The 57096-nt window shown below is 61.3% G+C and carries 50 protein-coding genes and 1 riboswitch (2 of these 51 running past the window's edge); of the genes, 35 read left to right on the forward strand and 15 right to left on the reverse strand.

Features of this window, described 5'->3' with window-relative positions; translation table 11 throughout:
* The 3 genes in view from BMH52_RS04405 to BMH52_RS04415 are tightly spaced (each overlapping or abutting the next) and all read left to right on the forward strand, a layout consistent with a single transcriptional unit that may run on beyond the window.
* On the forward strand, positions 1-356 hold the final stretch of the coding sequence (locus BMH52_RS04405) for a lipopolysaccharide kinase InaA family protein (RefSeq protein ID WP_003187993.1). 379 nt of this gene lie to the left of the window's left edge; only the last 356 of its 735 coding nucleotides appear in the window; its start codon lies beyond the left edge, outside the window; the stop codon is at positions 354-356.
* Positions 353-1105, forward strand: a complete 753-nt coding sequence (locus tag BMH52_RS04410; RefSeq protein WP_014716629.1) for a lipopolysaccharide kinase InaA family protein — start codon at positions 353-355, stop codon at positions 1103-1105. Before BMH52_RS04405 ends, BMH52_RS04410 begins: the two co-directional genes overlap by 4 nt.
* A complete protein-coding gene (locus tag BMH52_RS04415) occupies positions 1105-2556 on the forward strand; it encodes a lipopolysaccharide kinase InaA family protein (RefSeq protein WP_073843003.1) in 1452 nt (483 codons plus the stop codon). Before BMH52_RS04410 ends, BMH52_RS04415 begins: the two co-directional genes overlap by 1 nt.
* A gap of 98 nt (positions 2557-2654) precedes the next feature.
* Here the strand turns inward: BMH52_RS04415 and BMH52_RS04420 are convergent, their stop codons facing one another.
* The gene (locus tag BMH52_RS04420; RefSeq protein ID WP_073843005.1) at positions 2655-4739 is read right to left on the reverse strand and encodes a TonB-dependent receptor; all 2085 of its coding nucleotides are present in this window, start codon (positions 4737-4739) and stop codon (positions 2655-2657) included.
* A gap of 189 nt (positions 4740-4928) precedes the next feature.
* On the opposite strand from BMH52_RS04420, the gene BMH52_RS04425 reads away from it, so the two are divergent.
* From BMH52_RS04425 to BMH52_RS04455, 7 genes are all read left to right on the forward strand, one after another.
* Complete coding sequence (locus BMH52_RS04425) at positions 4929-5255, forward strand: YceK/YidQ family lipoprotein (protein WP_019818311.1); 327 nt, start codon at positions 4929-4931, stop codon at positions 5253-5255.
* Positions 5256-5311: 56 nt separating this feature from the next.
* A complete protein-coding gene (locus BMH52_RS04430) occupies positions 5312-5668 on the forward strand; it encodes a YceK/YidQ family lipoprotein (protein WP_014716633.1) in 357 nt (118 codons plus the stop codon).
* Between the two features lie 142 nt (positions 5669-5810).
* Entirely contained in the window at positions 5811-7568 is a 1758-nt protein-coding gene (locus tag BMH52_RS04435) for a carbamoyltransferase (RefSeq protein ID WP_014716634.1), read from the forward strand.
* A complete protein-coding gene (locus BMH52_RS04440; protein WP_073843007.1) occupies positions 7569-8465 on the forward strand; it encodes a GNAT family N-acetyltransferase in 897 nt (298 codons plus the stop codon).
* A complete protein-coding gene (locus BMH52_RS04445; protein WP_020301645.1) occupies positions 8462-9868 on the forward strand; it encodes a PIG-L family deacetylase in 1407 nt (468 codons plus the stop codon). The genes BMH52_RS04440 and BMH52_RS04445 overlap by 4 nt, the downstream gene beginning before the upstream one ends.
* 85 nt (positions 9869-9953) lie before the next feature.
* Positions 9954-11102, forward strand: coding sequence for a glycosyltransferase family 4 protein (locus BMH52_RS04450; RefSeq protein ID WP_073843009.1), 1149 nt, complete (start codon positions 9954-9956; stop codon positions 11100-11102).
* Entirely contained in the window at positions 11099-11983 is an 885-nt protein-coding gene (locus BMH52_RS04455) for a glycosyltransferase (RefSeq protein ID WP_032904058.1), read from the forward strand. Before BMH52_RS04450 ends, BMH52_RS04455 begins: the two co-directional genes overlap by 4 nt.
* Positions 11984-12031: 48 nt before the next feature.
* Here BMH52_RS04455 and BMH52_RS04460 read toward each other — a convergent pair whose 3' ends face one another.
* On the reverse strand, positions 12032-13873 hold the full coding sequence (locus BMH52_RS04460) for a bifunctional O-antigen ligase/aminoglycoside phosphotransferase family protein (protein WP_060767940.1): 1842 nt from the start codon (positions 13871-13873) through the stop codon (positions 12032-12034).
* A 158-nt stretch (positions 13874-14031) separates the two neighbouring features.
* On the opposite strand from BMH52_RS04460, the gene msbA reads away from it, so the two are divergent.
* Together msbA and hldE are read left to right on the forward strand one after the other, a co-directional pair.
* Positions 14032-15837, forward strand: a complete 1806-nt coding sequence (gene msbA, locus BMH52_RS04465) for a lipid A export permease/ATP-binding protein MsbA (protein WP_014716640.1) — start codon at positions 14032-14034, stop codon at positions 15835-15837.
* Positions 15838-16065: 228 nt separating this feature from the next.
* Complete coding sequence (gene hldE, locus BMH52_RS04470) at positions 16066-17490, forward strand: bifunctional D-glycero-beta-D-manno-heptose-7-phosphate kinase/D-glycero-beta-D-manno-heptose 1-phosphate adenylyltransferase HldE (protein ID WP_038448616.1); 1425 nt, start codon at positions 16066-16068, stop codon at positions 17488-17490.
* Between the two features lie 27 nt (positions 17491-17517).
* On the opposite strand, the gene BMH52_RS04475 is transcribed toward hldE, so the two are convergent.
* The 4 genes from BMH52_RS04475 to BMH52_RS04490 are packed head-to-tail and all read right to left on the reverse strand — an operon-like array spanning position 17518 to position 20894.
* On the reverse strand, positions 17518-18477 hold the full coding sequence (locus BMH52_RS04475; protein WP_003188010.1) for a hypothetical protein: 960 nt from the start codon (positions 18475-18477) through the stop codon (positions 17518-17520).
* Positions 18478-18518: 41 nt separating this feature from the next.
* The gene (locus BMH52_RS04480) at positions 18519-19331 is read right to left on the reverse strand and encodes an aldo/keto reductase (RefSeq protein ID WP_014716642.1); all 813 of its coding nucleotides are present in this window, start codon (positions 19329-19331) and stop codon (positions 18519-18521) included.
* A complete protein-coding gene (locus BMH52_RS04485; RefSeq protein WP_073843011.1) occupies positions 19328-20503 on the reverse strand; it encodes an FAD-binding oxidoreductase in 1176 nt (391 codons plus the stop codon). Before BMH52_RS04485 ends, BMH52_RS04480 begins: the two co-directional genes overlap by 4 nt.
* Before the next feature lie 55 nt (positions 20504-20558).
* On the reverse strand, positions 20559-20894 hold the full coding sequence (locus BMH52_RS04490; RefSeq protein WP_003188013.1) for a multidrug efflux SMR transporter: 336 nt from the start codon (positions 20892-20894) through the stop codon (positions 20559-20561).
* A gap of 103 nt (positions 20895-20997) precedes the next feature.
* On the opposite strand from BMH52_RS04490, the gene BMH52_RS04495 reads away from it, so the two are divergent.
* Both BMH52_RS04495 and waaA read left to right on the forward strand, forming a co-directional pair.
* Entirely contained in the window at positions 20998-21888 is an 891-nt protein-coding gene (locus tag BMH52_RS04495; RefSeq protein WP_014716644.1) for a LysR family transcriptional regulator, read from the forward strand.
* 23 nt (positions 21889-21911) lie between these two features.
* Positions 21912-23189: a lipid IV(A) 3-deoxy-D-manno-octulosonic acid transferase gene (gene waaA, locus BMH52_RS04500; RefSeq protein WP_073843013.1), complete on the forward strand. Its 1278-nt coding sequence runs from the start codon at positions 21912-21914 to the stop codon at positions 23187-23189.
* A 103-nt stretch (positions 23190-23292) separates the two neighbouring features.
* On the opposite strand, the gene BMH52_RS04505 is transcribed toward waaA, so the two are convergent.
* Positions 23293-24732 carry a TolC family outer membrane protein gene (locus BMH52_RS04505; RefSeq protein WP_014716646.1) on the reverse strand — a complete coding sequence of 480 codons (1440 nt, stop codon included), beginning with the start codon at positions 24730-24732 and terminating at the stop codon, positions 23293-23295.
* Positions 24733-24928: 196 nt separating this feature from the next.
* A riboswitch (TPP riboswitch) is annotated at positions 24929-25034 on the forward strand.
* 149 nt (positions 25035-25183) lie between these two features.
* Between BMH52_RS04505 and thiC the strand changes: the two genes are divergently transcribed.
* Positions 25184-27073, forward strand: coding sequence for a phosphomethylpyrimidine synthase ThiC (gene thiC / locus BMH52_RS04510; protein ID WP_014716647.1), 1890 nt, complete (start codon positions 25184-25186; stop codon positions 27071-27073).
* A gap of 167 nt (positions 27074-27240) precedes the next feature.
* Here thiC and BMH52_RS04515 read toward each other — a convergent pair whose 3' ends face one another.
* On the reverse strand, positions 27241-27987 hold the full coding sequence (locus tag BMH52_RS04515) for an RsiV family protein (RefSeq protein WP_073843015.1): 747 nt from the start codon (positions 27985-27987) through the stop codon (positions 27241-27243).
* 193 nt (positions 27988-28180) lie between these two features.
* Between BMH52_RS04515 and BMH52_RS04520 the strand changes: the two genes are divergently transcribed.
* The 8 genes from BMH52_RS04520 (at position 28181) to BMH52_RS04555 (ending at position 37103) form a co-directional block, all read left to right on the forward strand.
* Positions 28181-28798, forward strand: coding sequence for an NUDIX domain-containing protein (locus BMH52_RS04520; protein ID WP_032893869.1), 618 nt, complete (start codon positions 28181-28183; stop codon positions 28796-28798).
* Entirely contained in the window at positions 28789-29238 is a 450-nt protein-coding gene (locus BMH52_RS04525; RefSeq protein WP_003188022.1) for a DUF1249 domain-containing protein, read from the forward strand. Before BMH52_RS04520 ends, BMH52_RS04525 begins: the two co-directional genes overlap by 10 nt.
* Before the next feature lie 97 nt (positions 29239-29335).
* Positions 29336-30148 carry a 3',5'-cyclic-AMP phosphodiesterase gene (cpdA, locus tag BMH52_RS04530; protein WP_073843017.1) on the forward strand — a complete coding sequence of 271 codons (813 nt, stop codon included), beginning with the start codon at positions 29336-29338 and terminating at the stop codon, positions 30146-30148.
* Between the two features lie 178 nt (positions 30149-30326).
* Entirely contained in the window at positions 30327-30935 is a 609-nt protein-coding gene (locus BMH52_RS04535) for a YqiA/YcfP family alpha/beta fold hydrolase (protein ID WP_014716651.1), read from the forward strand.
* A gap of 46 nt (positions 30936-30981) precedes the next feature.
* Positions 30982-32886, forward strand: a complete 1905-nt coding sequence (parE, locus tag BMH52_RS04540; RefSeq protein WP_003188026.1) for a DNA topoisomerase IV subunit B — start codon at positions 30982-30984, stop codon at positions 32884-32886.
* On the forward strand, positions 32886-33881 hold the full coding sequence (locus tag BMH52_RS04545) for an esterase-like activity of phytase family protein (protein WP_034134749.1): 996 nt from the start codon (positions 32886-32888) through the stop codon (positions 33879-33881). The genes parE and BMH52_RS04545 overlap by 1 nt, the downstream gene beginning before the upstream one ends.
* Positions 33882-33951: 70 nt before the next feature.
* Positions 33952-36216, forward strand: coding sequence for a DNA topoisomerase IV subunit A (parC, locus tag BMH52_RS04550; protein WP_020301636.1), 2265 nt, complete (start codon positions 33952-33954; stop codon positions 36214-36216).
* A gap of 173 nt (positions 36217-36389) precedes the next feature.
* Positions 36390-37103, forward strand: coding sequence for a membrane integrity-associated transporter subunit PqiC (locus tag BMH52_RS04555; RefSeq protein WP_032873461.1), 714 nt, complete (start codon positions 36390-36392; stop codon positions 37101-37103).
* A 222-nt stretch (positions 37104-37325) separates the two neighbouring features.
* Here BMH52_RS04555 and BMH52_RS04560 read toward each other — a convergent pair whose 3' ends face one another.
* Positions 37326-38858: a HAMP domain-containing protein gene (locus BMH52_RS04560; protein ID WP_060767946.1), complete on the reverse strand. Its 1533-nt coding sequence runs from the start codon at positions 38856-38858 to the stop codon at positions 37326-37328.
* A gap of 133 nt (positions 38859-38991) precedes the next feature.
* Here BMH52_RS04560 and serB point away from each other — a divergent pair, with 133 nt between their 5' ends.
* On the forward strand, positions 38992-40206 hold the full coding sequence (gene serB, locus BMH52_RS04565; protein WP_003188034.1) for a phosphoserine phosphatase SerB: 1215 nt from the start codon (positions 38992-38994) through the stop codon (positions 40204-40206).
* A gap of 140 nt (positions 40207-40346) precedes the next feature.
* Here serB and asd read toward each other — a convergent pair whose 3' ends face one another.
* From asd to BMH52_RS04580, 3 genes are read right to left on the reverse strand one after another with little or no spacing between them, the layout of a single operon-like run.
* Positions 40347-41207 carry an archaetidylserine decarboxylase gene (gene asd / locus BMH52_RS04570; protein WP_020301635.1) on the reverse strand — a complete coding sequence of 287 codons (861 nt, stop codon included), beginning with the start codon at positions 41205-41207 and terminating at the stop codon, positions 40347-40349.
* A gap of 15 nt (positions 41208-41222) precedes the next feature.
* Entirely contained in the window at positions 41223-42038 is an 816-nt protein-coding gene (locus BMH52_RS04575; RefSeq protein WP_073843020.1) for a rhodanese-like domain-containing protein, read from the reverse strand.
* A gap of 57 nt (positions 42039-42095) precedes the next feature.
* Positions 42096-43631: an HDOD domain-containing protein gene (locus BMH52_RS04580; RefSeq protein ID WP_073843022.1), complete on the reverse strand. Its 1536-nt coding sequence runs from the start codon at positions 43629-43631 to the stop codon at positions 42096-42098.
* 166 nt (positions 43632-43797) lie between these two features.
* Between BMH52_RS04580 and motA the strand changes: the two genes are divergently transcribed.
* Both motA and motB read left to right on the forward strand, forming a co-directional pair.
* Positions 43798-44649, forward strand: a complete 852-nt coding sequence (motA, locus tag BMH52_RS04585) for a flagellar motor stator protein MotA (RefSeq protein WP_003188041.1) — start codon at positions 43798-43800, stop codon at positions 44647-44649.
* A 3-nt stretch (positions 44650-44652) separates the two neighbouring features.
* On the forward strand, positions 44653-45672 hold the full coding sequence (gene motB / locus BMH52_RS04590; RefSeq protein ID WP_014716660.1) for a flagellar motor protein MotB: 1020 nt from the start codon (positions 44653-44655) through the stop codon (positions 45670-45672).
* A 58-nt stretch (positions 45673-45730) separates the two neighbouring features.
* Here the strand turns inward: motB and BMH52_RS04595 are convergent, their stop codons facing one another.
* Positions 45731-46126, reverse strand: coding sequence for a type II toxin-antitoxin system PemK/MazF family toxin (locus BMH52_RS04595; protein ID WP_014716661.1), 396 nt, complete (start codon positions 46124-46126; stop codon positions 45731-45733).
* 286 nt (positions 46127-46412) lie between these two features.
* Complete coding sequence (gene rsgA, locus BMH52_RS04600) at positions 46413-47444, reverse strand: small ribosomal subunit biogenesis GTPase RsgA (RefSeq protein WP_072434863.1); 1032 nt, start codon at positions 47442-47444, stop codon at positions 46413-46415.
* A gap of 108 nt (positions 47445-47552) precedes the next feature.
* Here rsgA and orn point away from each other — a divergent pair, with 108 nt between their 5' ends.
* Together orn and BMH52_RS04610 are read left to right on the forward strand one after the other, a co-directional pair.
* A complete protein-coding gene (gene orn / locus BMH52_RS04605; protein WP_003171343.1) occupies positions 47553-48095 on the forward strand; it encodes an oligoribonuclease in 543 nt (180 codons plus the stop codon).
* Between the two features lie 191 nt (positions 48096-48286).
* Positions 48287-48904 carry a trimeric intracellular cation channel family protein gene (locus BMH52_RS04610; RefSeq protein WP_169913170.1) on the forward strand — a complete coding sequence of 206 codons (618 nt, stop codon included), beginning with the start codon at positions 48287-48289 and terminating at the stop codon, positions 48902-48904.
* Here BMH52_RS04610 and queG read toward each other — a convergent pair.
* Positions 48901-49965 (reverse strand): tRNA epoxyqueuosine(34) reductase QueG, encoded by a 1065-nt coding sequence (queG, locus tag BMH52_RS04615; protein ID WP_073843027.1) that lies wholly within the window; start codon positions 49963-49965, stop codon positions 48901-48903. The genes BMH52_RS04610 and queG overlap by 4 nt on opposite strands.
* 63 nt (positions 49966-50028) lie before the next feature.
* On the opposite strand from queG, the gene BMH52_RS04620 reads away from it, so the two are divergent.
* The 7 genes from BMH52_RS04620 to hflX all read left to right on the forward strand — a co-directional run.
* Complete coding sequence (locus BMH52_RS04620; RefSeq protein ID WP_073843031.1) at positions 50029-50889, forward strand: NAD(P)H-hydrate dehydratase; 861 nt, start codon at positions 50029-50031, stop codon at positions 50887-50889.
* Positions 50877-51347 (forward strand): tRNA (adenosine(37)-N6)-threonylcarbamoyltransferase complex ATPase subunit type 1 TsaE, encoded by a 471-nt coding sequence (gene tsaE / locus BMH52_RS04625; RefSeq protein ID WP_014716665.1) that lies wholly within the window; start codon positions 50877-50879, stop codon positions 51345-51347. The genes BMH52_RS04620 and tsaE overlap by 13 nt, the downstream gene beginning before the upstream one ends.
* A gap of 15 nt (positions 51348-51362) precedes the next feature.
* Positions 51363-52784 (forward strand): N-acetylmuramoyl-L-alanine amidase, encoded by a 1422-nt coding sequence (locus BMH52_RS04630; protein ID WP_003188054.1) that lies wholly within the window; start codon positions 51363-51365, stop codon positions 52782-52784.
* Positions 52784-54700, forward strand: coding sequence for a DNA mismatch repair endonuclease MutL (mutL, locus tag BMH52_RS04635; RefSeq protein ID WP_069868915.1), 1917 nt, complete (start codon positions 52784-52786; stop codon positions 54698-54700). Before BMH52_RS04630 ends, mutL begins: the two co-directional genes overlap by 1 nt.
* Complete coding sequence (gene miaA / locus BMH52_RS04640; protein WP_014716667.1) at positions 54700-55671, forward strand: tRNA (adenosine(37)-N6)-dimethylallyltransferase MiaA; 972 nt, start codon at positions 54700-54702, stop codon at positions 55669-55671. Before mutL ends, miaA begins: the two co-directional genes overlap by 1 nt.
* 94 nt (positions 55672-55765) lie before the next feature.
* On the forward strand, positions 55766-56026 hold the full coding sequence (gene hfq, locus BMH52_RS04645; protein WP_003188059.1) for an RNA chaperone Hfq: 261 nt from the start codon (positions 55766-55768) through the stop codon (positions 56024-56026).
* A 12-nt stretch (positions 56027-56038) separates the two neighbouring features.
* Positions 56039-57096 carry the 5' portion of a ribosome rescue GTPase HflX gene (hflX, locus tag BMH52_RS04650; RefSeq protein ID WP_003188061.1) on the forward strand. The gene runs 244 nt beyond the window's last position, so 1058 of the gene's 1302 nt are visible here — the first part of the coding sequence; its start codon is at positions 56039-56041; its stop codon lies beyond the right edge, outside the window.

Consider the following 57096-nt stretch of genomic DNA (forward strand, 5'->3'; position numbering starts at 1 on the left):
AGCGCCTCAAAGACCCCCGGTGGGTCGATGGCATCAGCCGCCAGCTCGCCGAATACACGCGCACCATGCACGATCACCGCTTCACCCATAACGACTTGAAGTGGCGCAATCTGCTGGTGGACGACCAACGCACCCTGTACCTGATCGACTGCCCCAACGGTGATTTCTGGCGCGGTTTCTGGCTCAAGTACCGCATCACCAAAGACCTGGCCTGCCTGGACAAAGTCGCCAAGTATCACTTGTCGGCCACCCAGCGCCTGCGCTTCTACCTGCAATATCGTCAGCGCGCGCACCTGACCGCGTCGGACAAACAGCGAATTCGCCATGTGGTGAAGTTTTTCGAGGGACGCGAATGAGTGACTTCCTGGCGGCCGAAGACCGCGCTCTGCTTGAGCGCAACGGCCTGGCGACCTTCGACGCGCTGTGGGCCAAGCAACTGGATGCAGTGGACGAGCCGAACACCAGCGGCGACGGTTGGAGCAGTGTGTATCGCCTGGAGCTTGAGGGGCAGGGTTACTACCTCAAGCGCCAGAGCAACTACCTCACGCGCACCTTGCACCGCCCGTTCGGCGAGCCGAGTTTTGCCCGCGAGTTTCGCAACATCAGCCTGTATCGAAAGCTCGGTATACCGGCCCTGCAAGCGGCGTTCTTCGGTGAACGCAAGGTCAAGGGCGAGCGCCGGGCGATGCTGCTCACCCGTGCGCTGGATGGCTGGAATGACCTGGACTCGTTGCTGGAGCAGTGGTCGCAATTGAGCGCAGCCCAGCACAGTGCGATCCTGTTGGCGTGCGGCAAGCTGGCGCGTCATCTGCACAGCGTCGGGCAAGTGCATGGCTGTTTTTACCCCAAGCATATTTTCCTGCAGCCTGCCGGTGAGGGTTATGCCGCGCAGTTGATCGACCTGGAGAAAACCCGCCCGCTGCTGTTTGGCTGGCGTGACCGGGTCAAGGACCTGGAACCGCTGCTGCGCCGCGCGCCGCAATGGTCGGACGCGCAGGTGCGCCAATTGCTGGCGGCGTACCTTGAGCAGTCCGAGGACAGTGCCCTGGTGTCCACTTGGCACCAGCGCCTGACCGCGCGCCGCAGCCATAAGGAGAACCGCTGATGCGTTTATCCGAGCTGAAAACGGCTGGGCGTACCCCCGGCCTGCCCCTGACCCTCGACCTGGCGGATGCCGCCGGCCCTGGGCAATTGCAATTGCTGAGCCTTTTGCGGGTGTTGCCGGGGCAGCGCTATGTGGGCGCCGCCGTGTGGCGGGGTCGCCCGGTGTTGGCCAAGTTGTTGGTGGGCAACAAGGCGGCGCGGCATTTTCAGCGTGAGCTTACGGGGGTGCGCCTGTTGGCTGAGCAGGGCCTGACCACGCCGTTGCTGCTGGCCGATGGCTTGCAGGACGGCGAGGGCGGTTGGCTGCTGTTTGAATTTATCGAGGGGGCCCAAAGCCTGTCCGACGCTTGGCTCGCCGTCGAAAACCTGCCGCCGTTGGCGGACGAACAAACCGCTGTGCTCGCCGAAGCGCTGGGCGCGATTGCCCAGATGCATGCCAAGGGCCTGTGGCAAGAAGACCTGCACCTGGACAACCTGCTGCGCAAGGATGGCAAGCTGTATTTGATCGATGGCGCCGGTATTCGTGTCGAAGAGGCAAGCAAGCCGTTGTCGCGCAATCGAGTGCTGGAGAACCTCGGTGTGTTCTTCGCCCAACTGCCCAAGAACCTCGAGCCCTTTACCGAAGAGTTGCTGGTGTATTACTTGCTGGCCAACGGCGAACACGCCTTGCCAATGCAAGCCTTGGAAAAGCAGGTGCGTAAAGTCAGCGCCTGGCGTTTGAGAGACTACCTGGACAAGACCGGCCGCGAATGCACGCTGTTCAGCGTGGTGCGCGGCGCTTTTGGCTTGCGTGCGATCCGCCGCGAAGAAGAAGCCGCCATGGTGCCGGTGCTGGAGCAGGCCGATGCGTTGCTCGACCAGGGTCACCTGTACAAGACCGGTGGCGCGGCGAGCGTGGCCAAGGTCGACGTGGCTGGCCGGCCGCTGGTTATCAAACGCTACAACATCAAGGGCTTTGCCCATTGGCTCAAGCGCTTCTGGCGCCCGAGCCGCGCCTGGCACTCCTGGCGCGAAGGCAACCGCCTGGCCTTCCTGGGCTTCGCCACGCCCAAGCCGCTGGCGGTGCTGGAGAAACGGTTCCTGTGGTTGCGCAGCCGTGCCTACCTGGTCACCGAATACCTGCCTGGGCCAGACATCATCGAGCGCTTTGCGCCGTATGTTGAAAGCGGCGATGCGCCCGAGAGCGAATTGCAGGCGCTGGACCAGTTGTTTGCCGAGCTGATCCGCGAGCGCATCAGCCATGGGGATTTCAAGGGCCATAACCTGTTCTGGAGCGACGGGCGCTGGGCGATGATTGACCTGGATGCGATGTGCCAGCACGGTTCGCTGTCCAGCTTCGCCCCTGCGTATGCCAAAGACCGTGCGCGATTTATGCGTAACTGGCCGCAGGGCAGTGCGCTGTACCAGGTGATTGACCAGCGCTTGCCCAAAGAGGCGGGTGTCGGCAGTTAAATCTATCGCGGGCAAGCCCGCTCCCACACTTGATCTGTGAACGCGGTCAAAATGTGGGAGCGGGCTTGCCCGCGATGGCGCCCGTCCAGGCGCTGCATTCAGAACTGGTACTGCGCCCCAGCCCCCGCATACCACGAGCGCCCCGGCGCCGCTTCGTAGTAGCGGTTATTGCCATCCCCCACAATCACCGACCCCACGTACTGACGATCCAGCAGATTATCCAGGCGCAGGGTCTGGTGAAAGGTCCAGTGCTCTACCTTCTGCTCAAACCGTGCGCGCCAGTTGAAGACGCTGTAGGCCGGCGCGGCGTGTTGTTGGTTGGTGTCTTCTACGTAGACCTTGCTGCGGTACATGCCTTCGATGGCGGTGCTGACCCAGTCCCGTGGTTTCCAGTTCAGTTCGGCGAACAGGGTGGTTTGTGGCACGCCGGGGAGGTAGTTGCCCTTGTCGATGGTTTTCCCATTATTGACGAAGTCGCTGTCGTATTGAGCTTGCAGGCGGGTGTAGGCGAGGCTGGTGCTCCAGTGGTCGTTGAGTTGGCTTTCCAGGCCTAGTTCGAAGCCGCGGCGCAAAGTGCGGCCGGCGTTTTGGTAGGTAGAGCGCCCGCCGTCTGATCGCGCTATCACTAACTCGTTGTCCGTGGTGATCTGGAATAGAGCAGCATTAATGCGGGTGTCCTGGCCGATGCGCGCCTTCACGCCAACCTCATACTGCTTGCTGACAGACGGCTTGAGGTTGAAGTTAAAACCGTTCGAAGTGTTTGAGTAAGCTGACTCAGCTTGAGTCGGCGTTTCAAAACCTTTGCCTGCGCTTACATAGGCGTGCAGGTCGGGAGTAAAGGCGTACATGGCGCTGATCGACGGGGTGTTCTTCTGGTGAGTCTTACTGCCGCTGTCGTCGCCATCGCTGATGAAGTGGTCGTCAACGTCCATCTTCATAGTGCTGTGACGCAAGCCGGCTTGCAGAGTCCAGTCGCCCAGCAACCAGTTGGCCTGTACGAAAGGGTCGAGGCTGGTGGCGGTGTCGATTTCATCACGACCCAGGACACCTTTGACGCCGTGTATGCCGTTGACGGTATTTGAGTAGCCCTGGCGATCATCCTGGCTGCGGTCGTAGTCGAGACCGGTGATCAAGGTCAGATCTCCAGGTGCGCTGGTAATGGGTTGCAGCCAATGGACGGAGCCACCGTAGAACGTTCGGTCGAAGTCCACTACGCCGCCGCGTTTGTCCGAGGCGCTGCCGCCTGGTATCGACAGGTACTGAATCACACTACGGCGCCCAGTGTAGGCATTGACCTGCAAGGTGGCGCCACCGAAATACCGCTCGTAATTCATCCCCAATTGCTGATGATCGATACTTTTACGCGTGTTGTATTGCAACGCAGCTGTGTCTACCGAGCGAGGGTCTGCCTTATATGCATCCCATTTCTGCCCCAGCGGATCCTGCGTACCGTTCTGCTCCAGGCTGCTGTAGATCAGCGCCAGCTTGCTGTCGTCATCGGGCTGGAAATTGAGCTTGGCGAAGGTCTGGTCGCGGCGCGCGCTGCTGTGATCGCGGTAGCCGTTGGTGTCCATGCGCGAGGCGTCGAGCACAAACCCGGCGCCATTCGCCGCGCCCTCGGCGCTCAGGTGGTTCTTGTTCAGCCCGTCGCTGCCCACCAGGGTTTCGGCGCCGATGCGCGGCGGGCCCTCGCCGTCGCGGGAGAACATCTGGATCACGCCCCCGGCGTTACTGCCATACAGCGTCGCCGCCGGGCCGCGCAACACTTCGATGCGCTCGGCGGTGTCGAGGTTGAAGGTGGCGGCCTGGCCCTGACCGTCCGGGGTACTGGCGGGAATGCCGTCGGCGATCAGCTTGATGCCGCGCACGCCGAATGCTGAACGGGCGCCGAAGCCGCGGGAAGAAATTTGCAGGTCCTGCGCATAGTTCTGGCGGTTCTGCACCACCAGGCCGGGCACGCGGGACAGGGCTTCGGAGGCGTTGATGCCGAGTTGGCCGTCACTGATCTGTTCGCGGCTGATGCCGTCCACGGAGTAGGGCAAATCAAACGTTGGGCTGGCGCTGCGCGAACCGGTGACCACGCTGGGGTCAAGTATCAGTGGCGAGTCCTCGCCTTGCGCTGTGGTGCTCAAGGCCAGCAGGCCAGGCAGCAAGAGGGAAAAGCGAGCGTGCGTTTTTTTCATGAGGCAGCCAGAGTCTCGGGCACGCATAGTGAAGGCGCGCAAAAAGTGCGCAAGTGTAAACAGTCAGGTAAGTTTTACCATTTCGGATTTTTCCCACGCAATGTGGCGGTGCTTCTCGGATGAATGAGCCAATCTCTCGGTGCTAGCGTGGCTGACCGTTTGCGAGGCTCGGATATGAAAAGAAAAAGAATGGCTGCACTGGGTATAAGTGTCGTTGCGCTGTTATTAAGCGGTTGTGGAACCGTTAATAGCGTCATGCGCAAAGAGGGCGACACGGCGCGTGAGCTCAGGCTCGTAAAAACCTATTGCCAATCCATTCCCCGCGCTTACAGCGGCGTGGCGTTTGATTTCTGCATGCTGCACGCGGCCCCGGACCCCACCGGGTTCCTCATACCCTTCGTGCTCGTAGATATTGCGGTGTCCGCGGTTGCCGATACGGTGGTTTTGCCCTATACGATTTATCGACAATCGGCCGACGGTAATATCAGCATCTATTGGCGTCCAGGCCGTTCATAAGCCTATGGGTATAAAAGCACCTGCCCAGCCCATTTACTGGGCGAAAGGAGTAGTCCGTGAGTCGTGGTTTCAAAGTACTGCTGGTTTCAACCTTGTTAATGGCCTCCGGTTGCGGAACGATCAATACCGTCTTGCGTCCGGATGCCGTGGCCAGCCAGAATCTCAAGGAGTCGCGCAGCCACTGCGAAAACGTGCCGCGTATCTACAGTGGGGTGATCTACGGCTTTTGTACCCTCAATGGCGAGCCCGCACCGGACAAAAGCCTGAAGGACCAAAGCCTGCTGGATCGCCAAGGCAATGCCTTCCCGATCATCGCGATTGAATTTGTCGCCTCTGGTGTCATGGACACCCTGATGCTGCCTTACACGATCTACCGCCAGAACAAGGACGGCAGCATCGAGATCTTCCGCTAGCCCCTCTCGGCGCTTGCCGCTAACAGCTTCCCTCTGCTTTTAAGCTATAATCCCGCCCTTTAGCTGTTTCTCGCCCAGGCGAGAGGCACACTTTTTTCAGGCGCGATGCGCCTGCATGCAGACTAAAAGAGGCTAGACCCCAGTGGCATTGACGATTCTTGGCCTGTCCGGCGCCCTTAGCCATGATCCTTCCGCAGCCCTGTATATCGACGGCAAGCTGATTGCGGCCGCCGAAGAAGAGCGCTTCGTACGCGACAAACATGCAAAGAACCGCATGCCCTACGAGTCGGCGAAGTTCTGTCTTGAGCAGGCTGGCATTAAGCCTTCGGACGTTGACGTGGTGGCGATCCCGTTCGCCCCGATCAGCCTGTTCGGCGAGGCGCGCTGGCACTACGCCAAGCGTTACTGGTACGCCCCGGACCGCGCCCTCGACGCGATCCTGATGGGCAACCGTCGTTACAAACGCTATCGCAACAAGATCGTCTGGTGCCTGGAGCAACTGGGCTTCGATCCTAAGAAAATCAAGATCGAGCCGGTTGAACACCACCTGGCTCACGCCTCCAGCGCCTACCACTGCTCGGGCTTCCAAGAAAAAACCGCGATCCTGGGCATCGATGGCAAGGGCGAGTACGCCACCACCTTCTTCGGCTACGGCGAAAACGGCAAGATCCACAAGATCAAGGAATTCTACGATCCGGACTCCCTCGGCGGCCTGTACGGCGCAATCACCGAGTTCCTCGGTTTCGAGATGCTCGACGGTGAGTTCAAGGTCATGGGCATGGCGCCGTACGGCGATGCCAGCAAGTACGATTTCTCGCGCCTGGCCTCCTTTGAAAACGGCGAGCTGGTGATCAACACCGACTACGCCAATGTCATCGGCCTGCGCCGCTACAAAGAGAAGGGCAAGGGTTTCTACTTCTCGCCGAAACTGATCGAGTGGCTGGGGCCGAAACGCGAAGGCGACATCGCCGACGAGCCGTACATCCACTACGCGGCCAGCATGCAGGCGCTGTTCGAGAAACTGGCCTTGCAGATGATCGACCACTACCTGGGCGACATCCTCAAGGACACCGGCAAGCTGGCCTTCGCCGGCGGCTGTGCGCTGAACGTCAAGCTGAACCAGAAGATCATTGCCCGTGACGACGTCAAAGAGCTGTTCGTACAGCCGGCTTCCGGCGATGCCGGCACCGCCGTCGGTGCGGCGGCCTACGTGTCCCATGCTCGTGGTGTACCGGTCGAGAAGATGGAACACGTCTACCTTGGCCCGTCCTACAGCAACGAAGACGTGATTGCCGCGTGCGCCAAGCACGAGAGCAAGCCGAACTGGCGCAAGATCGAGAACATGCCTAAGCGCATTGCCAAGATCATGGTCGACGGCAATCCGGTAGCCTGGTTCCAGGGCCGCATGGAGTTTGGCCCGCGTGCGTTGGGCGGTCGTTCGATCATCGGTTGCCCAAGTGCAACCGGCGTGGCGGATCGCATCAACCACCAGATCAAGTTCCGCGAGCGCTGGAGGCCTTTCTGCCCGTCGATGCTCGACACCGTGGCCCCACAGATGATCAAGGTCGATCACCCGGCGCCGTTCATGACCTTCACCTTTGAAGTCGCCGAAGAGTGGAAGACCCGTGTACCGGAAGTGGTGCACGAAGACGGTACTTCCCGTGCCCAGGTGCTCAAGCGCGAATACAACCCGCGCTACTACGACATGATGAAAGAGCTGGAAGTGCTGACCGGTAACGGCGTGTCCCTGAACACCTCGCTCAACCGTCGTGGCGAAGCGATGATCTGCTCGCCGACCGACGCGCTGAACATGTTCTTCGGCTCGGACCTGCAGTACCTGATCATGGAAGACATCCTGGTGGTCAAGGACGGCGTGGACCCTTATGACGCCGTGGTTTAAATGCTGAACCGCTTCCAGGGCTGGCGTGAACGTGGCTGGGCGCCTGTCGAGGCCGAGGTTTACGCCCAGGCCTGGCAGCGTTACGGCGGCAGCGTGGCGACCCATCCCCAGGTGATCGAGCGGCTGGCCGGCCTGGCGCAGATACCCGTGCGCTACCTGGGCTGGGAGCAAGGTGGTGAGTTCAAGGGGGCGATCGCCACCTGGGGGCGCGACCTGGCGCTGTCCAAGGACGTGCTCAAGCGCAGCGGCAAGAAAGGCCTGTTTGACCTGGGCAACGCCGAGATCATCCTGCCGATTGCCGCCGATGCGCAGGTACCGTTACGGCACTGTGCGCGCTACCTCTCGGCGCTGAACGAGGGGCGCGTGAGCACCCTCAAGCCTCAGGCCGAGCAATTGGCCATGGCGCGTACGCCCGAAGACCTGTCGAAGAAGTTTCGCTATAACCAGCGGCGTGAACTGCGCCTGTTGGAAGAGGCGGGCGGCGTGGTACGGGCGGTCAGTGAGTTTTCCAGCGTAGAACTGGCGGCGATTTATTGCGACCTGTTCCAGCGTCGTTGGGGCTTCCCGGCGGCGGGCGCGGCGCGTCTGGCCGAGGTGCTGGAGTTGCTCAAGGAATTCCTGTTCGGCTCGGTGCTGTTTCTGAACGACGCGCCGATTGCAGTGCAATTGGTGTATCAGGTGCAGTCCAACGAGTGGTTCAGCGCCGAGTATGTCAACGGCGGCGTCGACCCTGAAACCCGTGCATTCAGCCCTGGCAGTGTGCTGAGTTTCCTCAATACCCAAAGTGCCTGGGAACAGGCGCGGGCGGCGAACAAGTCACTGCGCTTCTCCTTCGGGCGTTCCGACCGTGAATACAAGGAACGCTGGTGCAACCCGGTGCCGGTGTTCAGCGTATGAGCCGCAAACAGCAACTGCTCAAGCGCCATCGGCGTAACAAACGTATTGCGCTGCTGATCGGCGTGCTGGTGTTGGTCGCGACCGGCGTACTGGTTGCCTGGTGGTTGCCGCTGATCCTTGCGGTGCTGTTGTGGGCCGCCCATGAGGCCTGGTTTGCCGATCACCTGTTTTACTCGCCCAAAGACAGCTATGAGTACGCGTTCCCGGCCGGCAGCGAACAACCCGGCTTGCGCCTGGAGGCGGGCCGACTGTTGCTGGATGCGCCGTTGGCGGCGGAGGAAACCCTGATCGTCGGCATTGAGTTGAAAAGTACCTGGCTGGGGCGTTTCTTCGACCCTGCGGTAGACCTGTTGGGCCTGGCAAGCCCGGACCGGCAAACCTTCGAACGCGGCGTCGCTGGGCGGCGTTATCTGAACCTGACCGGCGCCGCCGAAGACTTGGCGGCGGGCAAGCTCCACTTGCGCGGGCGTTTTTGCCGGATCAAGGGGCAGCCGACGCTGTGGCGCTTTCGCCAGCCCGACTATCGCCAGCAACGTGTGATGGTGATCGCGCCCCATGCCGACGATGCCGAGCTGGCTGCGTTCAGCCTTTACAGCCAGGCGACTGAAAGCTGGATCGTCACGCTGACCGCCGGTGAAATCGAAGCCGAGCATTATCAGCACATGGGCCTGCCCAAGGCTGAAGCTGCGCGCCTCAAGGGCCGTTTGCGCGCCTGGGACAGCGTCGCCGTGCCCCGCTGGGCGGGCGTGCCCGAGGCGCAGTGCGTGCAATTGGGCTACTTTTGCATGCAGTTGCAAGCCATGCAGGTCGCGCCGGATCAGCCTCAAGCCTCGCGCGAAGCCGATTTGGCCGATACGCGGCTGTTTCGCCAGTTCAATGGTTTTGCCCTGCCTGGCGATGCTGATGGCGCGCCGACTTGGCACAACCTGATCGCCGATCTGCGGGCGCTGCTGCTCAAGGCGCGGCCCCAGGTCATCGTGTTGCCCACGCCGTTGCTGGACCCCCACGCCGACCATATCTGCGCCCATGCGGCAGTGCTGGAAGCCTTGCAGGGCCTGGCGTGGCAGCCCGACACATTGCTCGGCTACGCCAATCACCTGCATGATAACGACCGTTGGCCCATGGGCGATTCCGGCGCTGGCGTAGCATTGCCGCCGCGTTTCGATGGCGCTGTGGAGCTGGTGCCGTGCAGTTTCGCCCTCGCCTTGAGCCAGCAGCAGGACAAGGCCATGGCCCTGGGCATGATGCACGACCTGCAGCCGCCAGCGCCGTTCAAGCGTCGAGTGCGTAGGTGGTTGCAGCAACTGCTGGCGGGCCGTAGTCCATCGCCCTATGGCGAGAACGAATTCTTTCGCAAGGCCGTGCGCCGCCACGAGCTGTTGTGGGTCCTGAAGCAGGACTGAGAGCCGATTGAAGGCGGGCCGTTATGCGCCTGCCGCCCTTTTTACCGGGCTGCGTGCCCGTAGCCAGATCGCTGCATGGAGAGTTATGAAGCCTCGTTTCAAGGTTTTGCAGTTACAGCCGGACTACAACGTCAAGACCCATGACTTCGCGGACTTGGGTGAGCAAATCGTCAAATCCCTGCCGGCTGAGCGTTTCGAGGTGACCTCCGGATTTCTCAGTGGGCGCCCGCTGCCCGGCCAGCCCCTGAGCGTGGCCGAGCACTCCCACTATTTCGAGCTGCCGGAGAAGTCTCTCAAGGGTATTCGCTTTGGCGCCATGTGGCAGATCTACAAATACTGCCGTGAGCAGAAGTTCGACGTGGTCATCTGTAACCGGTTCAAGTCGGTGAACATGATGCTGTCGCTCAACCGCTGGTTGAAGATCCCGCTGTGCATCGGCATCTCCCACGGCTTTGGCGAGTACGCCCGTGGTTACCGTCGACGTCAGACCCAGCGCTGGGTCAGCCCGGCGTGGCGCTTTGTCGGTGTGTCCGAAGCGGTCAAGGACTACCTGGTAGACCTCAACTGCGGCTTCACCCGTGAGAACACCACCTACGTCACCAACGCGATCGACATTCCCCAGGCAGAGGCTTTGCAGCTGTCCCGTGAAGACGCACGCAAGGCCTTGTCCCTGCCCATGGATGCACGGATGATTGGTGCCCTGGGCCGCCTCGTGCCGATCAAGGGTCATACCCATCTGCTGCAAGCCTTCGCCACGCTCAAGGACAAATACCCTGAGGCGCAGGTGGGCATCATTGGTTCCGGCCGTGCCGAAGCCGACCTGCGCGCCGACATCGAGCGCCTGGGCCTGACCGGCCGTGCGCACTTGCTGGGTTTTCGCGAAGACGGCATGAAGTACGTGCGTGGCTTCGATATCTGGACCATGCCGTCGCTGTTCGAAGGTCTGGGCCTGGCCTTGCTGGAAGGCATGAGCGGCCATCTGCCGGTGATTGCCTCCAACGGCCCGGCGATGCTGCCGCTGGTGCAGGGCGCGGGCGGCTTGTCCCACGACCCGGGCAATGTCGAACAACTGGCTGCGGCCCTGGATACTTACCTGGCCTTGAGCGATGAACAATTGCGCGCCAAGGGGGAGGAGGTGTTCCGCTATCTGGAGGCCAACCACACCCTCGACGAGTTCAAGCACAAGTACCTGACCCTGATTGAAAACGGTTTGCGTGAAGTAGGTAGAGCATGAATCAGCCACAACCCCTGGTCTCGGTGATCATCGCTTCCTACAACCATGGCCAGTACATCGAGCAAAGTATTCTTAGTGTGCTGGGGCAGACCTACCCCAATATCGAGCTGTTGGTGGTCGACGACGGCTCCAAGGATGACAGCGTCGAACGCATCCAGCGCTTGCAGGCCGAGCACGGCTTTGATTTCCAGGTGCAGCAGAATCAAGGGCTCAGCGCCACCTTGAACGGTGCGATTGCTCGCGCCAAGGGCAGCCTGATCGCACCGTTCGGCTCGGATGACATCATGTTGCCGGACCGTATTGCCACCCAGGTGGCGTATATGGACGGCAAGCCGAAGGTGGGCATGTGTGCTGGCAATATCGAGCTGATCGACGGGGATGGCAACCTGCACCCGGAGAAGAAACAGCGTCGCGACGTGCCGTTTCGCTGTCTGGATTTCGACGACCTGTTCCTGGACCGCAAACCGTTTCCACCGGCGCCGACCATGCTGATACGTCGCGAAGTGCTGGAGGAGGTCGGTGGTTTCGACCCACAGATTCCCCTGGAAGACTTGCTGATCCAACTGAAGATCACGGCGGCGGGCTATACCATCGACGCCCTTGACGTGGTGATGGCCAAGTATCGCCAGCACGCTAACAACACGTACAAGAACCACCGCTACATGATCCAGAACATCCTCAAGACCTACGCGAAGTTCAGCGAGCACCCGGCCTATGACGCGGTTCGCTACAACTTCCTGAACTCGATGTTCCTCAAGACCGCCGACCGCGACCGCCCGTTGGCGCGGGAGATTCTCAAGCAGATCCCTTTGAAGTTCTGGGGGCGCAAGACCTTGCGGGGGCTGGTGCGGTTGTATCTGGCGCCGCTCAAGAAGAGCTGAACCGGCACCGCACCCTGTAGGAGCGAGCAAGCTCGCTCCTACAGGTGTTTATAGGCTTTGGACCTGCTCGCGGATTTTCGCAGTGGCGGTTGGGCTTGCCACCGAGGCGTAACCTTTGAGCAGTTGTTCGAAGTGCGTTTCGAACAGCCAGCTGCGGTCCTGCGGATAACGCTGCATGTGGCGCAGGTTACGTTGGCGCAGAGCGTGACGCAGTGAAGACGGGTAGATGCGCAGGTCAGCCACGTCGATCAGGGCAAACTCACCGTCGTCCATCAACAACACGTTACCCAGGTGCAGCGAGCGGAAGTACACGCCGCGCTCGTGCAGTTGCGCCATGAACCGGCCAAAGCGCTCCACCAGTGACTCACGCAGACTGCTGTCCAGACTTTGCAGCGCTTGGCGCAACGTCAGGCCGGGCAGTGGTGTGTAGGCCACGGCGCTGCTGGCATCGCTGAGGCGATAGAGCCCAAGGATGTGCGGCGTGGGAATGCCCAGGGTGCGCAGTTGCTCGCTGTTGCTGGCAAAGCGTTCTGAGTACGGGTTGAAACTGCCGGAGGTGTACCAGCGGCGTGGGCGGAACAGTTTGAGGAAACTGCCGTCCTCCAGGCGCAGGACTTTGGGCCCCAGGCCATCGGCTTCAATCACGTGGGCGTTGCTGCACAGCTGTTCAAACGCCGCGGGCTTGAGGTTCTGCACCTTCATGCGCAGCAGGCTGCGGTGGCGTTGGGCGAGGCTCAGGCCAGTGATAATTGCCAGGGGAATCCACAGCAGGAACCAGTGTTCCTTGGGGCGCGACAATATGCCGCCGCCTTCGGTCAGGCCTGCTCCGATGCCATAGGCCAGCAGGGACGATGCCAGGATGAACAGCGGCTGGGCGCGCTCCTTCAAACCTTTGTATAGGCCCCAGCCGAGCATGAAGGCCCAGGGGATAAAACCAATGATGCCGACGTAATAGAGCACGCCGAGGGCAAAGCTGTGGGGCTCGCGCAGTTGATAACCGTCCGCCAAGGTCAGGAACAACTCGGAGTCGTAACTATGGCCGATCCACGGGTGCTGGGCGATAAGCTGCAAAGACATGCTCCACAATTCCAAGCGGAACGAGCTGCCACGCATAATGATTGATTCAGGATAGAACAGCATCAGCCCGACGATGCCCAAGGCGGTGCCGGCGAGCAGTAGCATTGAGCGTCGATTGCGGCTGACAAAACTCATCCAAAGTATGGCCAGCGTCAGCGCCACCAGCGGCGTGCGTGAGCCGGTCGCCAGCACCGCAGCGGTCATGATCGCCAGGGACGGTACGCTGAACCACAGCACGTTGAGACGCTGGGTGGTCATGCAGACGTATAGCCAGTACACCGTGAAAAAGCCAAACAGGTGCGAGCTGAGCAGCGGGTTGTCGAGGGCGCCCAGACCACCGATCATGCGCATGCCAGGTTGATAGCCCTTGGCGAACGCCACCAGATTACCCAGGCTCACCACCAGCGCAATCACCGCAGCGCTGAAGAAGATCGGTTTGAACAATTCGTTGCGGTAATGCAGCAACAGCCCGCAGCCACCAAACAGCATGAAGGTATTCAGCGGTCGCTTGAACAGGTCGGTATCGGAACTGGGCGCGGGGCTCCAGAGCAGACTGGTCAACGCCCAGGCGGAGAACGCCAGGAACGCGATCGCCAGGGGTTCGCGCAGCAGGTCCTTGAACTCCCGAGGACGCATGCACAACAGAAACAAGGTCGGTACGCTGAACAGGATGTAGACAATTCGGTGCAGTACATTGCGATTGCCGACAAAGAACAGTGCACTCAGGAGCAGCAACAAGCCAACAGGCAAAATCCATAGGACCAGGAAGTCGAAAACGCGATTTGAGCCATAGGTAAGGCGCTTGGAGTGCATACAGTAAAGCCATTCCAGAAAGAGAAAGCCGACCATCTTAAGCTAGTGGCTAAGTAATGTCGCCGGTAGGATCCAACCGGGCCGCGGCTTACGCCGGGTGCAAGTACAACAGAGAAGCTGTGCTAAAGTCAGCCTCCTTTTTCAAAACGCCGCGTGATATGACCGACTCCAGTCCGAGCGCAAGCCCTTCGAGCTTGAAAATATACTTCCGCCTGCTCAGTTACGTTAAGCCCTATATGGGCTTGTTCGCGTTGAGTATCCTTGGATTTCTGATTTTCGCGTCGACCCAACCGATGCTGGGTTACATCCTCAAGTACTTTGTCGACGGTCTTTCCAATCCGGAAGCTGTGCTGTTCCCGACCGTGCCCTTTTTGCGCGACCTGCAATTGCTGCAGGCGGTGCCGCTGCTGATCATCCTGATCGCGGCCTGGCAGGGCCTGGGTTCATTCCTGGGCAACTACCTGTTGGCCAAGGTCTCCCTGGGTTTGGTCCACGACCTGCGGGTGCAACTGTTCAACAACCTGCTGACGCTGCCCAACCGTTACTTCGATAACCACAACTCCGGGCACCTTATTTCCCGCATTACCTTCAACGTGACCATGGTCACGGGTGCCGCGACCGATGCCATCAAGGTGGTGATTCGCGAAGGCATGACGGTGATCTTCCTGTTCGCTTCCTTGCTGTACATGAACTGGCGCCTCACCTTGGTAATGATCGCGATCCTGCCGTTGATTGCCGTGATGGTCAGTACCGCCAGCAAGAAATTTCGCAAGCAGAGCAAGAAGATCCAGGTGGCCATGGGCGACGTGACCCACGTGGCCTCGGAGACCATCCAGGGCTACCGCGTGGTGCGCAGCTTCGGCGGCGAAGTCTACGAACAGAAGCGCTTTTTCAAGGCCAGCCAGAGCAACACCAACAAGCAACTGCGCATGACCCGCACCGGGGCGATCTACACCCCGGCGCTGCAATTGGTGATCTACTCCGCCATGGCCGTGCTGATGTTCCTGGTGCTGTACCTGCGTGGCGACGCCTCGGCGGGTGACATGGTGGCCTACATCACCCTGGCGGGCTTGTTGCCCAAGCCGATCCGCCAACTTTCGGAAGTCAGCTCGACCATCCAGAAAGGCGTGGCGGGCGCCGAAAGCATCTTCGAACAACTGGACGAGGACGTTGAGGTCGACCACGGCACTCTCGAACGCGACAAGGTCAGCGGTCGTCTGGAAGTGCGTCACCTGAACTTCACCTACCCTGGCACCGATCGCCATGTGCTCAAGGACATCAGCTTCACCGCCGAGCCTGGGCAGATGATTGCGCTGGTGGGTCGTTCCGGCAGCGGCAAGTCGACCCTGGCCAGCCTGATCCCGCGTTTCTACCACCATGAAAGCGGTGAGATCCTGCTCGATGGCATCGAGATCGAAGACTACAAGCTGCTCAACCTGCGCAAGCATATTGCCCAGGTCACCCAGCATGTGACCCTGTTCAGCGACACCGTGACCAACAACATTGCCTATGGCGACCTGGCCGGTGCGCCTCGCGCCGACGTCGAAGCGGCGGCGGCGGATGCCAATGCCAAGGACTTCATCGATCAGTTGCCCAAGGGCTTCGATACCCAGGTGGGTGAGAACGGTGTGCTGTTGTCGGGCGGCCAGCGCCAGCGCCTGGCGATTGCGCGCGCCTTGCTCAAGAATGCGCCGCTGCTGATTCTCGACGAGGCCACCTCCGCTCTCGACACCGAGTCCGAGCGGCATATTCAGGCGGCACTCGATAAGGTCATGCAAGGCCGCACGACTCTGGTGATCGCACACCGCCTGTCCACCATCGAGAAGGCTGACCTGATTCTGGTGATGGACGACGGGCGGATTGTCGAGCGTGGTACCCACGGCGAGTTGTTGGCGCAGAACGGTTACTACGCCCGCCTGCATGCCATGGGCCTGGATGCACCGGTGCAGGCTGATATCACCTGATCCACCCGGCATCACGGGGTAATGAAATGTAGGAGCGAGCTTGCTCGCGAAAAACTTCAACGATGACCCGCGCTTCCTGAATAAATGCGGCGTCTGTAAGTTTCTCGCGAGCAAGCTCGCTCCTACAGAGAGCAAATCCCCTCCCACATTTGCCCTGCGGCGGTCGCAAGCCATCGCAAACCCTGTGCTAATATCGCGCCCCTGTTCATTTTGTATGTGGGTTGCTCCATGAAGTTGTCCATGCCGCGATTCAATCAAGCCGCTGTCTTGGTGGTCGGCGATGTCATGCTCGACCGTTACTGGCATGGTGGTACCTCACGGATTTCCCCTGAGGCTCCGGTACCGGTCGTCAAGGTCGAGCAAATCGAAGACCGCCCAGGTGGCGCTGCCAACGTCGCGCTCAATATTGCCGCCCTCGGCGCCCCGGCCTCCCTGGTGGGGGTGACCGGCGACGACGAAGCGGCCGAAAGCCTGGCCAACAGCCTGCAGGGCGCCGGCGTGCGTGCGTTGTTTCAGCGCATCGCCCATCAGCCGACCATCGTCAAGCTGCGGGTCATGAGCCGTCATCAGCAGTTGCTGCGTATCGATTTTGAAGAACCCTTCGCCACCGACGCCCTGGCCCTTGGCGACCAGGTCGAGGCACTGCTCGAAGGTATCAAGGTGCTGGTGTTGTCCGACTACGGCAAAGGCGCCTTGCAGAATCACCAGGTGTTGATCCAGGCCGCCAAGGCCCGCAACATTCCGGTGCTGGCCGATCCCAAGGGCAAGGACTTTTCGGTTTACCGAGGCGCCAGCCTGCTCACGCCCAACCTCAGTGAGTTCGAAACCATCGTCGGCGGTTGCGCTGATGAGCACGAACTGGTGAGCAAGGGCGCGGCGCTGATGGCCGATCTCGACTTGGGCGCCTTGCTGGTGACCCGTGGCGAGCACGGCATGACCCTGCTGCGTCCGGGCCATCCGGCGATGCACCTGCCAGCGCGTGCCCGTGAAGTGTTCGACGTCACCGGCGCCGGTGATACCGTGATTTCTACCCTGGCAGCCTCCATTGCTGCCGGTGAAGAATTGCCCCACGCCGTGGCCCTGGCCAACCTGGCGGCGGGCATTGTGGTGGGCAAGCTGGGTACCGCCGCCATCAGCGCACCGGAGTTGCGCCGTGCGATTCAGCGCTCGGAAGGCTCGGAGCGCGGTGTGCTAGGCCTGGAGCAATTGCTGCTGGCGATTGACGATGCCCGGGCTCACAACGAAAGCATTGTGTTCACCAACGGTTGCTTTGACATCCTGCACGCCGGGCATGTGACGTACCTGGAGCAGGCGAGTGCCCAAGGCGACCGTTTGATCGTCGCGGTCAACGATGATGCGTCGGTCAGCCGCTTGAAAGGCCCTGGCCGCCCGATCAACAGCGTTGACCGGCGCATGGCGGTACTCGCGGGCCTGGGTGCGGTGGACTGGGTGATCAGCTTCTCTGAAGGCACGCCGGAAAATCTGTTGGCCCAGGTCAAGCCCGACGTGCTGGTCAAGGGCGGTGACTACAGCGTCGACCAAGTGGTCGGTGCGGACATCGTCAGTGCCTACGGTGGCACGGTCAAAGTGCTGGGGTTGGTTGAAAACAGCTCCACCACCGCGATTGTCGAGAAGATCCGCAACAACGAGTGATACCCCGTGGGGCGAGCCTGCTCGCCCCTAGCTTTTCTTCGGCACGATCTTGCGCAGCATCTGCCGCGCCTTGCCGGTCAAGCGCTTGAGCTTGGAGTCTTTTTCCGGCTCTGCCAGGCCCTGCTGCCTGAGCCAGTCCTTCCAGCGAATGCGCTCATCGCGCACCAGCCAGCCTTCTTGCTGGGCAAAACTTTCCGCCAGATACAGGCCGCGCGTGCTGGCCGGGTACAGCTGATCCTTCTTGACGGTATACAACTCTGCAAGCGGCTCGCCGTCTTTGAGCGGCATCAAGTACAGGTCCGGACGCTGACGATCCAGGCGTGCCACCAGTTGGTCGCCCTCCAAACGCTCATCCACATGAAACAAACTGAGGGACTTGGCCTCCTTCGGCACTTCCAGGCGCAGGTCATAAATCAATTGCAGCGAGGCGGTCGGCAGGTGCACGTAGGCCCGTGGGCGCTCGATCAGTTGCATGGTGGCGCAGCGTACCGGGCGTGCGGCGCCGGACAAGGGGCTGAGCCGAAACGGTAGGGCTTCGCGGTAATGCAGGGCGGCGGAGTAGGGCGCCGGCAGCCAGGTGTCGTTGAAGCGCCCGCCGAGCCAGCCTTCGGGTGTTTCGAGCAGGCACTCTTCGGCAATTTCCTGGATGGCGGTGTGCAGCGGCAGGTTCAGTTCATGGGCCGGGACGTAGCCGGAGATCAGCTTGAGCACCACGTCGCCACGGTCCTGGCGGCGTTGGCGCACCAGCACCCAGTAGTCCTTGTTTTGCCAGTGCAGGGTCAGGCGTACCGAGACGCCGAGGTTCGCCAGTTCCAGGGCGAAGCGTTCGGCATCTGGTACCTCGACCGGCTTGCGCCGTTGCAGGGTCTGGGCGAAGTTGAGCGGCATGCCGACGCTCTGGTAGCTCAGGCCTTCGGGGGTGGCTTCGACGTGCAGCGGCAGTGTCTTGAAGTTGCTGGGGTTCTTTCTTATGAGCGTACGCGGCATGTCGGCTCCTTCTTGCGACGGGGTCGGCCGCGTGGGCGGCATCAGAGTTGACGAATGACCCGGGCAGCAGTTGCTACGTTATGGGCCAGGTGCAGCGGATTAATGGTCCCGACAATAGCACTGGCGACGCCCGTTTGCGCGAACAACAAGGTGAAACTGGCCTGAATTGGATCCATTCCCGGTTCCAGGCATACGTGGCCGCTGGCCAGCGCCTTTTTCACCAGGATGCCCTTGCCGTGGGCGGCCGCATAGTCGATCACGGCCTTCTCAGCCTGTTCGTTGAGGTTGTAGGTGACCATCGCGCAGTCGCCCTGTTCCAGCGCTTTCACGCCGCCCTCGACGGTTTTGCCGGAGAAGCCGAAACCGCGAATCTTGCCGTCTTTCTTCAACTGCGCCAGGGTCTGGTAAACCTCGCAATCGTTGAGGATATGCAAGTCGTTCCCGTCGGAGTGCACCAGCACCAGGTCGATAAAATCCGTTTCAAGTCGTTTCAGACTGCGTTCGATCGACATCCGCGTATGGGCCGCGCTGAAATCGTGATGGGACACGCCATTGGCAAACTCTTCGCCAACCTTGCTGACGATGACCCAGTCCTTGCGCTGGTCACGCAGCAGCGGCCCCAGGCGCTCTTCGCTCATGCCATAGGCCGGTGCGGTGTCGATCAGGTTGATGCCCAGTTCGCGGGCCTGGCGCAACAGCATGCGGGCCTCGTCGTCGCCAGGGATCTGAAAGCCGTTGGGGTATTTCACCCCTTGGTCGCGGCCCAACTTGACGGTGCCCAGGCCCAGGGGCGACACCAGCAGGCCGGTGCTGCCCAGGGGGCGATGCAGGTCGTGCAGGGTTGGCAGGCTCATGGCAACAGGTGCTCCCAGACGGGTTGGCCGATTGCCGGTGCTGGCAGCTCGGGCAGCGGGGTATTGGCGCCTGGGCGGATGCCGTCGCGCTCCAGAGCGTGGAGTACGCGGTCGGCGAAGTCCGGCGCCAGGGCCAGTTTGGTGGGCCAGCCGACCAGCAGGCGGCCGTCTTCGGCAAGGAACGCGTTATCGGGACGGCTCAGCCCCGATTGCAGCGGCTCGGCGCGATCCACCCGCAGGGTGGCCCACTGGGTCTGGCTCATGTCGATCCAGGGCAGCAGTTGCGCCAGCTCTTTCTGCGCGGTGGCGATCTGTTCTTGCGGCGTACGCGCCACACCGTCAGCCTCGGCGATATCACCGCCCATGTACCACACCCAGTTGCCATCCGCGGCCGGGTGGGTGGTCACGGTAATCCGTGGCTTGGTGCCGCCGCCCAGGCAGTGGGCGTACAGCGGCTTGAGGCCGGGGCCTTTGGCGATGATCATGTGCAGCGGGCGTTTTTGCATGGCCGGCTGGCTATGGCCCAGGGCGGCGAGCAAGTCTGCCGTGCCGCCGCCAGCGCTCAGGACTATGCGCTGGGCGCGGATCTCACGGCCATCGACCTTCAAGCCCATCAGGGTGTCACCCTCCAGCAACGGTTCGATGTGCACACCTGCGAGCAGGCTGTCACCAGCCAGTTGCGCCAAGCGATTGATCAGGCTGGGCACGTCCACCACCAGCTCGGCCAGGCGGTAGACCTTGCCTTTGAAGCGACGGTCCTGCAGCGCCAGGGGCAGTTCGTCGCCCTTGACCTGATCGACGCGGCCACGCACGGCCTTGCTGGCGAAAAAGCTGGTGAGGTTGCCGGCAATCGTCCCGGGCGACCACAAGTAATGTGCCTGGGACAGCACGCGCACACCGGACAGGTCCAGCTCGCCGTTGCCGGCCAGGGCTTCACGCCAGCGGCGCGGCATATCGGCAATGGCTTCGGAGGCGCCGGTGAGGGCGCCATGCAGGGCGTATTTCGCACCGCCGTGGATGATGCCCTGGGACTTCAGGCTTTGCCCGCCGCCCAGGGTGGCGCTTTCCACCAGTACCGTGGAAAACCCCTGGCCGCGCAGGCGCGCATTGAGCCAGAGGCCGGCAACCCCGGCGCCGACAATCAGAACGTCGGTGGAAATAACGGATGGCATCGGCGACCTCAGTGTTCAAGACAAGAGGCGCAGTATACAGGCTGTTGAGTGGCGGTCAGTGTCCGGCGGTTTTCGAGAACAGCTGAATCACCACCACGCCCAGCACAATCAGGCCCATCCCCAGCATCGCCGGCACATCCAACTTCTGCCCGTAGATGAACAACGCCGCGATGCTGACCATCACGATGCCCATCCCGGCCCATACCGCGTATGCCACGCCGACCGGCACGGTGCGTACCACTAGGGTCAGCATCCAGAACGCCACGCCGTAACCGACGATCACCAGCAACAACGGAATAGGGGTGCTCCAGCCTTTGATGGCTTTCATGGAAACGGTGGCGATCACTTCCGAGCAGATGGCGATGGCCAAGTAGTAGTAGGCGGCATTCATGGGGCAATCCTCGAGGTGATGCGTATTTGATAAGGTCGGCATTCTAGAGGTTCGCCAGATGGGGTAAAGTCATTACCTATCTGGAATTGAGATGGGTTGAGCCATGAGCGTGCAATGGGATCTGGAGCAGATGCGCCTGTTTGTGAGCGTCGCCGAGCAGCGCTCGTTTTCTGCCGTGGCGCGGGGGCAGCGCAAGGCGCAATCGGCGGTCAGCAGTGGCATTGCCCTGCTGGAGGCGGACTTGGGCGTTGTCCTGTTCGAACGTAGCAGCGGCCGGCAACCGCGCCTGACCGAGGCCGGCAGTGTGTTGTTGGAGGAAGCGCGTGAGGTGCTGCGCCAGTGTGAGCGCCTCACGGGCCGGGCGTTGTCGTTGACCCGCGGCGAGGAAGCCTGCCTGCGCCTGGCCCAGGATGAGGCGATGTTGTTCCAGCCTGTGCTCGACAGCCTGGAGGCGCTGGCCGTGCACTACCCGCTGCTGGAGGTGCAGTTGTCCAGCGCGGCCCAGGGCGATGTGGCGCGCAAGCTGGTGGAGCGCAAGGCGGACCTGGGGCTGTTGTTCTATCACGACCAGATTCCCGAAGCCCTGGAGCGAAGGGTGGTGGGCAGCGTGGAAATGGTCACGGTGTGCGGAGTCAATCACCCGTTGGCCAAGGAGCAGTACGTGACGTGCCAACACCTGGCCCAGTTTCGGCAGTTGCTGATGTCGACCCAGACCAGCGTCTACCCCGGCAGCGAGGCGGCCAGCCCCCTGGTGTGGCGCGCCGACAGCTTCTACGTATTGGCCGAATGGCTGATGAGTGGCCTGGGCTGGGCCTGGCTGCCTCGGCATATCGTGCAATACCCGACCTACCAGCAACAGATGGTCGAATTGGCCAGCGAGTGGACCCCGCCCGCCCTGGTGGTGGAACTGGTGTGGCGCCGCGACGAGCACCTTGGGCCTGCCGCGCGCTTCCTGGCCAAACGTTTTGCCGAGTGCTTGCAGGCGATCGACTGAAAAAGCCGATAAACTCCGCCGCCATGAATAGAACTCTCTACAGCTGTCTGTTTTACCTGGCGCTGCCGTTGGTGGCTTTACGCTTGTGGTTGCGTGCGCGCAAAGCGCCGGCCTATGCCAAGCGGGTGGGCGAGCGGTTTTCCTATGGCTTGCCGGTGATGCGGCCCGGCGGGATCTGGGTGCACGCGGTGTCGGTCGGCGAAAGCATTGCCGCCGCCCCGATGGTTCGCGGCTTGTTGGAGCGTTATCCACAGCTGCCGATTACCGTCACCTGCATGACGCCCACCGGTTCCGAGCGGATCCAGGCGTTGTTCGCCAACGAACCGCGCATCCAGCACTGCTATTTGCCGTACGACTTACCGTGCGCCGCCAAGCGTTTTCTCGATCGCGTGCAGCCTACGCTGGCGGTGATCATGGAAACCGAGCTGTGGCCCAACCATATCCACGCCTGTGCCCAGCGCGGTATCCCGGTGGCGCTGGCCAATGCGCGGTTGTCGGCGCGCTCGGCCAAGGGGTACGCGCGATTTGCCAAGCTGACGGCGCCGATGCTGGCAGAAATGAGCCTGTTCGCCGTACAGACCGAGACCGAGGCCGAACGCTTGCGCAGCCTGGGTGCACGTCCTGAAACCGTGGAAGTGACCGGCTCGATCAAGTTCGACCTGAGCATCGACCCGCAGTTGACGGCCCGCGCCGCTGCCCTGCGTGAACAATGGGGCGCCAGCGAGCGTCCGGTCTGGATCGCCGCCAGTACCCACGAAGGTGAAGATGACGTGGTGCTGGCCGCTCATCGCCAGTTGCTGGCGAACTATCCCAATGCACTGCTGATCCTGGTGCCCCGTCATCAGGAGCGCTTTGGCCCTACGTTTGAGCGCTGCGTGCAGCAAGGGTTTGCCACCGTGCGTCGCTCCAGCGGCGAGCCGGTTACCGAGCACACCTCGGTGCTGCTCGGCGACACCATGGGCGAATTGCTGTTTCTTTACGCCCTGGCCGACAGCGCATTCGTCGGCGGCAGCCTGGTGCCGACCGGCGGGCACAACCCGCTGGAACCGGCGGCGCTGGGTAAACCGGTGATCATGGGCCCGCATGTCTTCAATTTCCTCGACATCACCGCGATGATGCGCGACGCCGGGGCGTTGCGAGAGGTGGACGATGCCGATGGGCTGGCCGAAGCGGTGCGACAGTTGTTTGAGTTGCCCCAGGACGCACGCAAGATGGCGCAGGCGGGGCTCAAGGTGATGCAGGCCAATCAGGGCGCGCTCAAGCGTTTACTGGACGGTTTGGACAAACTGATCAAACACTGACAACACCAACCCAATGTGGGAGCTGGCTTGCCTGCGATAGCATCACCTCGGTGTACCTGATGTACCGAGGTGTCTGCATCGCAGGCAAGCCAGCTCCCACATTTTAATAGCCGGGGCGGGCCTTGAGCTGTTCGGCAGCGGCTTTGGCCAGGTCCGGCGGCAGGAAGTCTTTGTCCGGGTTGTAGTCAGCCTTGAGATAGCGCGCCAGATCCTGCAAATCCCCCGGGTTGAGAGTGCCGGCCGCCTGCTTCAAGCGCAGGTTGTCGAGGATGTAATCGTAGCGGCTGTTGTTGTAGTTGCGCACCGACGCGTACAGCTGGCGCTGTGAGTCCAGCACGTCGACGATGTTGCGCGTGCCCACCTGATAGCCGATTTCCGTGGCTTCCACCGCGCTCTGGTTGGAGATGATCGACTGGCGGCGCGCTTGCACCTGCTCCACATCGGTGTTGACTGCACGGTGCAGATTGCGGGTGTTTTCCACCACTTGGCGGCGCAGGCCTTCACGTTGTTGCTCGGTCTGGTCGAGGCGCGAATAGGATTCGCGCACTTGCGAGCTGGTAAGGCCGCCGCTATAGATCGGGATGTTCAAGCGCAGGCCGACGGTGCGTTGCGACACATCGCCACCGTACGGGATGGGCAACTGATTCGGGTTGCTGAAACCCAGGGCGTCGTTGTCGCCTTTTTCGTATTGCGCAACCGCATCGAGCGTCGGCAAGTGGCCGGCTTTGCGCTGCCGAAGGGTTTCTTCAGCGGCGGTTACCGCGTAATTGCTGGCGAGCAGGTTAAGGTTCTGGCGCCCGGCAGTTTCGACCCAGGCCTTGGCGTCGTTCGGCGCCGGCGGCAGCACCGGCAGCGTATGAACGATGCCCTGGATCGAATTGTATTGGCGGTTGGTCAGGGTGATCAGCGCTTCGAAAGCGTCGTCCACCTGGCGCTGGGCCAGGATGCGGTTGGCCCGGGCAGTGTCGTAGCTGGCCTGGGATTGCAGCACATCGGTCTTGTCCGACAGGCCCACATCGAAGCGTTCGTTGGACTGGTCGAGCTGGCGCTTGAAGGCATTTTCTTCGGCTTTGGTCGACGCCAGGTTGTCCTGGGCGCGCAGCACGGCGAAGTAGCTCTCGGCACTTTGCAAAATCAGGTTCTGCTCGGAGGCCGACAGTTGCAGCGAGGCTTGCTCGTTGACCGCTTGGGCGGCTTGCAGCTGGAACCAGCGGTCGGCGCGAAACAGCGGCTGGCTCAGGGTGGCGCGCCAGGAGTGGGCGTCGCGGTTGGCCGTGGCGGCCGGTTGATCGATCTGGGTGCGCACGTTATTGCTGTCGGCACCGGCCGACAGATTCGGCAGCAAACCTGCGCGGGCCTGGGGCACCACTTCTTTTTGCGCGCCGTACTGCGCACGGGCAGCGGCCAGGTCGGCGTTGTTGTGCGCCGCTTCCTGATAGACGCTGACCAGGTCGGTGTTGGCGGACAAGGGCGCTTCAGCTGCCCAGACCAGTCCGTTGGTCGCACAAGACACGGCAACAGCCAGTGAGAGTTTGCGCAGCATGAGGCGATCCCTAATTTTAATATTACGACTATAATTTAGCGCTCAAGGCTAAGGCTGGCCATTCCTGGCGTCAAGCCTTGAAGCAGTGCCCGAGTGTAGTGGCCGGACCTGCGCACAACAATCCCACGATCGCGCCATTCATCACGCTGAATGCACCGCTATTGGCAATTTGCCCACGCCATGGTCTAGACTGGCCGCGTTCTTGTCGGGGTGCCTTGTTGGAAGGCTGAGATCGGTAAATACCGGATCCCGTTGAACCTGATCAGGTTAGCGCCTGCGTAGGGAACAAGATTTCTCGTCACCCGGCGAGTCCTCTTGTGCTTCGTCCGGGATGTTGTTCGACAATCGAACAGCCCTCGTGCGCCAAGCACAGCACTGGTTACAGTGCGTCCGTCCGTCACAGGTTCGCTCCGACAAAAATCCACCGCCTGGATAAGTTGGAGAGCCCGTGATGAGTACAAAACTAAAAAATACCGTGCACCTGAGTGAATCGGCCAAGGTCGACTCCGGCTCCGTGCAGCCGTTTACCCGCTCGCAAAAAATCTACGTGCAGGGCTCCCGCCCGGATATTCGCGTGCCGATGCGCGAGATCAGCCTGGACGTCACGCCTACCGATTTCGGCGGCGAAATCAACGCGCCGGTTACCGTCTACGACACCTCAGGCCCCTACACCGACCCGAATGTGATTATCGACGTGCGCAAAGGCCTGGCCGACGTGCGCTCGCCGTGGATCGAAGTACGCGACGACACCGAGCGCCTGCCCGGTCTCACATCGCACTTCGGCCAGCAGCGCTTGAGCGACGCCGAACTGACTGCCCTGCGTTTTGCCCATGTAAAGAACCCGCGCCGCGCCAAGGCCGGTGCCAACGTCACGCAAATGCATTACGCGCGCAAAGGCATCATCACGGCCGAGATGGAATACGTCGCCATCCGCGAAAACATGAAGCTTGAAGAAGCCCGTGCCAGTGGCTTGCTGGATCAGCAGCACGCCGGCCACAGCTTCGGCGCCAGCGTGCCGAAAATCATCACGCCTGAATTCGTACGCGAAGAAATCGCCCGGGGCCGCGCGATCATCCCGGCCAACATCAACCACACCGAGCTGGAACCGATGATCATCGGCCGTAACTTCCTGGTGAAGATCAACGGCAACATTGGCAACAGCGCCCTGGGTTCGTCCATCGAAGAGGAAGTGGCGAAGCTCACCTGGGGCATTCGCTGGGGCTCGGACACGGTGATGGACCTGTCCACCGGTAAACACATCCACGAAACCCGCGAGTGGATCATCCGCAACTCGCCAGTGCCAATCGGGACCGTGCCGATCTACCAGGCCCTGGAAAAAGTCGGGGGCGCCGCCGAAGACCTGACCTGGGAGCTGTTCCGCGACACCTTGATCGAACAGGCCGAGCAGGGCGTCGACTACTTCACCATCCACGCTGGGGTATTGCTGCGGTATGTGCCGCTGACTGCCAAGCGCGTGACCGGCATCGTCTCCCGTGGTGGTTCGATCATGGCCAAGTGGTGCCTGGCCCACCACAAAGAGAACTTCACCTACACGCATTTCGACGAAATCTGCGAAATCATGAAGGCCTATGACGTCAGCTTCTCCCTTGGCGATGGCTTGCGCCCGGGTTCGATTGCCGATGCCAACGACGCCGCGCAATTCGGCGAACTGGAAACCCTGGGCGAACTGACCAAGACCGCCTGGAAGCACGACGTGCAAACCATGATCGAAGGCCCCGGCCATGTGCCGATGCAGTTGATCAAGGAGAACATGGACAAGCAACTGGAGTGCTGCGACGAGGCGCCGTTCTACACCCTAGGCCCGCTGACCACCGACATTGCGCCCGGCTATGATCACATCACTTCGGGTATCGGCGCGGCAATGATCGGCTGGTTCGGTTGTGCCATGCTCTGCTACGTCACGCCCAAGGAGCACCTGGGCTTGCCGAACAAGGATGACGTGAAGACCGGGATCATTACCTACAAGATCGCGGCCCACGCGGCCGACCTCGCCAAAGGCCACCCCGGCGCGCAGATTCGCGATAACGCCTTGAGCAAGGCGCGCTTCGAGTTCCGCTGGGAAGACCAGTTCAACCTCGGCCTGGACCCGGATACCGCACGTTCATATCACGATGAAACCTTGCCGAAGGATTCGGCCAAGGTCGCGCATTTCTGTTCGATGTGCGGGCCTAAGTTCTGTTCGATGAAAATCACCCAGGAAGTGCGTGAGTACGCGGCCAACCAGCGCATCGATGCGGTGGATGTGGATGTGGCCAAGGGCTTGGCCGAGCAGGCTGAGCGGTTCAAGCAGGAAGGTAGCCAGCTCTACAAGAAGGTTTGATCCATAGGCGGCGGTGCCTGCACCGCCGTCATCGCGGGCAAGCCCGGCTCCCACAGTTGGCCTAAGTGGACACAGATTTTGTGTTCACAGCCGGTCCCCTGTGGGAGTCGGGCTTGCCCGCGATAGCGATCCGACAAACACCCACTCTCCCCTGCAATAACAACCGATCAGCGGCGTGCCGGCATCAGCTCAGGCTTGATCACGCCGGTGAGGCGCGTATAGGGCAGGGTGATTTCGATCAGCCCCTGTGCGTAAGGGGCGATGGTGCTGACGTTGTACTTGAGCACCACGCCGCCGCTGGTCAGGGCCACGTTCGGGGTTTTCTGAAACGGCCAGCTCTTCACGAACTCCGGATCGCGATCCATCTTGGTGCTGATCAACCAGCTGTTGTGGGCAACTTTAGCGGTATTCCAGAACGCCTGCTCCTGGCCGGGCAGCAGCATGTCGGCCAGGGTCAGTTCCTTATGCAGAATCCGTGAATAGTTGATAAACCCGCGGCCTGGCTCGCCGTGGGCGACGCCGGTGTCCAGGTAGCTGGACACTTCAACGATCACCAGTCCGTCATGCTGGTCACGTACCTTGGCTTGCAAGTACATGCCGTGGCGGTCAGGCGACTCACGCAGGAAGGTGTTCCGGTAGGCGGTCAGGCTCGCCGGTACGCTGGCGCCAGGCGTGGTGCGGGTCATTTGCAGCAAACGCTGTTCCACCAGGTTGTCGAGTTGTGGCTCGGTGGGGAAATGCACGGTGTCGATGTTCACCAGCGGGCAGGCCGGGCTATCACAGCCGGGCTTGATCTGCTCCGATTTGTCGGTAGTAACGTCCAGCGGCTTGAGATAGGCAGGTTGGAACAGGCTCTGGCAAGCACCCAGGGTCAAGGCAATACAGGCCACGGAGGCGATTTTTAAAAGCGACATGTGTGTCCTTCGTAAATCGATGGAAAGCGAAAAGAGTAGCGCTTGGACTGCCAACGTGGCCGCCAGTTCGCCACTAAACTGATTGCAGTGAGTTTGACGCTCGCCGCCTCTCCCGGCAACCGCAAAGGGGCTGCATCAACGGGCGTCGGCGCGTTAGGATGGCGCCCATTGCATGAGCTTAACGAGGGACACCATGACGGACATCGCGAAGTCGACGCCGAACAAAATCGAGATTGTTCAGCGTGACAATGCCTATAAAGGCTTCTACAAGCTCGATCGCGTGCAACTGCGCCACGAAAAATTCGACGGCGGCATGAGCCGGGTGATCAACCGCGAGGTGTTCGTGCGTCATGACGCCGTATGCGTGCTGCCCTACGACCCGCTGCGCGATGAGGTGGTGCTGATCGAACAGTTCCGAGTCGGCGCCATGGGCCGCGCCGATAACCCCTGGCTGGTGGAGATGGTCGCCGGCCTGATTGACAAGGATGAGCAACCCGAGGAGGTTGCACACCGCGAGGCCGAGGAGGAAGCTGGGCTGACATTCTCCGCGCTGTGGCCGATCACCAAGTATTTCCCATCGCCGGGCGGCAGTACCGAATTTGTCCACCTGTACCTGGGCCGTTGCGACAGCTCGGGCGCGGGTGGCGTCCATGGATTGGAAGAAGAAGCAGAAGATATCCGCGTCACCGCCTGGGCATTCGAAGATGCCTTGCAGGCGGTGCGCGACGGCAAGATTTCCAACGCAGCCAGCATTATCGCCCTGCAATGGCTTGCGCTTAATCGCGCGGAAGTGAGGGGGTTATGGCAGTAAAGGCACGGGAACGTTATCGAGTAGACCTGATCGGGCTGCAAGCGGCCTGCGAGGCCAACTATGCGCGGCTGATGCGCCTGCTCCCGGACATGCGCCACGCCCCCCAGGCGCGGCGCATTGCTGTCACCCATGGCGACCAGATGCTCGGCGTGCTGACCCTGGAAGTCATTCTCACCTGTCCGTACACCACCACCCTGCGGGTGCGCCAGGAACACAGCCTGCCGTGGTTGCCGGTGCCGCAACTGGAAGTACAGGTCTACCACGACGCCCGTATGGCCGAAGTGATCAGCGCCGAGCACGCACGACGCTTTCGCAGCATCTATCCTTACCCGAATGTGTTCATGCACCAGCCCGATGAGAAAGCACAGCTCAATGTGTTCCTCGGTGAATGGCTCAGCCACTGCCTGGCCTTGGGCCATGAGTTTGAAGTGGTGCGGTAGAGGTGAACTGCGTCTGCTTCCTTGGGTTTCCTCTTTGTGTCCTGCCCCAGCATAATCGCGCCAAATGTCCATTCCTGTAGTTGCCAGGGAGAGCGCCTTGCCGAGCGTATCCGCCGTGAATCCTGATGCCGTGTTGCTGGTGCAGTTGTCCGACAGCCATCTGTTTGCCGACGCTGACGCCACGCTGCTGGGCATGAACACCCGTGAAAGCCTGCAGCGGGTGGTCGAGCTGGTGCGTGCGCAACAGCCGGCCATCGACCTGATACTGGCGACCGGCGACTTGTCCCAGGACGGCACGCTGGCGTCCTATCAACAGTTTCGCGATTTGACCGCTCCCCTTGACGCCCCGGCGCGCTGGATTCCCGGCAACCACGACGAACCGCAGGTCATGGCCCAGGCTGCCATGCACAGTGATTTGCTCGAACCGGTGGTGGATATCGGCAACTGGCGTATCACCCTGCTGGATTCGGCGGTACCCGGGTCGGTGCCGGGTTACTTGCAAGACGAGCAACTGCAACGGCTGGCGCAGGCCTTGAGCGAAGCACCGGATCGCCATCACCTGGTGTGTTTCCACCATCATCCGGTGCCCATCGGCTGTGCATGGATGGAGCCGATTGGCCTGCGCAACCCCGAGGCTCTGTTTGCCGTGCTTGAGCGCTTCCCGCAGACCAAGGCATTGCTTTGGGGCCATGTGCATCAGGAAATCGACGGCGAGCGCAACGGTGTGCGACTGCTGGCTTCGCCGTCCACCTGTATCCAGTTTGCGCCGGGAAGTGAGGATTTCCAGGTCAGCGAGCAAGCGCCGGGGTATCGATGGTTGCGCTTGCATGGCGACGGACGGTTGGAAACGGGGGTGGAGCGGGTCAAAGGCTTCGCTTTTACGGTCGATTACGGCAGCAACGGCTATTAAGGCCTGCAAACACTGATCAAAAGGTGGGAGCTGGCTTGCCTGCGATGACGGTGTACCTGGCGCTGACTCGTTGACTCAATCGCCGCCATCGCAGGCAAGCCAGCTCCCACATTGGGTCCGCTTATGCCTGCATTCCCTGTAAACTGCGCCTCTTTGGCCCCAGCACGGAGAGCCCGGCATGTCCGCTTCGATCCTGTATATCCACGGCTTCAACAGTGCGCCGGCTTCCAACAAGGCCAGCCAGTTGACCACCGTGATGGGCACCCTCGGCCTGTCCGACCAGTTACGCGTACCGGCGCTGCATCACCACCCTCGTCAGGCAATTCTTCAATTGGAGCAAGCGATTGCGCAACTGGGCCGGCCACTGCTGGTCGGCAGCTCACTCGGCGGCTACTATGCAACCCATCTTGCCGAACGCCATGGTCTCAAGGCGTTGCTGGTCAACCCGGCGGTCAGTCCCCATCGGATGTTCGACGGTTACCTGGGCACCCAGAAGAACCTCTACACCGATGAGACCTGGGAGTTGACACAGGACCACGTCACGGCCTTGGCCGAGCTGGAAGTACCGGCGCCCCAGGATGCCGCGCGTTATCAGGTGTGGTTGCAGACCGGGGACGAAACCCTGGATTATCGCCTGGCCCAACAGTATTACCGGGCCTGCGCCTTGCGCATCCAGGCCGGTGGCGACCATGGTTACCAGGGGTTCGCCCAGCAATTGCCGGCACTGTTGTGCTTTGCCGGCATTGGCGCAGATCAGTTTCAATCCTTCGATTTTTCGTCACTGTAGAAAATCGCAGGTCACTTTTTAATCGAACGACTCACGACGAGACCCCATGGCCACTCCCAGCGCTAGCTCTTATAACGCCGACGCCATCGAAGTCCTCTCGGGCCTCGACCCGGTGCGCAAACGCCCCGGCATGTACACCGACACCAGTCGGCCGAACCACCTTGCCCAGGAAGTCATCGACAACAGCGTCGACGAAGCCTTGGCCGGGCACGCCAAGTCGGTGCAAGTCATCCTTCACGCCGACCATTCCCTGGAAGTGTCCGACGACGGTCGTGGCATGCCGGTGGACATTCACCCCGAAGAGGGTGTGCCGGGCGTCGAGCTGATCCTTACCAAGCTGCATGCCGGCGGCAAGTTCTCCAACAAGAACTACCAGTTCTCCGGCGGTTTGCACGGCGTGGGTATTTCCGTGGTCAACGCGCTGTCGACCCTGGTGCGGGTCAAGGTCAAGCGCGATGGCAACGAGTACCAGATGACTTTCGCCGATGGCTACAAAGCCACCGACCTGGAAGTGATCGGCACCGTGGGCAAGCGCAACACCGGCACCAGCGTGTACTTTGCGCCGGACCCCAAGTATTTCGATTCGCCCAAATTCTCCATCAGCCGCCTCAAGCACGTGCTCAAGGCCAAGGCTGTGTTGTGCCCGGGGCTGCTGGTCAGCTTTGAAGACAAAGGTACCGGCGAGAAGGTCGAGTGGCACTACGAAGACGGCCTGCGCTCTTACCTGGAAGACTCGGTCAGCGACTTCGAACGCCTGCCCAACGAGCCGTTCTGCGGCAGCCTGTCGGGTAATAAAGAAGCGGTGGACTGGGCGCTGCTGTGGTTGCCCGAAGGTGGCGACAGCGTGCAGGAAAGCTACGTCAACCTGATCCCCACGGCCCAGGGCGGCACCCACGTCAACGGTTTGCGCCAAGGCTTGCTGGATGCCATGCGTGAGTTCTGCGAATACCGCAGCCTGTTGCCGCGCGGCGTCAAACTGGCGCCGGAAGACGTGTGGGAGCGCATCGCGTTCGTGCTGTCGATGAAGATGCAGGAACCGCAATTCTCCGGGCAGACCAAGGAGCGCCTGTCGTCCCGCGAGGCAGCGGCGTTTGTCTCTGGCGTGGTCAAGGACGCCTTCAGCCTGTGGCTCAACGAGCATCCGGAACTGGGCCTGGCCCTGGCGGAGCTGGCGATCAACAACGCCGGCCGGCGCTTGAAGGCGAGCAAAAAGGTCGAGCGCAAGCGCATCACCCAGGGCCCGGCACTGCCGGGCAAACTGGCCGATTGCGCCGGGCAAGACCCGATGCGTTCCGAGCTGTTCCTGGTGGAAGGTGACTCCGCCGGCGGTTCCGCCAAGCAAGCGCGGGACAAGGAGTTCCAGGCGATCCTGCCGTTGCGCGGCAAGATCCTCAACACCTGGGAAGTCGATGGCAGCGAAGTGCTGGCCAGCCAGGAAGTGCATAACATCGCGGTCGCCATCGGCGTCGATCCGGGCGCGGCAGACATGAGCCAGTTGCGCTACGGCAAGATCTGTATCCTCGCCGACGCCGACTCTGACGGCCTGCACATTGCTACCTTGCTGTGCGCGTTGTTCGTGCAGCATTTCCGCCCGTTGGTGGATGCCGGTCACGTCTACGTCGCCATGCCGCCGCTGTACCGCATCGACCTGGGCAAGGAAATTTTCTACGCCCTGGACGAAGCCGAGCGCGATGGCATCCTTGACCGCCTGGTGGCCGAGAAGAAACGCGGCAAGCCACAGGTCACGCGATTCAAGGGCCTGGGTGAAATGAACCCGCCGCAACTGCGCGAAACCACCATGGACCCGAACACCCGGCGCCTGGTGCAGTTGACCCTGGAAGACTTCGCCGCCACCTCGGAAATGATGGACATGCTGCTGGCGAAGAAACGCGCCGGCGACCGCAAGACCTGGCTTGAATCCAAAGGCAACCTGGCTGAGGTACTGGGCTGATGCGCACAGGCGTCGCCCTGGCGATCCTGATGTTGAGCGGGCTGGCGGTCACCCAGGTGGCCGCAGCCAGCGTGGCAGAGCTCAAACTGGTCTCGGAACACCCGGTTGACGGCATGCGCGGTGGGAACCTGTCGGGCCTGGCGTTGTGTGGCAACGAGCTGTGGACGGTTTCGGACCGCGATGACGACCAGATCTACCGCCTGGATACCCGTGCGCCGACCTGGAGCGCGCAAGCGCTGACGATCGACGTGCCGCCCGTGCCCGAGTCCGGCCTGCCTTGGGGCTTGCGTTCGCGCACCAAGGCCGCTTCGTTCATACGTGGTGGTGACCTGGACTTTGAAGGCATCAGTTGTGATGCCGCAGGCAACCGCTACATTGTCAGCGAAGCCCATGCCGCGGTGTTGCAGGTACCCGCAACGGGCGCACCCGAGTGGTTGAAAATCGCGCCGGGCATGGTGCGTGAAGCCAGGGCCAGTGGCATGTTGCTGCACTTTAATGCCTTGTTCGAAGGCCTGGCGGTAAACCCTGAAGGCAATCAGATCTGGCTGGCTGCCGAGCGCGAACGCCGTGGCCTGGTCTCGATCAAGCGTGGGCAGAGCGTATGGGATTGCGATGGCCGTTGTGTATTGTTGAGCGAGGCCGGCCAGGAAGTGCAACCGGCGCAGTTCCCCAACGCCAAGGCCGTGTCCAAGGACTTTGCCGACTTGTCGCTGTTCAACGGCAAGCTGTTTACCCTGGAGCGCAATGCGTTCCAGATCTGCCGGCGCGACCCGCTCACGGCCAAGGTTGAGCAGTGCTGGTCGTTTGCCGACGAAGCCCTGACGCCGCAGCGACGTTACCCCCAGTCGTATGGCCTGGCTGAAGCCCTGTTGGTGGATGCCGACGGTGCCTGGGTCGGGATCGACAACAATTTCGGCCCGCGTGCCGATGGTGAAAAACGTCCGATGGTCTATCGTTTCGCCGCCCCGGACGGCGGCTGGAGTGCCCAGCCATGAATCGAGATTTTTTTGAATTGAATCAGCGCAGCGGCAGTTCCGCTGCGCCTTACCCCATGATGAGGCCCGCATGAGTGACATCCTCGCAGACAGTTTAGATGGCGTAGAACGCCGGTCGCTGGCTGAATTCACCGAAAATGCCTACCTCAACTACTCCATGTACGTGATCATGGACCGTGCCTTGCCGCATATCGGCGACGGCCTGAAGCCCGTGCAACGGCGCATCATCTACGCCATGAGTGAGTTGGGCCTGGACGCCGATTCCAAGCACAAGAAATCGGCGCGTACCGTCGGTGACGTGCTGGGTAAATTCCACCCCCACGGTGATTCGGCGTGCTATGAAGCCATGGTGCTGATGGCCCAGCCGTTCAGCTACCGCTATACCCTGGTGGACGGGCAGGGTAACTGGGGTGCACCGGATGACCCCAAATCCTTCGCCGCCATGCGTTACACCGAGGCGCGGCTGTCGCGTTATTCCGAAGTGCTGCTCAGCGAGCTGGGCCAGGGCACTGCCGACTGGGGGCCGAACTTTGACGGCACCCTCGACGAACCCCTGGTGTTGCCGGCGCGTTTGCCGAATATCCTGCTCAACGGCACCACCGGTATTGCGGTCGGCATGGCCACCGACGTGCCGCCGCACAACCTGCGCGAAGTCGCCACTGCCTGCGTGCGCTTGCTGGATGAGCCCAAAGCTACGGTCGAGCAGCTCTGCGAGCATATCCAGGGCCCGGATTACCCGACCGAAGCAGAAATCATCACGCCGCGCGCGGACCTGCTGAAGATGTACGAAACGGGCAAGGGCTCGGTGCGTATGCGCGCGGTGTACCACATCGAGGACGGCGACATTATTGTGACCGCGCTGCCGCACCAGGTATCGGGTGCCAAGGTGCTGGAGCAGATCGCCGCGTTGATGCAGGCCAAGCCGTCGAAATTGCCACAAGTGGCCGACCTGCGTGACGAGTCCGACCATGAGAACCCATGCCGCATCGTGATCATCCCGACCAACAGCCGGGTGGATCATGAAGTGCTGATGCAGCACTTGTTTGCCAGCACCGACCTGGAGTCCAGCTACCGGGTCAACGTCAATATCATCGGCCTGGACGGCAAGCCCCAGTTGAAGAACCTGCGCAATCTGCTGGTGGAATGGCTGGAATTCCGCGTGCAGACCGTGCGTCGCCGCCTGCAATTTCGCCTCGACAAGGTCGAGCGCCGCTTGCACCTGCTGGACGGCTTGCTGATCGCCTACCTCAACCTGGATGAAGTGATCCATATCATCCGTACCGCCGAGCATCCGAAGGCCGAGCTGATCGCGCGTTTCGAGCTGAGCGAAATCCAGGCGGACTACATTCTTGACACCCGCTTGCGCCAGTTGGCACGCCTGGAAGAAATGAAGCTGCGCGACGAGCAGGATGCACTGCTCAAGGAACAAGCCAAGCTGCAAGCCCTGCTGGGCAGCGAAGCCAAGCTCAAGAAGCTGGTGCGCAGCGAACTGATCAAAGACGCCGAAACCTATGGCGATGACCGTCGCTCGCCTATCGTCGAGCGCGCTGAAGCCAAGGCGCTGACCGAAACCGAGCTGTTGCCCAACGAGAAAATTACCGTCGTTCTGTCGGAAAAGGGTTGGGTTCGCTCCGCCAAAGGGCATGATATTGACGCCACCGGCCTTTCGTACAAAGCCGGTGATGGCTTCAAGACCGCTGCCGCCGGGCGTTCCAATCAATTCGCGGTGTTTATCGACTCGACCGGGCGCAGTTATTCGGTGCCGGCCCACACCCTGCCGTCTGCACGGGGGCAGGGCGAGCCGTTGACCGGGCGCCTCACGCCGCCACCGGGGGCGAATTTCGAGTGCGTGCTGTTGCCGGACGATGATTCGCTGTATGTCATCGCCTCCGACGCCGGTTACGGTTTCGTGGTCAAGGGTGAAGACCTGCAGGCCAAGAACAAGGCGGGCAAGGCGCTGTTGAGCCTGCCGAACAATGCCAAGGTGATCCTGCCAAGGCCGGTGGAGGATCGGGAGAGTAACTGGCTGGCGTCGGTGACCACCGAAGGGCGCTTGCTGGTGTTCAAGATCAGCGACTTGCCGCAGCTGGGCAAGGGTAAAGGCAACAAGATCATCGGGATTCCCGGTGACCGGGTGGCCAGTCGCGAGGAGTATGTGACTGACATCGCCGTGGTCCCGGAAGGTTCTACCCTGGTGCTCCAGGCCGGCAAGCGCACGTTGTCATTGCGCCCTGACGACCTTGAACACTACAAGGGTGAGCGTGGCCGGCGAGGTAACAAACTGCCACGAGGCTTCCAGCGAGTGGATGCCTTGCTGGTCGAAACGCCGGTTTAAGCGGTACTAGAGGCCTCGATCTACGATTTAACGCGTAGATCGATGCTTTCGCGCTGGAGTCATGGCGCATATTCACGGATGATATGGCCTTTCCAGCGCCGGCGTGGCCGAGCGTGTTCAGGTTATTTTTAGTATTACATTGTGGTTCGCCTTGTGGCAGCCACTTGGATGGGATGATGACTGCTCCACGCCTTCCTCTATTTTTGATGCTCGCTGGCCTTTTGGGGTTGGCGGGTTGCAGCACACATCAACCGGTATCGCTGTACCAGCTGGACAGCGGAAGTCCGGCTCAGCCAGCCCAAACCGCTGGCATGGCCGTATTGCTGGGGCCGGTAGTGGTTGCCGATTACCTGCAACGCGAAACCCTGCTTCAACGTCAGAACGACGGCAGCCTGCAAGGTTCCACAGATGGTCGTTGGGCCGGTAGCCTGTCGTCGGATATCAACCAGTTGATGTTGCGTCAGGTCGCCGGCCAGCTGGACAGCCAGCGTGTGGTCCTGGCACCGGGACCCTCCGGGTTCACCCCGGATGTACAGGTGTTGCTGACCATTACGCGGCTGGATTCCGGCAAGTCGCAACCGGCGATCCTGGATGCACAGTGGCGCCTGATCGACCGTCGCGGGCAGGTGCGGGACAACCGCATTGTGCATCTGCAGGAAGAGCACGCCGGCACCACTGCGTCCCAGGTCCAGGCCCAGGGTGTGCTGTTGCAGCACTTGGCACAGCAGTTGTCGGTGGCGCTCAAACCATTGGCCAACCAGCCGCCGATTGCCGAAGCGCAACCGCGTAAGCAGGCCCCCGCCCAGGCCAAGCCTGCGGCCCCGGAAAAACCGAAGATGCCGATGGCCACGCCGATTCGTACGGACTTGGAAGTGTTCAGATTCTGATCTGAATGGCGCACAAACAAAAGGCCCGCTGAATAAGCGGGCCTTTTTGTTGGGCTGCGATTTAAGCTGCACCACAACCCAAATGGGGGGTGGGCTTGTGTGTGAGCGGGCTTGCTCGCGAATCAGGTGTGTCAGGGGCGCATCAGCTGACTGACACGCCGCCTTCGCGAGCAAGCCCGCTCCCACATAAGCCCAGCTCCACAGTAGGTATAACGCTATGCCTCAGGGCTTACGGGTCTCATGCATCCGCGCCAACTGCCGTTCCAACATCGACGGATACGGCTCCATCAACCGCTCCACACAACTGGCCCCTTCAGGGCTGGCAATCGGGCGGATACGTGCGCGTTGGCGGATCAGCGTGTCTTCGCTGATCTTGCGCTCCACGAGCAGGAGGTTACGGCTGTGCTGGGACAAGGCCAGGGCATCCTGGGCGATTTCGGTCAGCAGCAGGTCGATCTGGCTGATGCCAAACAGGTCGTCACCCACAGTTAGACCCAGCTGCAGTTGCAGGGTAATGCCGCTGTCGGCTACTTCGATCTGCAGGGCATGGCCCAGGGCGCGCAACAGCTCGCCGCAGCAGATGGCATTGGTCAGGTAGTCCTCGCCGCTGTCTTCGCTGTGGAACAGCATCAGCGTGCTGCCATCGTTCAGGGTGTGCAGTTCGCTCTGGTAGAGCGAAGCGGCCTGGTCGAGGCAGTCACGGTAGCGTTCGAGCAGTTCGGTCAGGCGGGCGCGGGGCAGGCGGCGCAGTTGCTCCTGGGCACCCAGTTGCACGGCGAGTACAGCACTGTGCTGTGGCTCGGCGTTCTTGACCGCAACCGGTTTGGGCGCAGCGACTGGGGCGGCTGCCGAGGTGTCGCGCAGGTCGGCGAACGGGTCTTCGTCGTCCAGCTCGTCTTCCTCGGCCTTGATCACATGGCGCGGCGCAGGCTTGAGGCCGGCCACCGGGGCGCTTTCGTCGAAGCCTGGGTCGCGCAGGTCGCGCACTTCAAACTCAGGCTCGTCGTTGTAGTCCTCGGTGTCGTCGTACTCAGGCTCGGGCTCGGCTTCAGGCGCTTTCGGCTCCGGGGCAAAGCTGGTGTGGAGCTGGCGCGCGAGGTCGCCGATTTCGTCCTGGCGATCGGTGGCCGGGGTGTGTTCGTCGATATCCCGCAGCCAGATGCGCAGTTGCATCAACGGCGTGGAGATATGCCGACCAAGGCGCAGGCTCAAGGCCAGGGCCAAGGCCAGCAGGATCGCGCTCAGGATGCCCATGCTTTGCAGGCTGATGGTCATCGGCTGCTGGAACTGTTGCATATCAAGGCTGATACGCAGTTGGCCGGCCTTCACGTCCTGGAACGTGATATTGCTCTGATACAGGCCTTCGGCCTCACCGAGCAGGCCGTTTTTCGGGCGCTGCCCGGCCTCGGCCATGATCCGGTTGTCCACGCTATAGATGGCGGCGTGGGCCACCAGCGGGTTCTTGGTCAGGTTGTTGAGCAATACGTTGAGGCTGAGGATGTCGTTGGACACCAGCAACTCAGTCGCCGAAGTGGCAGTCTGGGTTGTCAGGCTCGCGCCCAGGGCGTCAGCTTGCTCGTGCATGGCCTGCTTGAACTGCAAACCCATCACGCAGGCGTAGATCACCAGGGCCAGAGCGACCAGGATCACGTTATGGCTGGCGATGCGCAATGCAATCGGTACACGGCGATGGCGCAGTGCCCGGAAGATCAGCAGGAAGAAGTTATCGGTTTTTACTGGCGTGGGCCGGTTCACTTGCGCTCGGCTCTTGGTCCGTGAAGTTGACGCGCAGTATAGCGACAGGCCCCTGGCCGGCAAAGCGCTGCCTGTGCCCGATGGTCACTGAAAGTGGGTAGAATGCGGTTTTTTTCCAGCCTGGGGGTGCGCTTTGCGCGAAATTGTCCTGATCAACATCACGGGTGAAGACCGACCGGGTCTCACCGCAGCCATTACCGGCGTCCTGGCCCAGGGTGGTGTGAACATTCTCGACATCGGCCAGGCAGTGATCCACGACACCTTGTCGTTCGGCATCCTGGTGGAGATCCCCAGTACCGAACAGGCCTCCTCGGTACTCAAGGACATCCTGTTTACGGCGTATAAGCTCGATCAACAGGTACGTTTCACCCCGGTGTCCGAAGCTGACTACCAGCACTGGGTCGAAGGCCAGGGTAAAAAGCGCCATATCGTCACCCTGTTGACCCGCAAGGTAACGGCTGAGCAGCTGCAGCGCGTCAGTTCGATCACCGCGCAATACGGATTGAATATCGACCATATTGACCGTCTGTCGGGTCGCATGCCATTGGACACCCCGGCTGACAAAGGCAAGGGCTGCATCGAGTTCTCCGTGCGCGGTGAACCGGCTGACGCGCAAGCGCTGCGCGCCGACTTCCTGAGCGTGGCCCAGGAACTGAATGTCGATATCGCCTTCCAGGAAGACTCCCTGTTCCGTCGCAACCGCCGCTTGGCGGTGTTCGACATGGACTCCACCTTGATCGAAGCCGAAGTCATCGACGAGCTGGCCAAGGCGGCCGGTGTGGGCGAGCAAGTTTCTGAGATTACTGAGCGCGCGATGGCCGGCGAGCTGGATTTTCGTGCCAGCTTCAAGGAGCGTCTGGCGCTGCTCAAGGGCCTGGATGTGGGTGTGCTGGATTCGATCGGCGCGTCGCTGCGCCTGACTGAAGGCGCCGAAACCCTGTTCGCCGAACTCAAGCGACTGGGCTACAAGACCGCCATCCTGTCCGGCGGCTTCACGTACTTCGCCAAGCAGTTGCAGGCCAAGCTGGGCATTGACTATGTATTCGCCAACGAGCTGGAAGTGGTGGATGGCAAAGTGACTGGCGTCGCGGTGGAGCCGATTGTCGACGCCCAGCGCAAGGCCGACCTGCTCAAGGAATTGGCCCATAAGGAAGGCTTGCGCCTGGAGCAGACCATTGCGGTCGGCGACGGCGCCAATGACTTGCCGATGCTGGCGATTGCCGGGTTGGGCGTAGCGTTCCGTGCCAAACCGTTGGTCAAGCAATCGGCCAAGCAGGCGATTTCGACACTGGGGCTGGATGGCGTGCTGTATCTGCTGGGCTTGCGTGACCGCGACGGTCAGCTATAAGCCGATCTCACTGTCACTGATCGTTCCCACGCTCCGCGTGGGAACGCCTCCAGTGACGCTCTGCGTCACGCTTTGGGCGCAGAGCGCCTCGGGCTGCATTCCCACGCGGAGCGTGGGAACGATCAATCTCACCAGCAATATCAGGCTTTAGCGGCGGCGATACCCTGGCCCATCTGCACCGGCGTACCCGCTGCCAGTTCTTCAGCCCACTTCACCTGGTCCGGCCCGAACAGCACGATGGCAGTGGAGCCCAGTTTGAAACGACCCAGTTCCGCACCCTTCTCCAGGTGAATCGGCGCGCGGGCCGCTTCGTCGTAGCGGAAGGTTTTCAGCTCGCGTTTCGGCGGCGTTACCAAACCGGCCCACACGGTTTCAATCGACGCAACGATCATCGCACCTACCAACACCACGGCCATCGGGCCGCGTTCGGTGTCGAACAAGCAGACAACGCGCTCGTTACGGGCGAACAGTTCCGGCACGTTTTCGGCGGTGGTCTGGTTGACCGAGAAAATCCGCCCTGGCACATACACCATCTCGCGCAGGGTACCGGCCAGTGGCATGTGCACCCGGTGGTAGTCCTTGGGCGACAGGTAAATTGTCGCGAACTCGCCGCCCATGAACGGCGCAGCCATTGCCGCATCGCCACCGAGCAGTTCCAGCACGCTGAAGCTGTGGCCCTTGGCCTGGAAGATACGGCCATGTTCGATCGGGCCTAGCTGGCTGACCGCGCCATCGGCAGGGCTCAGCACTGCGCCTGGGGTTGGATCCAACGGACGGGCGCCGTCTTTCAGCGCGCGGGTGAAGAAGGCGTTGAAGTGCTCGTAGGCGGTCAGGTCTTCCACCAGGGCCTGGGACATGTCCACCTGGTAGCGCTTGGCGAACCAGGCAGTGAAGGCGTTCTTGAACCAGCGCACGCGGCACTCGGCGATGCAACCAGCCAGGCGCGACAGCAAGTGGTGCGGCAGCAAGTACTGGCTGAGGATAAACAACTGCTTTTTCATAACTGTCCTTAAACCTTAAATCTCAACGGGGGTGTCGGGGTGGTTGCCCCATTCGCCCCAGGAACCGGCATAACCTTTGACTCGCGGATAACCGAGCGCCTTGGCCACCAGGTAGGTGAAGCCAGAGCGGTGGTGAGTCTGGCAGTGGGTGATGATTTCTTTGTCTTTGGTCAGCCCGAGGTCTTCGAGGATTTGCGGCATGTCACGGCGGATACGCAGGTTGCGCGTCTTGTCCATGCCGGCAGTCCATTCGAAGTTCACCGCGCCGGGAATGTGGCCGCCCTTGGCTGCGAGCACTTTCTCGCCGGAATACTCCAGCGGGCCACGAGCGTCCCAGATCCCCAGGTCGGCCGCGCCGAGGCGGCTTTGCAGGTATTCGCGGGTGGCTGTGGGGCCGTCGTGCAGCGTAAGGCTGACCGGGCCGCCGGCTGCTGGGGGCACATCGGTGGAAAGCGGGTGCCCTTCCTCCAGCCAAGCCAGCAGGCCGCCGTCGAGGTAGTGATATTTCTGGTGGCCGATCACGTCGAGTATCCAGATAAAACGCCCGGCCCAACCGCCGCCTTCGTCGTCGTAGACCACATAGGTGGCGTCCGGGGTGTGGCCCAGTTCGCCGAACAGTTTTTCCAGGTCGGCCTTGCTTGGTAGCAGGCCGGGTGCCGGTGGCTGTCCCAGTTGGGTGCGCTTGGGGTCAACGAAATGCGCGCCGGGGATATGCCCTTCGGCGTAGCGGGCGACACTGGTGAGGTCTACCAGTATCAAGTGCTTGGAATCGAGGCGACCCAACAGGTCGGCGGATTCGATCACCAGCGGCAAGCCAGAGAAGTCAGGCATGTGAGGTCTCCTGGGCACAAATGTTGGCGATAAAGGCCGGTGATTGTAGCGCAAGCATCAGGCGCTGCGGTTGGTAAAGCTGTGCAGGGCTTTCTCGATGCATTGGGCGGTTTTGCCGAACGCTTGCACGGTGGTTTCCGAGAACGGCCCGCCGCCCTGGTCCGCCACGATCAGCATGACCACACGGCCGTTGCAGCTCAGTGAGCGCAGTAGCAGATGCTCGCCAATAAACAGACGACGCAGGATCGGTGGCAGCAATGCGGAAAACTGCGCATGGTTGTCGGGGTTCAGGCGTACCTGGGCGGACTTTTCCAGCAGGCGTTGCAGCAGTGTGCTGTTCACCACATCCAGGCTCAGGTGAGCCGCGTCCTTGGGCAGGCCGTCGGCCTGGTGTACACGCAAGGTGCTCAAGGCGCGATCTGCCATGAATATCAGTACCCGCTGCATGCCACTGGCGACCAGGGCTTCCTTGGCGCAAGTGGTCAGGTGCATGGCGTTGGCAAAGCGGCTCGGCTCCACCAGCAACTCGGTGCAGCGCGTGCGCCACACGGCCAAGGCTTCGGCCGTGGGCGGTGGTGCAGGCAGCAAGCCGCGATGGACTTTCTGCACATGCCACGGCCAGATCAGCGATAGCGCCGGGTGCCAGAGATCGGGCATCAAGGTGGTGCGAGCGCTGGTCACCGCTTGCTGGTGGGCTTGCTGTTGCACATCGCTCAATGGCGTTTGCAGGTACAGCGCCGTCAGGTATTGCCAGCGCTCTGTGTGCGGGCAGGTCCAGGATTCCTGGGCCGACATCGCCAAGCCATTGGCCAGCAACACGGTATTGGCCGGCTGGTTCAGCCAGCGTCGCAGGTTGGGCTCGGCATCGAGCAATTGCTGGTGACGCAGGGCATCGTCTTGACGGGCAATGTGCAGCGCCTTGACCAGCAGGCGTTGCTCGGCCAACAGCAACTTGTAGCCCTGTGAAACCCAGATCGGCAGGTGCCAGGCTTCGGTCAGGCCCAGGCACAGGTCGAGCAAGCGCACGCCGAATAGCTGTTGCTCGACCTGGCGTGCCGATTGGCCTTTATGGATCACCCGCAACTCCCACTCTTCCAAAAGCTTGGGGTAGGCGACGGCCATCGGCCACAGTGGCGACAAAAACAGCAGGCTGCCCCAGTGGATGTCCTGCCACAACCGCGCCAGGCGACTGCCGAACAAACCGTTAGCTTGCTGGGATGCGTGCTGGCTGATTAGCAACAGTTGACGCAAGGCCACGGGGATTTCCTGGGCGGGTACCGAAGGCAGGCGCGCCAACAGCTCTTCGGCACGTTTGAGGCCAAGACGGTTAAGTGCGACTTCAAGGTTTTCCGCAGGTTCGGCCAGGCTGCCGTGGGCTTGGCTGTTGGCTTCGCGCATCACACTCAGCACCAGGGCCGGACTGTTTTGCATCAACTCAGCAATATCTCGCAATGAACTGCGGCTATCGCGAATAGCTTTGCACACGCGTTCGTGGCTGGCCTGGGGCACGGGCAGCAGCACGTCGTCCAGGCACTTGATCCAAGCGGCGAGGGTATTGGGGCGGTTTGTTGGGGTTGTCGTTTCAATTGCCATGATTGGGGCGCGATCATCACTTGCGTTCAACACGCCCGGAACGGGCCGAATTGGCTTTTCGCCTTAACGGGCTATAGTCTGGCGCAGTTTTGCCGATAAGTAGAACAAGAGTTTTCTGCTGCACCCAATATGTCCATGAACCCGACGGCGCAAGTACCCCTCTCCTATGGCTAAAATTATCGGCATCATTGTCGTCATCGCAAGTGTGCTCGGAGGGTACGTCCTCTCCCACGGTAAAATCGCCGCACTGATCCAGCCTTTCGAAGTGCTGATTATCGGCGGTGCCGCGTTCGGCGCATTTTTGCAGGCCAACCCAGGCTATATGACCATGCACGTGGTCAAGAAGTCCCTGGGCATGTTCAGCTCGCGCTTCTCCCACACGTTTTATCTGGAAGTGCTGGGGCTGATCTACGAGATCCTCAACAAAAGCCGCCGCGAAGGCATGATGGCGATCGAAGGCGATATCGAAGACGCCGCGGCCAGCCCGATTTTTGCCAAGTACCCGGCCGTGCTCAAAGACGAGCGCATGACCGCGTATATCTGTGATTACCTGCGCATCATGTCCTCCGGCAACATGGCGCCCCACGAGCTGGAAGGCCTGTTCGACATGGAGTTGTTCAGCCTCAAGGAAGAGCTGGAGCATCCTTCCCACGCCGTGACCGGCATCGCCGACGGCATGCCCGGTTTCGGTATTGTCGCGGCGGTACTGGGTATCGTGGTGACCATGGCGTCCCTGGGCGAAGGCGATCAGGCGGCCATCGGCATGCACGTAGGTGCGGCGCTGGTGGGGACCTTCTTCGGTATTCTCGCCGCCTATGGTTTCTTCGGCCCGCTCGCCACCTCCCTGGCCCACGATGCCAAGGAAGAAATCAACCTCTACGAAGCGATCAAGGCGTGCCTGGTGGCATCGGCCTCGGGCATGCCGCCGTCGCTGGCTGTGGAGTTCGGGCGCAAGGTGCTGTACCCGAAACATCGCCCAAGCTTCTCCGAGCTGGAACAAGCGGTTCGCGGTCGCTAAGCCATGGAAAACAACCAGCCGATCATCATCAAGCGCGTCAAGCGCTTCGCTGCGGGGCACCATGGCGGCGCCTGGAAAATCGCCTTCGCCGACTTTGCCACGGCGATGATGGCGTTCTTCCTGGTGTTGTGGCTGATGTCCACCGCTACGCCAGAACAGAAAATCGCCATCGCCGGCTACTTCAAAGACCCGATTGGCTTTTCGGAAAGCGGTACGCCGTTTGTCATTGACCTGGGCGGCTCGCCGGAACTGGCGCCCGAGCGCACCATCAACCCGGAAGTGCAAACTGAATCGCCTCAGGAAAAAATCCCGATCGAGCGCGACACTGTCGAATCCATGGCCGAGCAGGTCGAACAGGAGCGACTGGAACTGTTGCTGCAGGAATTGCAGAACAAGGTTGAAGAAAACCCACAGTTGCTGAAGTTCAAGGACCAGATTTCCTTCGAGATCACCCCCGAGGGGCTGCGCATCCAGATTACCGATGCCGCCAACCGGCCGATGTTCGACTCGGGCAGTGCGCGCTTGAAGCCGTACTTTGAAGACATCCTGCTGGCCATGGCTGACACCATCAAGGCGGTGCCCAACAAGATCAGCATCAGCGGGCACACCGACGCCAAGCCCTACGCGGGCCAGGGTGATTTCGGCAACTGGGAACTCTCGGCCAACCGCGCCAATGCTGCCCGACGTGCGCTGGTGGCCGGCAGCTACCCGGACCCGCAAGTGGCGCGGGTGGTGGGCTTTGCCTCCTCGCAGCTGTTTGATCCCAAAGACCCGTACAACCCGGTCAACCGCCGTATCGACATCGTGGTGCTGACCAAAAAAGCCCAGCGTGCGATTGAGGGTGATCAACCACCGCTACCGGCACCGACCCAGGGCGACGGTGCGCCAGGCGAAGTGCCGGCCGACCCGAACGCGCTGCCTCCGGAGCAGGAACCGCTGCCAGCCCATGAGCTGCGCCAGAAGCTGAACCTGTTTGATGACGGGGGCGTCAAGGATCCTACGGCGCCTGCACCGGGGTCATAGTTGATCTAAGCGCTGGAAACGTAAACGCCCCGATCATTCGGGGCGTTTTCATGTGTGTTCAAAGTGGGAGGTACGCTTTGACACCACTGACTACGCCTCGCATGTCGTCGGCGCACAGGCGTGGGACGAAGTACTCTCGACCTTTGGAGCGAGTCTTTCTATGCAACTTGTCGAGGCGCTCAAAGCTGACGGTATAAATCATGTCGCACTTCACCCATAGCTCTTTATAGCCATCGGACTGAAGTGGATTGGTGCGTAGCAAATGGTGCCAGTCGTATTGGGTCGCTGGTGCAGTAGAGGAGATTGGCACCACGGTGCAGAGCTTGCGACTGTGAGTCGCGGTAGGAGATATCACTACGACTTTGCGGATCTTCAGCATTTCCGGGGCGACAAAGCCTCGGGTGAAGTCACACAGCAAAACGTCGCCTTGTTTGGGGTGATAGTAGAGAGCCAAATGTTAATTCCCCACAAAAAGCAAAGCCGCCCGAAGGCGGCTTCATTCGACACGCAGTGGAGCTTGCTTCGCCCCTTCTGCGCCGCTGGATCAACTCCGAAAAGGATCCAGACTCCTGCCAGCTTTCGCTGGTGACGGAGCAATTATGAGCATCAGGAAATCCGAATACAAGCTGGCTTGTGCGTATCAGCCACCCAGTTGACTCGAATTCTTGATGCCTGCTCCTGTTAAATCAATGGGCTAGGGCTTTCAGCCCGCTGGTTTATGTGTATCAAGAAATTGACCGTCAATAATTGCTCTCAGGCAAGCTCGCAATAATCGACCGATAGCTGTTCATCCGCTGCTGCTGCACGCGCCCATCTTCCAGTGCCTTGAGCAATGCACAGCCCGGTTCGCGGTCGTGTTTGCAGTCGCGGAAGCGGCAGGTGCCGATCAGGTCGTTGAACTCGATGAAGCCCGCTTCCACATCGCTGCGGCTGACGTGGCCCAAGCCGAATTCACGGATACCCGGTGAGTCGATCAACTCGCCGCCGCCCGGGAAGTGGAACAACCGCGCGGTGGTGGTGGTGTGGGTGCCCTGGCCGGACAGTTCCGACAGCGGGCCCACGCGGGTTTCGACTTCAGGCAACAGGCTGTTGACCAGCGACGACTTGCCCACGCCTGACTGGCCGACGAACACGCTGATCCGCCCGTCCAACTGCTGTTGCAGTTGTTCCATGCCGTTGCCGTGGTGAGCCGACACTTCCAGCACCGGGTAGCCCAGGGTGCGATAGACCGCCAGCAGCGCATTGAGCGCCGGGGCGTTCTGCTCGTCGATCAGGTCGAATTTGTTCAGCAGCAGCAACGGGCGGATGCCAGCATGCTCGGCCGCGACCAAGTAGCGGTCGATCAGGTTGGCATGGGGTTCGGGCAGTGGCGCGAACACGATCACGATCATGTCAACGTTGGCCGCCACCGGCTTGAGCTGCCCACGGCTGTCGGGGCGGCGCAGCTCGGTACTGCGCGGCAACTGGGCGACGATGACGCCGATGCCCTGGTTGCCGGCACGCCACACCACCTTGTCGCCGGTGACCAGCGCGGGCAGGTTGGCGCGCAAGTGGCAACGGAACACCTGGCCCGCGAGTTCGCCTTCGAGCGCCTCGACTTCGACCTGCACACCAAAGTGCGCGATCACCAAGCCGGTTTGTTCGGGCCCCAGGTCGCCGCCCTCGAGCGCTTCCACGGCGGAGGATTCACGTTTGGCGGCGCGGGCGGCGCGTTCACCTTGAATCTTTTCGATGCGCCAGTTTTGGCGACGGTTGAGCTGGCGTTTGGCCATTGGTGTTCCGTGTCGATAATGCAAAAGTTGGGTAAAACGGTCGCGAGTCTAGCACGCCCCCGCCTGCTAAACTGCCCGGCTACGCCAAGGTGCCAAGAGAATCAAGCCATGCAAAACCCACAGAACCTGATTTGGATCGATCTGGAAATGACCGGTCTGAACCCCGACACCGACGTCATCATCGAGATGGCGACCATTGTCACCGACAGCAACCTCAACACCTTGGCCGAAGGCCCGGTGATCGCCATCCACCACAGCGACGCCGTACTCGCCACCATGGACGAGTGGAACACCCGCACCCACGGTAACTCCGGGCTGACCCAGCGCGTGCGCGACAGCCGCATCAGCATGGCCGAAGCCGAGGCCGAAACCATCGCCTTCCTGGAAAAATGGGTGCCCAAGGGCAAATCGCCGATCTGCGGCAACAGCATCTGCCAGGACCGTCGCTTCCTTTATACGCACATGAAGGGGCTGGAAAGTTACTTCCATTACCGCAACCTGGACGTGTCGACCTTGAAGGAACTGGCTGCGCGTTGGGCCCCGGAAGTCAAAGACAGCTTCCATAAAGGCAGCACGCACCTGGCGTTGGATGATATTCGCGAGTCGATTGCCGAGTTGCAGCATTACCGCAAGCATTTCATCAAGGCTTGAAAGTGTAGCGCCAGGCCTGGCGTCTTCGCGAGCAAGCCCGCTCCCACATTTGACCGAGTTCTCATGACGAACGCGGAACACATGTGGGAGCGGGCTTGCTCGCGAAGGGCGCGACGCGGTCTTTCGCCAAACGCCCCCTTTTGGTGCCATCAGCAAATGATTAGACTGCCGGCCTCTCTGTCAGGATCGCCATCATGTTGCTGATGCTCTACCTCGTCGCCATCACCGCCGAAGCCATGACTGGCGCCCTGTCCGCGGGGCGGCGTGGCATGGACTGGTTTGGCGTGGTGCTGATCGCTTGCGTGACAGCCCTGGGCGGCGGTTCGGTGCGCGATGTGTTGCTCGGCCACTACCCGCTGACCTGGGTCAAACACCCGGAGTACCTGGTGTTGACCTCCGTTGCGGCATTGGTGACGATCTTTATCGCGCCCTTGATGCGCCACCTGCGCTCGCTGTTCCTGGCGCTGGATGCGGTGGGGTTGGTGGCCTTCACCCTGATCGGCTGCATGACCGCCCTGGAAATGGGCCACGGTATGTTGGTGGCGTCGGTCAGCGGGGTCATCACCGGGGTATTCGGCGGCATCCTGCGGGATATCTTCTGTAACGACATCCCGCTGATCTTCCGCCGCGAGCTGTATGCCAGCGTGTCGTTCCTGGCTGCCTGGTTCTACTTGCTGTGCCTGTACCTGGAGCTGCCCAGCGAGCAAGCGATTCTGCTGACGCTGTTCAGTGGCTTCCTGTTACGCCTGCTGGCGATCCGGTTTCACTGGGAAATGCCCAAGTTCGTCTACAACGACGATGTGCACTAGCGGGCCGCGTGTTGCTCCAGCGCCCATTCCACGTGTTCGCGTACCAACTCCGACGGGTAGTCCCGCCGCGCCTTGAGTGCTTCCAATACCGGAATGCTGGAGGGCGCATTGCCCAGGCCCACCGCCAGATTGCGTAACCAGCGCTCATAACCGGCACGGCGCAGGGGTGAGCCCTCGGTGCTGCTGAGGAATTTATCCTCGTCCCACATAAACAATTCGGCCAGTTCAGCGTTATCCAGATTGTGCCGTGGCTTGAAATCGCTTTCGGCGGTGGGTCGGGCGAAACGATTCCACGGGCAAACGATCTGACAGTCATCGCAGCCAAATACCCGGTTGCCGATCAGTGGGCGCAGGTCTTCGGGGATGGCGCTCTTGAGTTCGATGGTCAGGTAGGAAATGCAGCGCCGGGCGTCCAGTACATAGGGGCCGACGAAGGCGTTAGTGGGGCAGATGTCCAGGCAGGCGGTGCAGCGGCCACAGTGTTCGGTGGTGTGGGGTGGGTCTACCGGCAAGGGCAAATCGACAAACAGCTCGCTCAGGAAGAAATAACTGCCGGCCTTGCGGTTGAGCACAAGGGTGTTTTTACCGATCCAGCCCAGGCCCGCTTGCTCGGCAATGGCTTTTTCCAGGACGGGCGCGCTGTCGACAAAGGCGCGAAAGCCGAACGGCCCGATCTGCGCCTGGATGCGGTCGGCCAGTTGCTGCACGCGCTTGCGGATCAGCTTGTGGTAGTCGCGGCCCAGGGCGTAGCGCGATATATAGGCTTTTTCTGGTTGGGCCAGCAATTGCGCCATCTGGGTGTCGCCGGGCAGGTAGTCCATGCGCAGTGACACCACGCGCAAGGTGCCGGGCACCAGCTCGTCCGGGTGGGAGCGTTTGCTGCCGTGGGCGCCCATGTACTCCATCTCGCCGTGGTAACCCGCGTCGAGCCAGCGTTGCAGGTGCTGTTCATGCTCAGCCAGGTCGAGGCCGCTGATGCCCACTTGTTGAAAGCCCAGCTCGCGACCCCAGTCTTTGATCGATTGGGCGAGGGCGGGCAGATCGGAGGTAATAGCAGACATGAGACAGGGGAAACCACAGGTTAGATGCGTATAATTCTGCCAGACATCGGAGCTTGAAGACGCATGCCTCAGACAAAACACCCAATTACCGACGTTCAGCTGTTGTTGCCCGGCCATTTGCCGCAACTGGCTGCGCGTTCCCCGGACGCCCATAAGGGCCAGTTCGGCCACCTGCTGGTCATCGGTGGTGACCGTGGCGTTGGCGGCGCGGCGTTGCTGAGCAGCGAAAGCGCCTTGCGCAGCGGCGCCGGCATGGTCTCGCTGGCGACGCGGCCGGAACACGTGCCGGCCGCTCTGGCTCGGCTGCCGGAGGTCATGGCCGTCGGCGTGAGCTCGGCCAACCAGTTGATGGGCCTGCTGGAAAAAATCTCGGTGATCGTCATTGGCCCAGGCCTCGGCGATGCCGCCTGGGGCAAGAGCTTGTTGTCGGTCGCGGCCAATGCCAGCCTGCCGCAGGTGTGGGATGCCGATGCGCTCAATCAACTGGCCACTGGCAGCGTCGAGCTGCCGGCCAACTGTGTAATTACCCCTCATCCGGGCGAAGCTGCGCGTTTGTTGGGGCTCTCGACAGCCGAGGTTCAGGCTGATCGCCTTAAGGTGACGCGCGCGTTGAGCCAAAGATTCAATGCCGTGACTATCCTCAAGGGTGCAGGCAGTTTGATTGCCAGCCCGGATGGGCGTGTGTCGCGGTGTGATCAAGGCCACCCGGCGATGGCAACAGCTGGGCTCGGTGATGTTTTGGCCGGTCTGGTCGGGGCGCTATTGGCTCAGGGTATGCCCGCGTACGAAGCGAGCTGCCTGGCCGTGTGGTTGCACGCGACCGCCGGAGACCGCCAGGGCAGTTTTGGTCGCGGCTTGGCCGCCAGCGACCTGATCCCCGCCATTCGTCAATTGCTGGAGGAGCAGTCGCCGTGCCTGAAGTAATTCTTTTCCTGGCAGATGAAGAGGCCATGGTCGCGTTGGGTCAGCGTATTTCGCAGGTCACGCAAGGGGCCGGGTTGATCTTTCTCGAGGGCGATCTGGGCGCAGGCAAAACCACATTGTCCCGGGGGATTATTCGCGGCCTTGGCCATACCGGCGCGGTAAAAAGCCCGACCTTCACGTTGGTCGAGCCTTACGAGATCGGCGACGTGCGTGCTTTCCACTTCGACCTCTATCGCCTGGTCGATCCGGAAGAGTTGGAGTTCATGGGCATCCGTGATTACTTCGACGATGATGCGCTGTGCCTGATCGAGTGGCCAAATAAAGGCACAGGCTTTTTGCCAAAGCCGGACCTGACCATTACCATTACGCCGCATGAGCACGGACGTCAGCTGAAGTTGTTGCCCCAGAGCCCACGCGCTGAGTCGTGGTGTGCTGCTCTGGCATTGGAATTCAAATAATTGGTGGGGTTAGGTATGCGCTTTCGCGCGTTGGTTGCTGTCGTGGGGGTGTTGCTTGCGGCAATGACTGTCAATGCTCTGGCTGCTTCACAGGTGAAAAGTGTTCGCCTGTGGCGAGCGCCGGATAACACGCGACTGGTGTTCGACCTGTCTGGCCCGGTCCAGCACAGCGTCTTTACCTTGACGGCGCCTGATCGCCTGGTGATCGATATCAACGGTGCCAGCCTGGCCGCGCCGCTGAAAGTCTCCACCGCCAACACGCCCATTACCGCCATGCGCTCGGCCCAGCGTACGCCGACCGACCTGCGTGTGGTCATCGACCTGAAAAAGGCCGTGACCCCCAAAAGCTTCTCCCTGGCCCCCAACGCCCAGTACGGCAACCGCCTGGTGGTCGACCTGTTCGACAACCCCGCCGACGCCGCACCGCCGCCTGCGCCAACGCCGAGCGTGGCGACGGTGCCTGCGGTGCCGGTCAACCCTTCGCAACCCCAGGTCAAGCTGCCACCACCGCCGCCTGCCCCTGCAGGCAAGCGCGACATTATCGTGGTGATCGACGCCGGCCATGGTGGCGAAGACCCTGGGGCTTCCGGCTCCCGCGGCCAGCATGAGAAAGACGTGGTGCTCGCCATCGCCCGTGAACTGCAGCGCCAGGTCAATGGCATGAAAGGCTACCGCGCCGAGCTTACCCGTACCGGTGACTACTTCATTCCGTTGCGTGGCCGTACCGAAATTGCCCGTAAGAAGGGCGCTGACCTGTTCGTGTCCATTCACGCCGACGCCGCGCCTTCAACCGCTGCCTTTGGCGCCTCGGTATTTGCCCTGTCGGATCGCGGCGCTACCTCCGAGACTGCGCGCTGGCTGGCCGACAGTGAAAACCGTTCCGACTTGATCGGCGGGGCCGGCAACGTCTCCCTTGATGACAAGGACAAGATGCTCGCAGGCGTACTGCTCGACCTGTCGATGACCGCCTCGCTGACCTCCAGCCTCAACGTGGGCCAGAAAGTCCTGAGCAATATCGGTCGCGTGACCTCGCTGCACAAGCAGCGCGTAGAACAAGCCGGGTTCATGGTGTTGAAATCGCCGGATATCCCGTCGATCCTGGTGGAAACCGGGTTTATCTCCAACGCCAACGAAGCGTCGAAACTGGCCAGCGCCAGCCACCAGCAAGCGCTGGCGCGCTCCATCAGCGCCGGTGTGCGCCAGTTCTTCCAGCAGAACCCGCCGCCGGGCACCTATATCGCCTGGCTGCGCGACTCCGGCAAAATCGCCCAGGGCCCGCGTGACCATCGTGTGCAACCCGGTGATACCGTTGCCATGCTGGCGGTCCGTTTCCAGGTCACGCCTGCAGCCTTGCGCAGCGCCAATAACCTGAAAACCGATGAGTTGAAGATCGGCCAGGTGTTGACCATCCCCGGTACTTCATTGGCGGCGCAGTGATGAGCGAATCCACCTTGAACAGCGGCTCACGCATTGAATTGCTCAGCCCGCGCCTTGCCAACCAGATCGCCGCGGGTGAGGTGGTTGAGCGCCCGGCGTCGGTGATCAAGGAGTTGCTGGAAAACAGCATCGACTCGGGTGCCAAACGCATTGATGTCGATGTGGAGCAGGGCGGCGTCAAGCTGCTGCGGGTACGTGACGATGGCAGCGGCATCTCTTCGGATGACCTGCCCCTGGCCCTGGCCCGCCACGCCACCAGCAAGATCCGCGACTTGGAGGACCTGGAGCGGGTCATGAGCCTGGGCTTTCGTGGTGAGGCCCTCGCCTCCATCAGCTCCGTGGCCCGCCTGACCCTGACCTCCCGCACCCGCAGCGCCGAGCAAGCCTGGCAGGTGGAAACCGAAGGCCGCGACATGGCGCCTCGGGTCCAGCCGGCGGCGCACCCGGTGGGTACCTCAGTGGAAGTGCGCGACCTGTTTTTCAATACCCCGGCGCGGCGCAAATTCCTCAAAGCCGAGAAAACCGAATTCGATCACCTGCAAGAAGTCATCAAGCGCCTGGCCCTGGCCCGTTTCGACGTGGCCTTTCACCTGCGCCACAATGGCAAGACCATCCTCAGCCTGCACGAAGCCAACGACGACGCCGCCCGTGCTCGGCGGGTGGCGGCGGTGTGTGGCAGCGGGTTCCTGGAGCAGGCGCTGCCGATTGAGATCGAGCGCAATGGCTTGAGGTTGTGGGGCTGGGTCGGGTTGCCGACGTTCTCCCGCAGCCAGGCCGATTTGCAGTATTTCTTTGTGAACGGCCGGGCGGTCCGCGACAAACTGGTGGCCCATGCGGTGCGCCAGGCTTATCGCGATGTGCTGTTCAACGGGCGACACCCGACTTTTGTGCTGTTCTTTGAGGTTGACCCTTCGGTGGTCGACGTCAACGTGCACCCGACCAAACACGAGGTGCGCTTCCGTGACGGGCGCATGGTGCATGACTTCCTCTACGGCACGCTGCACCGCGCCTTGGGTGACGTGCGCCCGGATGATCAGTTGTCGGCGCCGATTGTCACGGCCGTGGTACGCCCGAGCGGTCCGGAAGCCGGCGAGTTCGGCCCCCAGGGTGAGATGAGCCTGGCGGCCAACCTGCTGCAATCGCCGCAGGCGCAGCCAGCCTACACGGCGCCGAATTCGGGTGCCGGTGCGGGTTATCAGTACCAATACACACCGCGCCCGCAATCGACGGCGCCGGTGGCCGAAGCCCAGGCGGCGTACCGTGAGTTTTTCGCGCCGTTGCCGGGTGCCGAGCCGGGTGCTGCTGTGGCGTTGCCCGAAGGCGGCGGTGATATTCCGCCGCTGGGCTATGCCCTGGCGCAGCTCAAAGGCATTTATATCCTCGCCGAAAACGCCCATGGCCTGGTGCTGGTGGACATGCACGCTGCCCATGAACGGATCATGTACGAGCGCCTGAAGATCGCCATGGCCAGCGAAGGCCTCAGCGGCCAGCCGCTGCTGGTGCCCGAATCCCTGGCGGTGAGCCAGCGTGAAGCCGACTGCGCAGAAGAACATCACAGTGTGTTCCAGAAGCTGGGCTTCGAACTGCAACGCCTGGGCCCGGAAACCCTGGCGATCCGCCAGATTCCCGCGCTGCTCAAGCAGGCCGAGGCCAACCGCCTGGTGGCCGACGTACTGGCAGACCTGATGGAGTACGGCACCAGTGACCGTATCCAGGCGCATATCAACGAATTGCTCGGCACCATGGCCTGCCACGGCGCCATCCGCGCCAACCGCCGCCTGGCCCTGCCGGAAATGAACGGCCTGCTGCGCGACATGGAAAACACCGAGCGCAGCGGCCAATGCAACCATGGCCGACCGACCTGGACCCAGATGGGCCTGGATGATCTGGACAAACTATTTTTGCGCGGCCGCTGATGAGTGCCTTGCCTCCCGCCATTTTCCTGATGGGCCCCACGGCCGCCGGCAAGACCGACCTGGCCATCGAGCTGACCAAGGTGCTGCCCTGCGAATTGATCAGCGTCGACTCTGCCCTGGTTTACCGGGACATGGATATCGGTACGGCCAAGCCGTCGAAGGCGCTGTTGGCCCAGTATCCGCACAAGTTGATCGACATCATCGATCCGGCGCAGAGCTATTCGGCGGCGGATTTTCGCACCGACGCCCTGGCGGCCATGGCCGAGATCACCGCGCGCGGCAATATCCCGCTGCTGGTGGGCGGCACCATGCTCTACTACAAGGCGTTGCAGGAAGGCCTGGCCGATATGCCGCCTGCCGATGCCCAGGTGCGCGCCGAACTTGAAGAAGAGGCTGCGCGCCTTGGCTGGCAGGCCCTTCATGATCAGTTGGCGGCGGTAGATCCGGTGTCTGCGGCACGTATTCACCCCAATGACCCCCAGCGGCTCACACGCGCCCTGGAAGTCTGGCGCGTCAGTGGCCAGACCATGACTGAACATCGGCTGAAACAAAGTGCGCAAAGTACTGATGCAGGCGCATCTGGACAGTCACAATTGCCCTATACTGTGGCGAATCTGGCCATCGCTCCGGCAGATCGCCAGGTGCTGCATGAACGAATTGCACAAAGATTCACAATTATGTTGGAACAGGGGTTTGTGGACGAGGTCGTAGCACTGCGTTCAAGAGGTGACCTGCATGCAGGGCTGCCTTCGATACGTGCTGTAGGCTACCGCCAAGTCTGGGATCATCTGGATGGCAAGCTGACGTCAGCCGAAATGCAGGAGCGCGGCATCATCGCCACGCGCCAGTTGGCGAAGCGCCAGTTCACCTGGCTGCGCAGCTGGAGCGATTTGCACTGGTTGGACAGCCTGGACAGCGACAATCTGTCACGCGCCTTGAAATACTTGGGAACGGTCTCCATATTGAGCTGAGTCCTTGCAATTGCCGTCTATCCTTGGGGGTGTGACGGCCATAAGCTATCTATTTTCCGATTTTTTATTATTGATCCTTAAAGGAGTGCGGCACATGTCAAAAGGGCATTCGCTACAAGACCCTTACTTGAATACTTTACGTAAAGAGAAAGTTGGGGTTTCCATCTATCTGGTCAACGGCATCAAGCTGCAAGGTACGATCGAGTCGTTCGACCAATTCGTTATCCTGCTGAAAAACACCGTCAGCCAGATGGTTTACAAGCACGCTATCTCGACAGTCGTTCCAGTTCGTCCAATCCGTCTGCCTAGCGCAGCCGGTGATGAACAGGGTGACGCTGAGCCAGGTAACGCCTGATAGGAGTCTCCTTTGTTCTTTGAGCGCCACGGTGGTGGTGAGCGAGTAATCCTCGTTCACTTGGATGGACAGGACCCTGAGGCGCGCGAAGATCCGCAGGAGTTTCAGGAGTTGGCAAATTCGGCCGGCGCCGAGACCGTTGCGTTTTTTAACGTACCGCGTCATCGGCCAACCGCCAAATACCTGATTGGCAGCGGCAAGGTCGAGGAACTGCGCGACCTGGTTCATGCCGAAGAAGCCGATCTGGTGATCTTCAATCACACCCTCACGCCCAGTCAGGAACGTAACCTCGAACGTGTTTTCGAGTGTCGCGTGATCGACCGTACCGGCCTGATTCTCGACATTTTCGCCCAGCGCGCCCGTACCCATGAAGGCAAGCTCCAGGTCGAACTGGCCCAGCTTGATCACATGAGCACCCGCCTGGTTCGCGGCTGGACTCACCTTGAGCGTCAGGGTGGCGGTATCGGCATGCGTGGCCCGGGTGAAACCCAGTTGGAAACCGACCGGCGTCTGCTGCGGGTTCGCCTGCGCCAGATCAAGGGCCGCCTGGAAAAAGTGCGCAGCCAGCGCGAGCAGTCGCGACGTGGCCGTTCCCGTGCGGATATCCCTACAGTGTCGTTGGTGGGCTACACCAACGCCGGCAAATCCACGCTGTTCAATAACGTGACCAAGTCGGATGTGTACGCGGCCGACCAACTGTTCGCCACCCTCGACCCGACCCTGCGGCGTCTGGACATCGACGACCTGGGGCCGATTGTGCTGGCCGATACCGTGGGTTTCATTCGTCACCTGCCCCACAAGCTCGTCGAGGCATTTCGGTCTACGCTCGAAGAGTCGAGCAATTCCGACCTGCTGTTGCACGTGATCGATGCGGCCGAACCGGATCGCATGTTGCAGATTGAACAGGTCATGGTGGTGCTGGGCGAGATTGGTGCCCAGGACTTGCCGATCCTCGAGGTCTATAACAAACTCGATTTGCTTGAAGGCGTTGAGCCACAGATCCAGCGCGACGAGAACGGCAAGCCCCAGCGGGTCTGGTTATCGGCGCGAGATGGCAGTGGCTTGGAGTT

The sequence above is a fragment of the Pseudomonas sp. BTN1 genome (genome assembly GCF_001907715.1).
Classification (GTDB): domain Bacteria; phylum Pseudomonadota; class Gammaproteobacteria; order Pseudomonadales; family Pseudomonadaceae; genus Aquipseudomonas; species Aquipseudomonas paracarnis.

What these genes read in the sequence shown, in the direction of transcription:
- BMH52_RS04410 (WP_014716629.1), top strand. Translation starts at nt 353, where the DNA reads ATGAGTGACTTCCTGGCGGCCGAAGACCGCGCTCTGCTTGAGCGCAAC.
- BMH52_RS04415 (WP_073843003.1), top strand. Translation starts at nt 1,105, where the DNA reads ATGCGTTTATCCGAGCTGAAAACGGCTGGGCGTACCCCCGGCCTGCCC.
- BMH52_RS04420 (WP_073843005.1), bottom strand. Translation starts at nt 4,739, where the DNA reads ATGAAAAAAACGCACGCTCGCTTTTCCCTCTTGCTGCCTGGCCTGCTG.
- BMH52_RS04425 (WP_019818311.1), top strand. Translation starts at nt 4,929, where the DNA reads ATGGCTGCACTGGGTATAAGTGTCGTTGCGCTGTTATTAAGCGGTTGT.
- BMH52_RS04440 (WP_073843007.1), top strand. Translation starts at nt 7,569, where the DNA reads ATGCTGAACCGCTTCCAGGGCTGGCGTGAACGTGGCTGGGCGCCTGTC.
- BMH52_RS04445 (WP_020301645.1), top strand. Translation starts at nt 8,462, where the DNA reads ATGAGCCGCAAACAGCAACTGCTCAAGCGCCATCGGCGTAACAAACGT.
- BMH52_RS04450 (WP_073843009.1), top strand. Translation starts at nt 9,954, where the DNA reads ATGAAGCCTCGTTTCAAGGTTTTGCAGTTACAGCCGGACTACAACGTC.
- BMH52_RS04455 (WP_032904058.1), top strand. Translation starts at nt 11,099, where the DNA reads ATGAATCAGCCACAACCCCTGGTCTCGGTGATCATCGCTTCCTACAAC.
- BMH52_RS04460 (WP_060767940.1), bottom strand. Translation starts at nt 13,873, where the DNA reads ATGCACTCCAAGCGCCTTACCTATGGCTCAAATCGCGTTTTCGACTTC.
- msbA (WP_014716640.1), top strand. Translation starts at nt 14,032, where the DNA reads ATGACCGACTCCAGTCCGAGCGCAAGCCCTTCGAGCTTGAAAATATAC.
- hldE (WP_038448616.1), top strand. Translation starts at nt 16,066, where the DNA reads ATGAAGTTGTCCATGCCGCGATTCAATCAAGCCGCTGTCTTGGTGGTC.
- BMH52_RS04475 (WP_003188010.1), bottom strand. Translation starts at nt 18,477, where the DNA reads ATGCCGCGTACGCTCATAAGAAAGAACCCCAGCAACTTCAAGACACTG.
- BMH52_RS04480 (WP_014716642.1), bottom strand. Translation starts at nt 19,331, where the DNA reads ATGAGCCTGCCAACCCTGCACGACCTGCATCGCCCCCTGGGCAGCACC.
- BMH52_RS04485 (WP_073843011.1), bottom strand. Translation starts at nt 20,503, where the DNA reads ATGCCATCCGTTATTTCCACCGACGTTCTGATTGTCGGCGCCGGGGTT.
- BMH52_RS04490 (WP_003188013.1), bottom strand. Translation starts at nt 20,894, where the DNA reads ATGAATGCCGCCTACTACTACTTGGCCATCGCCATCTGCTCGGAAGTG.
- BMH52_RS04495 (WP_014716644.1), top strand. Translation starts at nt 20,998, where the DNA reads ATGAGCGTGCAATGGGATCTGGAGCAGATGCGCCTGTTTGTGAGCGTC.
- waaA (WP_073843013.1), top strand. Translation starts at nt 21,912, where the DNA reads ATGAATAGAACTCTCTACAGCTGTCTGTTTTACCTGGCGCTGCCGTTG.
- BMH52_RS04505 (WP_014716646.1), bottom strand. Translation starts at nt 24,732, where the DNA reads ATGCTGCGCAAACTCTCACTGGCTGTTGCCGTGTCTTGTGCGACCAAC.
- thiC (WP_014716647.1), top strand. Translation starts at nt 25,184, where the DNA reads ATGAGTACAAAACTAAAAAATACCGTGCACCTGAGTGAATCGGCCAAG.
- BMH52_RS04515 (WP_073843015.1), bottom strand. Translation starts at nt 27,987, where the DNA reads ATGTCGCTTTTAAAAATCGCCTCCGTGGCCTGTATTGCCTTGACCCTG.
- BMH52_RS04520 (WP_032893869.1), top strand. Translation starts at nt 28,181, where the DNA reads ATGACGGACATCGCGAAGTCGACGCCGAACAAAATCGAGATTGTTCAG.
- BMH52_RS04525 (WP_003188022.1), top strand. Translation starts at nt 28,789, where the DNA reads ATGGCAGTAAAGGCACGGGAACGTTATCGAGTAGACCTGATCGGGCTG.
- BMH52_RS04535 (WP_014716651.1), top strand. Translation starts at nt 30,327, where the DNA reads ATGTCCGCTTCGATCCTGTATATCCACGGCTTCAACAGTGCGCCGGCT.
- parE (WP_003188026.1), top strand. Translation starts at nt 30,982, where the DNA reads ATGGCCACTCCCAGCGCTAGCTCTTATAACGCCGACGCCATCGAAGTC.
- BMH52_RS04545 (WP_034134749.1), top strand. Translation starts at nt 32,886, where the DNA reads ATGCGCACAGGCGTCGCCCTGGCGATCCTGATGTTGAGCGGGCTGGCG.
- parC (WP_020301636.1), top strand. Translation starts at nt 33,952, where the DNA reads ATGAGTGACATCCTCGCAGACAGTTTAGATGGCGTAGAACGCCGGTCG.
- BMH52_RS04555 (WP_032873461.1), top strand. Translation starts at nt 36,390, where the DNA reads ATGATGACTGCTCCACGCCTTCCTCTATTTTTGATGCTCGCTGGCCTT.
- asd (WP_020301635.1), bottom strand. Translation starts at nt 41,207, where the DNA reads ATGAAAAAGCAGTTGTTTATCCTCAGCCAGTACTTGCTGCCGCACCAC.
- BMH52_RS04575 (WP_073843020.1), bottom strand. Translation starts at nt 42,038, where the DNA reads ATGCCTGACTTCTCTGGCTTGCCGCTGGTGATCGAATCCGCCGACCTG.
- BMH52_RS04580 (WP_073843022.1), bottom strand. Translation starts at nt 43,631, where the DNA reads ATGGCAATTGAAACGACAACCCCAACAAACCGCCCCAATACCCTCGCC.
- motA (WP_003188041.1), top strand. Translation starts at nt 43,798, where the DNA reads ATGGCTAAAATTATCGGCATCATTGTCGTCATCGCAAGTGTGCTCGGA.
- motB (WP_014716660.1), top strand. Translation starts at nt 44,653, where the DNA reads ATGGAAAACAACCAGCCGATCATCATCAAGCGCGTCAAGCGCTTCGCT.
- rsgA (WP_072434863.1), bottom strand. Translation starts at nt 47,444, where the DNA reads ATGGCCAAACGCCAGCTCAACCGTCGCCAAAACTGGCGCATCGAAAAG.
- orn (WP_003171343.1), top strand. Translation starts at nt 47,553, where the DNA reads ATGCAAAACCCACAGAACCTGATTTGGATCGATCTGGAAATGACCGGT.
- queG (WP_073843027.1), bottom strand. Translation starts at nt 49,965, where the DNA reads ATGTCTGCTATTACCTCCGATCTGCCCGCCCTCGCCCAATCGATCAAA.
- BMH52_RS04620 (WP_073843031.1), top strand. Translation starts at nt 50,029, where the DNA reads ATGCCTCAGACAAAACACCCAATTACCGACGTTCAGCTGTTGTTGCCC.
- BMH52_RS04630 (WP_003188054.1), top strand. Translation starts at nt 51,363, where the DNA reads ATGCGCTTTCGCGCGTTGGTTGCTGTCGTGGGGGTGTTGCTTGCGGCA.
- mutL (WP_069868915.1), top strand. Translation starts at nt 52,784, where the DNA reads ATGAGCGAATCCACCTTGAACAGCGGCTCACGCATTGAATTGCTCAGC.
- miaA (WP_014716667.1), top strand. Translation starts at nt 54,700, where the DNA reads ATGAGTGCCTTGCCTCCCGCCATTTTCCTGATGGGCCCCACGGCCGCC.
- hfq (WP_003188059.1), top strand. Translation starts at nt 55,766, where the DNA reads ATGTCAAAAGGGCATTCGCTACAAGACCCTTACTTGAATACTTTACGT.